Below are 57,671 nucleotides of genomic sequence, written 5' to 3'. Positions count from 1 at the left end.
GCTAAAGCCAGCATATTGGAGAATCCTTCGTTCGTCATCCAATGAAAATGATTGACGATTTCTTCATAATTGAGCGGGATGGATGCAGGGCCACCGCCATATCCTAATAGATTGGATAAAAAGAATGCCCAGAATAAAAAGAGAATCAGCATCATGAAGATACTCCTTTCTCTTTATTTGGCCGATTCCAGCGATTTTTCAGTTTAAAATGAAAGGCGCCATAAAGTAAAAAGATCATGACAATAATTCCTGGATGAATGGACAGCACTTGCAGCCCAATAAAGGCAAGAAGAAATAGAACGATCCCGAAGATCATGCCGAAGCCTTTCAGCGTTTTTTGTCCAAACTCATATGCCATGATGCCGAGCAGCACGGCAATGACAGGGGTCACAGCGCCAATCATATTTTGAATGATTTGTGAGGAGCTTAAAACGCTGACAAGTGTGACAAGGGCTACCATGGCGAGACATGTTGGTAAAATATGAGCAGCTGTGGCGACAATTGCGCCAGATACGCCCTTTAATCGATAGCCGAGGTATGCTGACATTTTCGTAGCGATCGGGCCTGGTAATGCATTGGCGATGGCGAGTGTTTCTCCGAATTCGTCATCGTTGATCCATTGGTATTTCACCACCGCTTCATGGCGAATAAGCGGTATGACGGAAGGGCCTCCGCCAAAACCGAGAATACCGGTTCGCACCATAGCGATAGTGAGTTCGATATATGATTGCAAGTGGTTCAACTCCTGTCTACAATTTCATGCCCATGCGGCTTTTGTATCGTTTAATGAGCATTTGGCAGTCCACACTGACAACGCCTTCTAGCGGGTATAGCTTTTTTGTCAGGAAAGTCTCCATTTCCTGTTCATGTTGAAAAATGCCATGCATATGCAGCTTGCTTGGTCCTGTCATGTGGTAAAGGCTTGTGACAGCCGTTTCCTTTTCAAGCTGAAGGGCTACCGCTTCTAAAAATTTCGGCTCTACCTCTACATTAAAGAAGACAGAGACATGAATGCCGACCTTCGCGGGGTTAATTACAGCGGTGAATCGTTCAATGACTCCTGCTTCAATGAGCTGCTGAATGCGGGCTTGTACGGCAACACGTGACAGACCGACCTGTTTGCCGAGATCTGTATAAGACATGCGCCCATCCTCGTGTAATAGGGATAAAATTTGTTTATCTCTTTCGTCTAATGTTAGGTTTGGAATGCTATAGTCTTTTGACACCGTATAACCACCTTTCTTCTGTTGATATTCTATCATATTTTATTACGAATAGAATGGATGATTTCTATTTTGGTATCGAAACGAAAACATTACGTGCGAGAAAACATCTTTGTGCATAAAAAAACACCCCGATCTCATCGGGGTGTCTTCATTTATTGATCCGGGCTGCTTTCTGCACTGGCAATTTGCTGTGCAAGATCAGCACGATCAATGTCTGCTTGGAAGAATTCCTGCGTATTTGGCAGGTGTAAATTCATATGGCGTTTTTGAGAAATGCGGATGGTGACTTGATCAACGGTGTAATCAAATACGTGTCCGCCAACACTTCGATCTTCATCAATAAAATGAAGATGATATCCACTCACCGCAATGCCATGTGCATACTGCGGTGTACGGAAGCCTGCGATCGTGCCTTGAATATCCTCGAAGTCGAAAATAGGCTGAGACTTGACTGCTTCTACCATTGGAACGTAAGGTTTTTCCTGTTTTTCAACCGTACGTGTTTGAACCTTTTTGAATGATCCATCAATGCGGACCGCATAAAAGATATTTTTACTTGGTAAAATGCGGTCGATTTCTTCTTCAAGTTCTTTAGACGTCATAGGTGCATCAATTCGATGAACGATATCTGTTTCAAAGAATGCTAGAGAGCAGAATGGTGAATAATCTTGATTGGTGACCGGTGTCGCTGTTCCGTCCGAGCGCAGCCGGTAGAATGCGCCGTCAAAGCCGATCAGTTCTCCATCTAATTGATTGAATGTACCGATGCCAAAATCACCGTGTTCAGGAATATGTGCGAGGGAGAAATCTCCATCATATACGGCTTCCAGCAGGGAGGTCATTGTCGATACTTGATAGACCTCTTGCTGTTTGTCATGCTGTCTTGTGTCATTCTGTTGATTCATTGGGTGCATCATACCCATAACCGCTCACTCCTTTAATGTAATGTATCGAAGTCTTATCTGACGTTCATTGCATGTTTCTTGCGAAAGACTTCTGGCCATTTTTGACTGGCGAGGTCAGGGTTGTCTTGATAGTCAATCGGAATATCAATAATCACGGGTCCTTCTATGTTTATACCCTTTTGAAGGACGGTTGAAAGCTCCTCAGGTGAGTTGACCCTTAGTCCAGTCGCTCCAAAGCTTTCCGCATATTTCACTAAATCGATCTGCCCGAATTCAACGCAGGATGTACGGTCATATTTCATTTCCTGCTGGAACGCGACCATGTCGTATGTGCTGTCGTTCCAAACAAGGTGAACGAGGTTTGTTTTCTTCCGGACTGCTGTTTCTAGCTCCATTGCGGAGAAGAGAAAACCGCCATCACCTGAGACCGAGATAATCTTTTCATCTGGATTCATGATAGAAGCCGCAATTGCCCATGGTAATGCGACGCCTAATGTTTGCATGCCGTTACTCACCAGGAATGAGTTCGGTTCATAGACGCGGAAGTGACGGGACATCCAAATCGCGTGAGATCCGATATCACACGTGACCTTCGTGTCATCAGGAATCAGACGTCTCAATGTATGAATGACATCCAGCGGGTGAGATCGATGACTTTCTCTTTCTGGTGTCTTTTCAATGTTGCTTAATAGCTCCTGTAATTCAGTGACGAATTCTATGTTCTCTTTGCTTAGAGAAAGGGGAACACTGTCATGCGCTAGATGTTTGACGGTTTCAGAAATATTGCCTACAAGCTCAAGCGCTGGCTCATAAAAATGGTCAATATCTGCCTGCATGTCATCAACATGGATGATCTGACGCTGCTGCGGCTGAAGGTTCCAATGCTTCGGATCATATTCAATTGGATCAAAGCCAATGGTCAAAAGGACATCTGCATGTTCAATGAGAAGATCACCCGGCTGATTACGGAATAAGCCGATTCTGCCTACATATTGAGACTCGAGCTCTCTTGAGAGAACGCCGGCTCCTTGGTACGTTTCAACAAATGGGATACCAAGTGTTTTTAATAATGCTCTTGTGGCATTTGCAGCAGCTGGACGACTAGCTTTCATTCCCACAATCGCAATAGGTAAGTGTGCATTTTGAATTTTGGCGATAGCCGAACTGATGAGAGCATCTGGTGCAGGACCTAATTCTGGAGAAGGGTGAGCAGACACTGGTGTTTGTGTGGTGTGTTCTGTCACGACATCTTGTGGAAAGCTGATAAATGCTGCTCCAGCCTGCCCTTTTTGTGCCGCGCGAAAAGCATTTGTTAATGCTTCTGGTATATTATGAACGTCTTGTACTTCAACGCTATATTTTGTGACTGGTTTGAATAATGCCGCATTGTCGAGTGATTGATGTGTTCGTTTCAGACGATCTGCACGAATGACGTTTCCAGCGATTGCGACAACAGGATCACCTTCTGTATTGGCTGTTAATAGACCTGTTGCTAAATTAGATGCACCAGGACCTGATGTGACGAGACAAACACCTGGTTTGCCCGTTAATCGTCCGACAGCAGCTGCCATAAAGGCTGCATTTTGTTCGTGTCTGCATAGGACAAGCTCTGGACCTCTGTCTTTTAATACATCAAATACAGCGTCAATTTTTGCACCTGGAATCGCAAAAACATGGGTCACACCTTGAGCAATCAGCGTATCAACAATCAATTCTGCTCCTCGTCTTGTTAGGGGTTGTGCTTGAGATTTCATTTACCCCGCACTCCTTTCGGCAAGTAAAATTTTTTATGAAAATATATTTTCATGATATGATTTACTATACATTTCATAAAATAAATTTTCCAATATATGTTTAACGTGGTTTTGATATGTTTCACGAATAAGTGTGTGAGGAGTGAAAGGATGGAACTGAGACATTTGCAGTATTTTGTCACAGTAGCGGAGGAGCTGCATTTTGGCAGAGCAGCCGCGCGGTTGAATATGACACAGCCTCCACTTAGTCAGCAAATTAAGCAGTTTGAGGAAGAATTGGGTTTTCCTTTATTTCACCGGTCGAAGCGGGTGGTGGAGCTAACAGCAGCTGGAAAGGTCTTTTTACATGAGGTTCGGGGAGTGCTGCAGCAGCTTGATAAAGCGGTTGATCATGCCCGTCATACAGCAAGAGGAGAGCTGGGGAAAATCATCATAGGTTTTGTTGGAACGGCAACATATGATATTCTGCCGCCCGTTGTACGTGAATTCAGGGAGCTGTATCCCTCTGTCAGTATTGAGCTGCAGCAGCTTTCTGTCCCGCAGCAGCTAGAAGCACTTTTAAATGGTGAGATTGATATCGGTTTTTTACATCCTACATCGCCGCATGAAGAGCTAGTTAGTCGTTTGATGAAGCAGAGTGAATGTATTTTTGCGATTCCAAAAAATCATCGATTGGCTCAAAAAGAGACGGTCACGATTGAAGATATCCGTCATGAACCGATTATTTCTTTATCACAGGAATCATGGCCGTCTCTTTATCAGCACTTTGTCCTGCTATGTGAAAAGTACGGGTTTTCTCCAAATATCGTGCAGGAAGCGGCGGAATATCAAATGATCATTGGCCTCGTCACAGCAGGAATCGGTATTGCAGTGATTCCAAAATCAGCCCGGCGTTTATTTAATCTGGATGTTGTATATCGGGCCATTGAGGATGAACAGCTTCTGGCGGAATGGACGATTTCCTATAGACGGGAAAATCATAATCCTGCTTTATTTCATCTGGTACACCATATCCTGCATCGCACCGAGCTGGAATAAGAGGTATAGAGAAAGGGTTATGGTATGATGTCGTTACATTAAAAGGAGGCGTACCTGAATTGATTACATTGCTAATGGATCAGCTGTCACGAAAAGAGGCATATAAATTATTATCTGGATCTATCGTTCCTAGACCGATTGCATTTATTACAAGTCTATCTAAAGAAAATGTCGTCAATGCCGCACCATTTAGTTTCTTTAATGTCATCAGCGGACACCCGCCGCTCATTGCGGTTTCTATCGGACGACGTGATGGTCAGATGAAAGATACTGCGCAGCATATCATCGATAAGAAAGAGTTTGTCGTCCATGTGAGTGATGAAGACATGATAGAAGATATTAATGAAACAGCTGCTACATTGCCTCGGGAAGAGAGTGAGCTGGATCGCACCGGACTTCATCAAGTAGAGAGTCATGTCATTTCAGTGCCGGGAATCAAAGAAGCGCGCATTCGTTTTGAATGTCAGCTGGAAAAACATCTGACCTTTCAAAATGATGAAGGGGAGATCACAGTTGATCATATCATTGGCCGGGTTGTATGTGCACATTTAGATGAGGCTGTTTATGATGCAGAAAAAGGCTATGTTTCTACTAATGAACTGAAACCAGTCGCTCGCCTAGCAGGTAATGATTATGCCCATTTAGGCACGTCATTTGTGCTGAAAAGACCACAATAATAGGAAAACCCCCGAGGGAAATCGGGGGTTTTCTGTTTATTTCTTCTGTTCTAGTTTGAGTGGGGCTGCGATGTTCTTTTGTACCGTTTTCCCTTTTAATACATCGTTTGCAGCACCGACTGCCAGTTGACCGATCAGCTCTGGCTGCTGCGCAACCGTTGCAGAGAGCTTTCCTGCTTTAATTGAGCTGAGTGCATCTTCGTTTCCGTCAAAGCCAACGACAAGAATGTTTTTCCCAGAGCTTTGAATCGCTTCTAGTGCGCCAAGTGCCATTTCATCATTGTGGGCAAAAACGGCTTTGATGTCAGGGTTTCCTTGAAGGAGGTTTTCCATGACATTCAGTCCTTTTGTCCGGTCGAAGTCAGCAGCTTGTTTTGCTGTCACTTTTAAATCTTTATCCGCTATTTGATGGAATCCTTTTCCACGCTCACGTGTAGCGGAAGCGCCTGGTACGCCTTCTAATTCAGCGACTTTTACTCCTTTGCCAACCTTGTCAATGATAAATTTAGCTGCCATTTCTCCGCCTTTGACGTTATCTGAGGCGACAAGTGCTTCTACCTTTCCACTTTCGGCTGAGCGGTCTAATGTGATGACAGGTATATCAGAAGCGTTTGCTGATTCGACAGCGGTTGATATGGCAGATGAATCCGCTGGGTTGATGAGCAATGCGTCGACGCCTTGCTGAATAAGGTCTTCAACATCACTTGTTTGTTTAGCTGAATCATTTTGTGCATCTGCAATCACGACTTCAATGCCTAGCTTTTTCGCTTCTTTTGTCACACCGTTTTTCAGAGAAACGAAGAATGGGTTATTTAACGTCGAGATCGACAGCCCAATTTTGATGTCCTTTTTCTTGCCATCCTTTGATGACTTGGCCCACTCCGGCGCTTCAAGTGAGCAGGCAGAAAGCATGAACAATGAGAGAGTCAGGATGAGAATAAGATATTTTTTCATAGCGGCTGCCTCCTTAAGCAGATTTCTTTCTGTCTAATAGGACTGCAATCAAGATGACAATCCCTTTCACAACAGATTGATAGAATGATGAAACGCCAAGTAAGTTCATACCATTGTTCAGGACACCGATAATGAGCACCCCGATGAGTGTGCCGACAATTCGTCCTCTTCCACCGGACAGGCTTGTCCCGCCAAGTACGACGGCAGCAATGGCATCAAGCTCATAGGACGTACCAGCTGTTGGCTGCGCTGAATTTAGGCGAGATGTTAAGATCGCACCTGCTAAGGCAGACATGAAGCCTGCTAATGAATAGATCATAATTTTCACGCGTGGTACTTTGATTCCTGAGATGAGAGCCGCCTTTTCATTCCCGCCGATGGCATATGTTCTTCTGCCGAAAGGTGTTTTATGAAGCAGTACCCAAAGTACGATAAAGGTGAGAAGCATCGTGATCGCTGGAACAGGAATGCCTAAGAAATATCCGCGGCCGAATAACTGAAAGGCATAGTTAGAGCCAAGCCCAGTAATCGGGTTTCCGTCTGTATAAACGAGTGTCAAACCTCTGAAAATTGTCATCGTGGCAAGCGTTGCGATAAATGGAGCCATCTTGCCTTTTGTGATTAAAAGACCGTTGATCATCCCAAGAACGGCACCGATGATACAGCCGACGATAATGGCTAAAATCGGATCCATGCCAGAAACGATAAAGCCGGCAGTCAGGGCACTGGACAGTGCAAGAATAGCACCGACTGATAAATCAATACCTCCAGTTAAAATAACAAACGTCATGCCAAAGGCAATGAGGGCATTAATGGAGATTTGTCTCAGTAAGTTTAAGATGTTTAATGGCTCTAAAAAGGCCGGGTTTAAAATAGAAACAATGGCAACAAGGATGATGAGTCCTAAGAATGGCCCAAGCTTTTGCATGATGTGATCAAATCGTCCATTTGAAGTAAGTGGTTTCATGTTACTTCCCTCCTGTAGCTAGTGTCATAATTCGTTCCTGCGTTGCTTCTGCTTTGTCTAATTCTCCGCTGATGGTTCCTTCATGAATGACGAGCACCCGGTCGCTCATCCCGAGTATCTCTGGGAGCTCAGAGGAGACCATTAAAATGGCAACGCCTCGATCGGTCAGCTCATTCATTAACTGATAGATTTCTCGTTTCGCTCCGACGTCGACTCCTCGTGTCGGTTCATCTAAAATCAAGACCTTCGGCTGTATGCCAATCCATTTGGCGATGACGACTTTTTGCTGATTTCCACCAGACAGGCTTCGGGCAGAGATGTCAGAGGAAGCCGTTTTTATCGTCAGTCGTTTAATGAGCAGGTCGACAAAATCCTGTTCTGTTTTCTTATCAATCAATCCCTTTGGAGAGAAGCTTTTTAAGTTTGGCAGACCGATGTTTTCTCGGATGGATGCATCAAGCATCAATCCTTCATCCTTGCGATCCTCTGTGATAAAGCCGATGCCGAGCTTGACGGCATCACTTGGTTTTTTAATAACAGCCTTTTTTCCATGAACCCATATTTCTCCTTGATCAAGAGGGTCAAGACCAAACAGCGACCGCATCATTTCGGTCCGGCCAGCACCCATTAAGCCTGCCACACCGACGATTTCTCCAGCTTTAACTGAGAAGCTGATATCTTGAAATTGTCCTTTTCTCGTTGCTTGTTTCACCTCAAGGACAATGTCTCCTGTAGAAGGCGTTCGCTCAGGATATCGATCTGTCAATTCACGGCCGACCATTTTTTTGACGACTTCATGGAAATTCGTTTCAGGTATGGCTTTCGTATCGACCGTTTTCCCATCACGCATGATCGTAATCCGGTCACAGATTGCAAAGATTTCCTCCATACGGTGAGAAATATAGACTATGGAAACGCCTTCTTTTTTGAGAGATTCAATGACCTGGAAGAGCTTCTCGATTTCCCGTTCCGTAAGAGCTGCTGTCGGCTCATCCATGATGATGACCTTTGCATCGGTCATTAATGCTTTTGCAATCTCAATCATCTGTTTTTGTCCAACAGAACAGCTGCCTGCCTCTTGTTCAAGTGAGAGATTCACAGACAAACGGTCCAGCTGCGTTTGGGCGAGGGTCTTCATTTTCTTAGTATCTAGCAGTCCGAGTTTCGTATAGATTTCTTTCCCGATGAATAGGTTCTCCAAGACGGTCATATCCGGCCATATGTTGAGCTCCTGATGAATGAAGGCGATGCCGTGCTGCTCCGCTTCCTTCGGATTTTTGAAAGCGGTTTCTTTTCCGTCGATTTGTATCGTTCCTTGATCTAAAGAATAAAGACCTGTAAGCAGATTCATTAAAGTTGATTTTCCCGCACCATTTTCACCCATGAGTGCGTGGACTTCACCTGTTACGAGGTCAAAGGAGACCCCGGAGAGAACGGTGTTTTTTCCAAAAGCCTTATGGATGTTATGCATCTCTATGTTCATATCTGGATCCTCCTTTTAAAAGATGACACCGGCATGAAGAATGCAGTTTGCGTATGGGGTGGCTTCACCCGTTCGAATGACTGCTTTTGCCTGTTTGGTCATGTCTTTGAACGTCTCGTGGTCTACTTCATGTAACGGTTTTGAGAGCGCTTTCCTAAGAAATAAATGATCTCGTTCATTGGCTTCTTTGATTTCACTAGCTACAGTGATGTTTTCAACGGCCATTTCCTGAAGAAGGAGGGAGGTGACCTCCTGAAAGGATGGTGTGCCGATTGATAATGCCAGGTCGATTTTGACTGGACCTTCTGGGATAGGGAGACCACAGTCTGCGATGACGATTGTATCTGTGTGGCCAAGGTCAGCAAGCACCTTGGCGATATGGCTGTTTAGGATGCCGTTTTTTTTCATTTCTTTTTCTCCAATTCTTCTCTTGTTGGCATGCCGCCTTGTGCGCCAAACTTTGTGACGGACATTGATGCTGCAAGGTTGGCAAAGGCAAGTGCGTCATAGAGGGATTTGCCTTCTGTTAGAGCGACAGCCAAGGCTCCGTTAAAGGTATCGCCAGCCCCTGTTGTATCGACTGTTTCGACAGGAACGCCTGGAACCAACACGTCTTTCGTTCCATCAAAATATCGAACCCCATTTTTTCCTTCTGTGATTAATAATTTGTTAGGGTATTGACGCAAGGCATCTCTGGTTGGCAGACCATCAAACATCAGAACAGCTTCATGTTCATTCGGTGTAATGTAAGCAGCCTGATCTAAAACCTGCTTCGATACTTTACGGGCTGGTGCAGGGTTTAAAATGACAGGGATTTCTTTTTCACTGCAAATGGCACAGACCGCTTCGACCGTTTCTTCAGGTATTTCCTGCTGGATGAGAACCATCCCAATATCATCAATTGTAGAAAGAGCATCACTTACATAGTCAGGAGTGACCTCGTCATTTGCCCCTTTGACCACAACAATGCTGTTATCACCTTCTGCTAAAATGATATGAGCTGTGCCGCTCTCCATTTCGGTAACCGGTTTCATATATGAGGTACGGACACCTTGTGCTTGTAAATTGCTAAGAATATCATGGCCATAAGCGTCATCACCAACTCGGCCGACCATATATACATCTGCACCGAGTCTGGCGCTTGCGACTGCCTGATTGGCACCTTTCCCGCCTGGGACCGTTTTAAACGATTCGCCTAAAACTGTTTCACCGGCATTTGGCCGTTTATCTGAAGTGACGACTAAATCCATTGAACAGCTTCCTACTACAACAATAAGACTCATTGTGAATCCACCTTTCTTGTGGTCTCTCGTTCAATAAAAGAGACGGGCATTTGAATAACTGGTTGATCTATCGGTTGTTTCTGAATCGCTTTGATTAACAGCTGTGCCGCTTCTTTTCCCATCTCATAGGCGGGCTGCCTTATGGTCGATAAGGAAGGGAAGAGCAACTCACTTTGCGGAATATCATCAAATCCAATGATTTGAACGTCTCCTGGAATCGCTTTTCCGATTCGAAGCGCTTCATGGATGACCGCTGTTGCAACGATATCATTGCTGGCAATGATCCCATCTGTTTCAGGGTACAGCTGGAAAAGGGCCTTGGCACTTTTTCGGGCTTCTTGAAAGGAAAAGGAAGCATTAGACATCACATGAAAGTCGACACCTGTTTCCGTGAGAACATCGAGTGCGCCTTTGAATCGCTGCCGCGCTGTTTGCAGATGGGCAGGTCCTTTTAACAGTGTGATCTGCCGGCTGCCGCGTCTGATTAATTCCATTGCCGCCATTTTCCCGCCAGCTGCAGCATCTGCAAAAACAGAAGGTGCATGTGGAACCGTTCGATCTAAAAACACAACAGGTAGATCATCATCATTGTATATATCTGATTCAGGTTCATTTGTGACCGCGATGACACCGACTACTTGATTTTGTTTAAAGGTTTGTAAGTATGCCATTTCTTTCTCTCGATCTTCATCACTGTTTCCGAATAATAACCGAAAACCGTGCGCATGAATCTCATCCTCAACGCCTCTAGCAAGCTGAGGAAAGAAGGGGTTTGTGATATCAGGCAAGATTAAGCCGATTAAGCGTGATTCTCTTTTGAAAAGGGATCTAGCCACTTCATTGGGAAAGTAGTTCAACTCCTGCATCGCTTGCGTCACGCGGGTTTTCGTATCTGAATGAACATATCCAGTATCATTGAGCACGCGTGAAACAGTGGCAACAGACACTTGTGCAGCTTTTGCAACATCTTTAATTGTAGCCAATGGAGAGCCTCCCTTCATAAATGTGTAACCGTTTACACACATAGATTATCACGAAAGCATCAAAATGACAATCTAAAAAAAATAAAAAAAGAAAAGAAAGAAGGCTTCTTCCTTTTCTTAACTAATAATACCTGTTTGTGTAATGTTCACTTTCACTTTTGGAATGATTTTCACCTTCGGATAATCGGTGACCCAGTTCATTTTTATATATTCATCATAGTGTTTTACCCTATATTTTCTGCCAAGGCTTAGGACGTCAGAATTTGCTTCTTGCAGGGCCGCAATGACTCTTTCGGCGTCTTTAGTCAAAATAGCTGACAGCTTTTTATTTAACATTTTAATTTTCTTGTCTGTATCTAAATTATCTTTCGGATATTCAATAATAGAGGTATTGAATTCAAACTCAAGAGAGAAGGTTACGTTTCGATGATCAGGATTGACGATTTTAATGTCTCTCTTTGTATCGGTAACTTGAATGCTGATGTAATTGTTCTCCTTTGATTTCATATCACTTCTTACTTTTTTTGTGAAGTTTGCATAACTGCCCATTTTTCCATCCATGATGGTGAGCAGAATGGCATCCTGCGCATAAAGTTCACCTTTCTTTTTCTCATTATCAAATAAGGCGACCCCCCTTACACTCGTTAACTTTTTTGAATTATCGTAGTAGAGTAATGGCAGTGTGAAATCCTCGCCGGTTTGCAGCATTTTGGACCGGATGTTTTGAATGTTCTTAGGTGCAACTTGTGAGGAGCGTGATGCAGAAGTGATCAGGTTGTTTAAATAGTCGCTCACAATCAGTTTTTCCTTGAGCAGAGAATTGATTAAGTCCACACAGCTCCCGCCTTGCACCACCGCCAAGTTTGCGAGCAAAGGGCTTTTGGGATCGCGATAAAACATATCTAAGTAAGGGAGCAGTCGGTTTTGGGCAAATTCATCACCGATTAGCAGCACCCGCATTTTCGACAAATCAATTTTTTGGTCTACACTCCGGCTAAAGTTGCTTCTTGCTTTTCTTAAAGTAGGCGCCTCGGTTGTGAGAACAGTAGTTAAATAACTGCCAGTATTCCCTTGCTGCATACTTTGAGATTGCTGCACCTTTCGATAGGTAATTGAATATTTCGCATTGTCATCTTCTCCTTGATCAACGGCTGAAGTTAAAACAAGAGAGATGTCTTTTAATAGGTTTTGATCCCAGCAGCCAGGCATGAAAATGAGGGAAACACACATAAGCAGCGTCAACATGTACTTATGATGCATATGATTTCACCTTCTTTTTGCGGTGTTTGATCAAGATGATAACGGCCATTATGATCGGAAGTGTGTAAATAAATGAATATTGTGCAGCGGTAGTGAAGTCGTTGAATCGCTGTATTCTAAAGTTATCAGTTGAGAGAAAACAGCTTGCAGCATAAATCAAAATGGCAAAATAGTAGACATATTTTTTGTGATTTTTTTTCTTCAGCATACTGGACACACCATTTGCACAAAAGTACAGATAATTACTCAGTGTGGCTAAAATGACAAAGACCCAAAAGCTTAGAAAAATTAAATCCGTGCGCTCAATGACACCGAATGTAATGGTTTTTAATAGATACAAAACAGGATTCGGGATAACATCAAGCTCAGCTGGGCTGAAAAACATAAAACAAATTAATGTAATAAATAGGTAGTAAAGCGTCGTGCATATATTTGAAATGGTCATCACTTTATATCGTTCCTTAATGGTGCCCTTCATCAGTGGAGAGATGATTAAAATCATCTCAAATCCATTCAATGACAGCACCACGTCCTTCAATCCAAGCTGAAATTGAGAAATATCTGTTTGGAAAAAAGGCAGAAGGTAATCAATATTGGTTCCTTTCAATGAATAGAACATCAATAGAGAGAGCATAAGCAAAAAGGGAGTTAAGATAAAGTTAAACCTGACAATGGCTGTAATTTGCTCCTTTGAGATATAGATAATGCATATCATCAGTAATAGGTTAATCACCCAGTTTGGTGTGAGCGGGAGCACCCATATGCCAAGAATCCTTGTGAATATAGAAAGGACTACGATGCAGACCGAGGCAAAGTATACCGTATAGAGCACGACCAAGGCGCGTCCAATCCATTTTCCAAAGACCTCAATCAGCGCTTGGAAAAATGACGTTTCTGGATACTTGTAGATGATATAAAGAAAAATGGTATTGATGATTTGGATAAAAAAACACGCGACAATTATTGCCATCCAGCCATCGTGTCCCATGTCTTTCATTAGCAAATGGGGGAGCGCTAAAATACCAACACCAATTTGAGATTGGATGATAAAAAAAACAGCTTGAGGTGGAGATATTTTATTTTTCATTTTTCTTTTTCCACCCTCTCAGTTGTTCAATTTGTTTGTTCTTTTGCGGATTTAAATAAACAGGGCGGTTTTTGTACATCCACATTGGGAGTCGAACCACAGTATCTTTTAAGTCCTGCCAGTTAAATGGAGCAACAGGTGATAAATATGGCACCCCTAGTGATTCTAGGCGGCATAAATTCATGAGAATAATGGCGAGCCCAAATGAAATGCCAATAAATCCAAACATCGATGCCATAAACATGAGCGGGAAACGAAGCATCCTGATGGTGGACGTCATTTCAAACGACGGAAGTACAAATGAAGCGACAGCCGTCACAGCGACTACAATCACTTGGACATTCGAAATAAGTCCTGCTTGTACAACCGCATCCCCAATAACCAAACCTCCTACGATGCCAATGGTCTGCCCGATAGGTTTAGGCAGACGCACCCCAGCCTCACGTATAAGTTCAATTGTGATCTCCATCAGCATAGCCTCAATCAATGGAGGAAAGGGAATGCCAATAATAGAGTTCTTCATCGTAATAGCTAGTTCATCTGGGACAACCTCATAATGAAACGCAATAACAGCAATATAAAAAGATGGCAATATGACTGCGATGATGCAGGCAAGATAACGAAGAATACGAATAAACGTAGCAGGAATCCAGCGGCTGTTATAATCATCTGGCGACTGAAAAAAACTAAAGAACGTGATAGGCAGAATGATGGCCATTGGACTGCCATCCATGAGTACGACTATTCTGCCTTCAAGAATGGCAGATCTTACCTTGTCCGGACGTTCTGTATCAATCAGCTGCGGGAAAATAGAATATGAATCTTCCTCAATTGCCTCAACGATAGAGCCAGGACTTATCAGTGTGTCTACTTTAATAGAAGAAATCCGTCTGTTGACTTCTTCGACCTTTTCTTGATTGGCAATATCAGATATATAAACCGTTGCAAGCTTTGTTTCCGATTTTGTACCGACCTTATGATATTGAATGGCAAGCTTCCGATCATTTAAATGCGAACGCAGTAAGTAGATATTGGTATCAAGACTTTCAACAAAACCATCATGTGCACCCGCGATAATACTTTCAGAAGACGGTTCAGTAATAGAGCGCAGCGGCGGCTGTCCGACAGCAAACAGCTTGATTTGCGAGGAGTTTTCATCAAGAAAGGCAATACTTCCCGCAATAATACTGTCTGTGATCAGCGTCAAGTCGCCTGTTTCAAGTGTGCTAAGAGACTTTATATAATTCTGCTTTCCAGGAGAGCCTAATAAGTTACCGATAATGAAATCATTTAATTTGCCTTCATCAATTCTTGTTTTAATAAAGAACAGCACAGATTTTGTTTCATTCACCATTAACTCTCGATATTCAAAATCGCCGCTTTGCTGAAATGTTTTTTTTAGGATACGGATTTTTTCCTCGAAGCTGCCTGATAAAAAATGCAGGCGTGTCTGCTCATTGGTGTTTGGCATCTTTAGCCTCCTCTCACAGATTTTTTACCCATAGTGTAAGCGGAGAAGCGGATTTTATTCGTCTCCTTTGGGGAAAGCATGACATAAGCTGACAACTTTCAACTAAATTCACATTAAAAATGTTAAGAAATGATGAATCTTGATAAAAACAAATGAATAATGTTTCATTGTTTAGGTCATAAGGTGCGAATCTCGTAAAGAGAAGGTACACCTAAATGATCAAAATTTTACATCTTATCCCAATTTTTCGTGACCTAAAAATAAGCAGATGACTTGATTTTTTTAGAGGTGACCTTTGTCATAGGCCAACACATAGCAATCTGACCAATGAGAATGACTTTCTAACCTGTTCGTTCAAAAATATAAAATATTCTAAAACACGCACTATTCATTTAAAGCGCTGATATGACTGATGTTATAGAGAAGAGCGGGCTTTAAAACATTGATTCAAAATACATCTTAATAATTGTCAAAAAATTTAGGGAGAAAAGGACAAAAGATTTTCGGATCATTGATGGTAACGCTTTCTCATGAATTCAGCAGAAATTCAGATTGATTTTTGTCCGCCTTTTGGCCTTTTCATTTAAAGGATGGGTAGGCAAAAAAGCCTTCTGATTAGAGGAATTTGGCATACGAGGAAGTGAAAGATTATGTTACATAATACCGATTGTGATTTTATGCTGAACAGATATACTGTTGATTGAATTTACATATCACACTCATAAAAAAAGGAGATGTAGATAGCGATGTGGTTAATCGTTATAGCCTGTGTCATCATGTTAGGGATTGGCTTTATTGAAAAGAAGCGTCATCAGAAAAATATCGATGCCCTGCCGGTGCGCGTCAATATTAATGGTATTCGCGGAAAGTCTACCGTCACAAGATTGACAACCGGTATCTTAATGGAGGCAGGTTATAAAACTGTCGGTAAAACAACGGGAACGGATGCAAGAATGATTTATTGGGATACGCCAGAGGAGAAACCGATTAAAAGGAAACCGCAAGGACCGAATATCGGAGAGCAGAAAGAAGTTATGAGAGAAACAGTTGAAAGAGGAGCAAATGCCATCGTCAGTGAATGTATGGCGGTAAATCCAGATTACCAAATTATCTTTCAGGAAGAGCTGCTTCAAGCAAATATTGGCGTGATCGTAAACGTTCTTGAAGACCATATGGACGTTATGGGGCCGACACTTGATGAAATAGCAGAAGCCTTTACAGCGACAATTCCTTACAATGGACACTTGGTTATTACGGATAGTGAATATACAGATTTCTTTAAAGAGATTGCGAAAAAACGCAACACAGAAGTCATTGTTGCGGATAATTCCAAGATTTCTGATGAGTTTTTGCGGAAATTTGAGTACATGGTTTTCCCAGATAATGCTTCACTTGCACTTGGGGTTGCCCAAGCATTAGGGATTGATGAAGATACGGCATTCAGAGGAATGTTAAATGCGCCGCCTGATCCAGGAGCGATGAGAATTCTCCCATTAATGGACGCGAAAACACCTGGACACTTTGTAAATGGATTTGCGGCAAATGACGCAGCATCTACATTGAACATTTGGAAGCGTGTGAAAGAAATTGGATATCCAACAGATGAACCGATTATTATTATGAACTGCCGTGCAGATCGGGTAGATAGAACGATCCAGTTTGCGGAGGATGTACTTCCATATATTGAAGCAAGTGATCTTGTCTTAATTGGTGAAACAACTGATCCAATTGTGAAGGCATATGAGGAAGGGAAAATTCCGGCTGACCACTTACACAACCTTGAATATCAATCTACAGAAGAAATTATGAATATGCTTGAGAAAAAGCTTCATAATCGAGTGGTTTATGGAGTCGGCAATATCCATGGTGCCGCTGAACCGTTAATCGAAAAAATTCAAGAATACAAAATTAAGCAGCTTGTCAGCTAGGAGGAAATATAGAAAATGTTCGGATCAGATCTTTATATCTCGTTAATTTTAGGTGTTCTACTTAGTTTAATCTTTGCAGAAAAAACAGGAATCGTACCAGCTGGACTTGTTGTCCCGGGTTATCTGGCACTCGTATTTAACCAGCCAGTCTTCATTTTAATCGTCTTATCTGTCAGCTTGCTTACGTATGTGATCGTTCGCTTTGGCTTATCAAAATTCATGATTTTATACGGACGCAGAAAGTTTGCTGCGATGCTGATTACAGGGATTGCCTTAAAGCTGATATTTGATTTCTTCTATCCAGTGGTCCCATTTGAAATAGCAGAATTCCGCGGAATCGGAATCATCGTCCCTGGATTGATTGCAAATACGATTCAAAAGCAAGGTCTTACGATTACCCTTGGAAGCACGTTACTTCTAAGTGGTGCAACATTTGCCATCATGTATGTTTACTATCTATTTTAAGATAAGGTGTGTCCAATGATGAATAAAAAATTGAGCTTTCAGGAAAAGCTGCTGAAAATCACAAAGAATCAAAAGAAAAAGACGAATAAACACGTACTCATTGCTTTACCGATCGTCATTGCTTGTACATTTCTATTTACGTTTATCGGGAAAGCACAAGTGCCAACTGTACAAAAGAATCCAGAAAACATCCTGACCGCTTCGTTTGTCGGTGACATTATGTTTGGAAGAAACGTAGAGAAAGTAACAGACCGCTATGGAAAAGAGCATCTCTTTCGTTATGCCAAGCCATATTTTGATGTGTCAGATTATGTGACAGGTAACTTTGAGCATCCTGTCGCATCAGATAAGGAACAGGCAGCCCAAAAGAATATTCATTTAAAAACAGATGAAGATTCTGTCCAAGCGTTGAAGGATTTAAATTTCTCTGTCTTAAACTTTGCGAATAACCATGCGGCAGACTATGGTGAAAAAGGGCTGAACAACACGATCAATGCCTTTGAACAAAATGGCATGGATTATACAGGTGCAGGCCGTAACCTCCAAGATGCGAAGCAGAACATTTCGTACAAAGAAGTAAATGGTGTCAAAATTGCTACACTTGGTTTTACAGATGTGTATGGGAAAGATTTCAAAGCAACGAATCGCCAGGCGGGTATTCTGCCAGCCGATCCATCTATCTTTATTCCGATGATTTCGCAGGCTGCTGAAAAGGCAGATCTCGTCGTTGTTCATGCTCACTGGGGACAGGAGTACAACAATGAAGTAAACGACAGACAAAGAGAATTGGCAAGAGCGATGTCTAAGGCCGGAGCTGATATCATTATCGGTGCTCATCCGCACGTCCTTGAACCAATGGAAGTCTATAACGGAACAGCGATTTTCTATAGCCTAGGCAACTTTATTTTTGACCAAGGCTGGTCAAGAACACGTGATTCTGCACTTGTTCAGTATCATCTGAATGAAGATGGAAAAGCGACATTTGAAGTTGTCCCAATGTACATCAAAGAAGCAACACCTGCTCCAGTAAAAGCAGGATCTCTAGAGTCAAAAGCCATTATCCGTATGCTGACCAATGGAACGAATGCGGATTGGAAAGAAAAAGACGGACACATTTTCTTTGAAGTAGATCACGCTGATAAAGTTAAAAACTTAAAAGAAAACGGAGGAAAAGAGAAGAAATGAAATTCCTAAAAGCAAGCTGGCCGTTTGTTGCGTTAATTTTAGTCTTTGTCTTTATGTCTGCTTTTAAATTTAGTGACAGTCTGACAGATCACGAAAAACAAAAGATTTCGGTTGAAATGCAGAAAATTGAACAGCAAAAGCAGTCAAAAGCGGAAGCAGGTAAATAACCTAAAAAGGATAAAGGGCACGCACATCGCGTGCTCTTTTTTTGTCGAAAAAGGGTGTAAAATGAAAGGTGTCATGCCGAAACTATAGAAGATTGGAGGGAAAAGATCATGAAATGGAAAGGAATATTGATAGGAGGGTGTGCGCTTGTAGGGCTGATGTTCATGTCTCAATCAGCGGTATCTGCTCAAACACTATCTCTTTTGGAGCAAGCGGAAAAGCTGATTGGAACACCTTATCATAAAGGAGGAACCGATCCAAAAACGGGCTTTGATGCATCTGGGTTGATTCAATATGTGTACAAGACATCCGAAACATTTGATTTGCCGCGGAAGGTAATCGACCAATATCAGATTGGAAAAAAAGTATCATGGGATAAAGCGCAGCCCGGTGACCTTGTGTATTTCCGAAGCCTTGAAGAAACAAAGGATATCCCAACACATGTGGCGTTGTACGCTGGGAACAATCAGGTCATCCACATCACGCTTAGTCAAGATGTGGTGAAAACAGATGTCAGCAAAAGCAAATATTGGACAGACCGATTTTATGCGGTCAAACGCCTGCCCGGCACGCAAGAAATTTCTGATGATCCTCTTGTGAAAGATGCGCTGACCTATTTAGGAATTCCTTATGAATTTGGAGGAGCAGATCCAAAGACTGGATTCGACTGCTCAGGATTTTTACAGTATTTATTTGAAAAATCGCTTGGGATTTATTTACCTCGAAGTGCTGAACAGCAGTGGATCGTTGGAGAAAAAGTCGCATTAGACGATATCCGCCCTGGGGATTTTGTCTTTTTTAGCAACACATATAAGCCCGGAATTTCTCATGTAGGTATGTATATTGGAGGCGACCGCTTTATTCATGCGAGCCGTTCTGAAAGTGTGACAATTTCTTATTTGTCTGAATCGTATTGGCGCGAAAAATGGACAGGTGCGAAACGGTTAACAGATCTGGAGCTTGCGAAAGAGGACCCTATCGTATCAAAAGCCGCTACGTATATTGGTGAAGTCCCTTATGTCAAAGGCGGTACGAACCCAAAGGAAGGATTTGATACAGCAGGGTTCACGCAGTACGTGTATCAAGAAGTGCTTGGCATTGAGCTGCCCCGCTATGCATCAGGTCAAGTCAAAGCAGGTACACCTGTGAAACGTTCTGAGCTTCAGCCGGGAGATCTTGTCTTCTTCAGCGGAACATCATTGATGCCGGCGATATATGCAGGATCCAATCAAGTCATTCATGTGACTGTCTCAAACGGTGTTGTCTTAACCAATATGAAAACAAGTACGTACTGGAAGGACAAATTTGAAACGGCTGTTAGAATCAAAAAATAAAGAAAAAGCCCGATCAATACTTGTATCGGACTTCTGGTTTTCTCTCTAGGCGCTGATCAGACAAGCGTCTTTTTTTCATGGAATTGATTTTGTAAAAGAAGATCAATAAAATAAGCGACACCGTCTTCATGATTTCCTTTTGTGATGAAGGTGCTCTTTTCTTTAATGACATCAACAGCATTCCCCATTGCAATGCGGTGGCCTGCTTCTTCAAACATAGAAAGGTCGTTTGGGCTGTCACCAATTGCATAAATATGTGAGCGTTCTACACCATAATGGGCTGCGAGCTTTTTCAGGGCATGTCCTTTTCCAGACTCTTTTGGCAGCACCTCAATAATATGTTTTCCAGACGAGGTCAATGAAAGCTCGGGCATGTCTGCCAGAAGATTTCGTGCTTCGTTCAGTTTGTTCATATCAAAAGAGAAGCAGAGTAATTTATAGGTCGGTTCGTTCGACTCAAAAATCTCACGGATATCATCTACTGGTTTGATGCCAAATTGTTTAAATTGCGTCATGGCTCCTTCCCATAGATCAGCGAGATCCTCATTTGGGTTTGCGCTTTTGATCAGATCAAATTCTGCTTTCAGCTTCTCTTTTCCATCAAAAGGAGAGAGGAGAGCATCATCTGTATAGACTTCAAAGTAAATGTTTCGTTCCACTAATGCCTTTGCAGCCCGCTTGCCCGCTTCTTGGTCCAATGTGATACGGCTGAAGAGCTCGTATCCTTCTGTATGGACAGTCCCGCCGTTTGCCGCAATAATGGGGATATCCAAATCACCAAGCAGCTCCTTTACATCAAAAGTTGCACGCCCTGTACAGATGGTCACAATATATCCAGCTTCCTTTGCACGAATCAATGCCTCACGGTTTTGAGCGGATATTTCACTTTTTGTATTTAAGAGTGTACCGTCTAAATCAATCGCAATCATTTTTTTCATCGCTGTCAAATCCTCCTTCATTCATGCAATAGCCTCTTCAAAGTATGTACGATTTTCTTCATTCTCATAAAAAAGGAAGGTTGATTCCTCTCTATCAAGGCTAAACAAAAATGAGTGAATGATCAAGGAAATAAGAAAAAGCGCCCCTTAGGGACGCTTCCAGCGTGTAGACAAACCCTCGCACTCCGTGTCAGGTCTGCGCTCCGGTACTCACGAATCTCAAATTCGCTCTGTTCCGGTGCTCGCCCTTCCTAGATTGCAAAGGTTTTCTATCACGCTGAAAAGAAGACAAAGGGCTAAAATCAAGATCATTTTAGCCCTTTGTCAACAATCTAAAAGCGCCCCTTAGGGACGCTTTTATTTATGTTAATTCAAGCTGCTTCTTCAATTCAGTTTTCACTTCGTTCAGCTGGTTTTGATCCAATTGGAAATAATAAACGCCGTTTGGCTGGTAATCAGATCCTTTAAGCTGAATGGTATCAACCGATTTTAATGAGGTCAGAAGCGGGAAAAGACCGACTAACTCCTTCATTGAAAGGGTGGTTGACACATTATCACCGAGTGTATCAATGATATTGTCGTATGACGGAATAGATGTTAATGATTTTGATTTATCAAAAATGGCTTTTAACACTTCCATTTGTCGCTGTCCACGCATTAAGTCACTATCTGCTTTTCTCGTTCTCACATATGCGAGCGCTTGATCACCATCTAGTGTATGAGTTCCAGTTTGAAGCACAACCTTGCCTTTTGTATCCTTTTTAATCTGTTTCACAAGATACTCATCCTTGATGTTAATAGGAACACCGTTTAATTCGTTGACGATTTCTTTAAACGCTACGAAATTACTTTGGATGACAAAATCGACCGGAATATCTAGTAAATCTTCAACTGTGCTCACTGTTAAATCTGCACCGCCAAATGCGTGTGCGTGAGTAATTTTATCAAAACCGTGACCTGGAATATTAACGTATGAGTCCCTAGGAATGCTTAATAATTTAACGGTTTTATTTGTGCGGTTAATGGTTGCCAACACCATTGCGTCACTTCGTGCTTGTTTCACTGTTTCGCCCGGTCTGCTGTCAATTCCAAGCAGCAAGACAGAAAAACTGTCTTTTCCTGGATCGAATGCTTCAATTCGTTTCACAGATTGTGCGCCGCGATCAAGAGATACTTGAGCCTTTTTGGCAGCATTTGTTATTTTATAGTAGGCATAGCCTGTAACTGAAGCAGTTGTCAGTAAAAGAATACTAATGATAAAAAGAGTGACTTTCACCCATGGTTTTAAACGCTTTTTTCCTTTGCGTTTACTTCGTGATTGATCCATATATTTTAAACCCTCGCTATGATTTTATAGTAAAGATGTCCTTCTTTCTGCTTACAAACTAAAACAAATATACCTTAAAACGGGATATAGTGCGACATTTTTTTCACTAACGCTTAATTGACGTTTTCTTCTCGTAAAAAGTTTCAAAGATACACAAATGAAATATATTTGTCATAAAACATCGAAATGTTTGAAATGACAGGAAGTGAGGAAAATGACTTTTCATAAGAGTACAGAGACAAAAGTGGGGTTATGTAAATGAAAAATCGGAATGGATGGCTTTATTTCTTCGGCGCCCTTGGCGGTGCTTTATATGGCTATGATACAGGTGTCATCTCTGGCGCCATCTTATTTATGAAAGAGGATTTAGGTTTAAACGCGTTTACGGAGGGGCTTGTCGTCAGCTCGATTTTAATCGGGGCGATGCTTGGATCCTCTCTTTCTGGAAAGCTGACAGACCAATTTGGGCGGAAAAAAGCCATCATCGCCGCAGCTATTTTGTTTATTATCGGCGGATTTGGTACAGCTCTTGCACCGAATACAGAAGTGATGGTCTTATTCCGAATTGTACTAGGGCTTGCTGTCGGGTGCTCGACAACGATTGTTCCATTATATTTATCTGAACTTGCGCCAAAGGAATCACGAGGGGCACTGTCCTCTTTAAACCAGCTCATGATCACATTTGGTATTCTTCTTGCCTATATTGTGAACTACGCTTTAGCGGATGCAGAGGCATGGCGCTTGATGCTTGGAATTGCGGTTGTTCCTTCTGTTCTATTATTATTCGGGATTTTGTTTATGCCGGAAAGTCCCCGTTGGCTGTTTGTCCACGGACAGGCTGACCGTGCGAAGGAGATATTATCTAAACTCAGAAAAAGTCAGCAAGAAGTGGAAGAAGAAATTTCAGATATTCAAAAGGCGGAAAGTGAAGAGAAAGGCGGTTTTAAAGAATTATTTGAGCCATGGGTACGCCCAGCATTGATTGCCGGTGTCGGCCTTGCTTTTCTGCAGCAGTTTATCGGTACAAATACGATCATTTACTATGCACCAAAAACATTCACAAGTGTTGGCTTTGGGAATTCAGCAGCGATTTTAGGAACTGTCGGAATTGGTGCAGTGAATGTCATCATGACGTTTGTTGCCATTAAAATCATTGACCGTGTAGGGCGTAAAGCGCTGCTCCTATTTGGGAATGCAGGAATGGTCCTTAGTTTAATTGTTCTGTCAGTGGTCAACCGATTTTTTGAAGGATCAACAGCTGCAGGATGGACAACCGTTATTTGTTTAGGTCTCTTTATCGTCATCTTTGCTGTCAGCTGGGGGCCAGTCGTTTGGGTGATGCTCCCAGAGCTGTTCCCAGTACACGTCCGGGGAATCGGTACAGGCGTCTCGACCTTCCTTCTTCATACAGGAAATTTAATCATCTCGCTGACATTCCCAGCTTTATTAAGCGCGATTGGTATCAGTAATCTTTTCCTCATCTATGCGGTCATTGGCGTAGGCGCCTTCTTATTTGTGAAATACTTGGTGACCGAAACGAAGGGGAAAAGTCTTGAAGAAATTGAAGAAGATTTAAAAAAGAGAAATGGTGCCGTCGCAAGTGGCGAAGGAAAAACGGTATGAACAATGGCCAGCTGCCGTGTGCAGCTGGTTTTTCTATGTTAAACAAACGTTTAATCAAGAAAGGACATTCCCTCATCTTCTGAACGTGCTGCCTATCACATACATATGGAACAGGCGGGAGAAAGGTGGAAATGAGATGAAAGGGAAAACAAGCATTGTCATGCTGACGTACAATGAACTGCATTTGACGAAAACATGTATCGATAGCATGAAACAGCAAACGAATAGTGACCAATATGAACTCATCATCGTCGATAATGCGTCAACTGACGGCACGAAGGAATATGTAAGAGAGCTGGATGATGTGATTTTCATTGATAATGAAGAGAATGAAGGTTTTGCAAAGGGATGTAATCAAGGGGCAAAAAAAGCTTCAGGAGACAGCATTCTCTTTTTAAATAATGACACGATCGTGACGGAAAATTGGCTGCCTCCATTAAAAGAGGCGCTATTCGCTTCAGAACGAATTGGGATGGTGGGACCCGTCTCTAATTATGTGAGCGGCCCTCAGATGGTCCAGCCATCGTATACAGATGTGAAGGAGCTCCCAGCCTTTGCTAAGGAGTATACGTCTAAGAGAAAAGGTAAGAGAACTTATGTGCACCGGCTTGTAGGGTTTTGCTTGCTCGTGAAAAGAAAGCTGATCGAGGATGTGGGATTATTTGATGAGCGGTTTGTATATGGATCATTTGAGGATGATGATCTATGTTTGCGTTCATTACTAAAAGGATATCAGCTGCAAATTGTGCATGATTCCTTTGTGCATCATCATGGTCATGCTACCTTTAATGCCAATCAAGAAACAAACATCTCTACACTGTTTACTGAGAATAGACTTCGATTTTTAGATAAGTGGGGCATAGATCTAAATTTGATCACTCCTCATCCGTATTTTGTGGAATTACTCCCTGAGGACGCTGCACACGTGCTGGATGTTGGGTGCGGCGCAGGGGCTACTGGGCTTGAACTAATGAATCGTCAGTCTGTACACATGTACGGGGTAGAGGCGGATACGTTAAAAGCAGCGGTCGCAAAGGCGTATTATGAAGAAGTCATCGAGGCAAATGCAGATGAATACCCATGGTCAGAAAAAGAGGCCTTTTTTGATGCGGTCATTTTTTCGGATGTTTTAGAGCATGTGGCAGATCCTTGGCACATCATTGAGCAAGCGCACGCCTCTTTAAAGCCAGGCGGTGTCATCATTTGCTGCCTGCCTAACATGATGCATGCAGAGGTGCTTCTTCCTTTGATGACAGGTGATTTTACGTATCAAGATGTAGGAATCTTAGACCGAACCCATATACGGTTCTTCACACCAAACACCATGCGTGCGCTTTTCCCAGACAAATTATTTGAACGCGTGATCGAGCAGCGGATCAATGTACAGATTGATCAAAACGTCCAATTGTTTTTTGACGAAGTAGCAAGGATAGGGGCGTCACTTGGATTTGAAACAAAAGCGTTATCTGACCAAGTGACTTTGTATCAGCTTCTCATTGTCGTACGTAAAAAAGGCGGCCTCTCATTGGGATAACCGCCTTTTGGCATTACCATTTGAAGCTTTTTGTTGCGCCTTCTGCTCCAAAGTTCAAGATGCTGACTTTTACATCGTAATCGATGGCTGCTTCTTGGAATAGTCTATCCCACTCGGTACCATGCTGATCCCAATAGTCAGGATATTTCATACGGAACTGTTGGTTAAAAAATATAGGATCAACTCCCACTTCTTTTTGCACATGATGAACCGCTTTTTGAATATGTTCTTTAATTTTATGTGCAAAGATACGCTCAAATCGTTTGATGTACTGCTCATCGAATGAGTTTTCAGGAGGATTTTGATCCTCAGACAATTTTCCATTTGTTTGTACGCTAATTTTAAAGGATACCTTTCCATCTTTCAGATAGGGCTCAACCTTCGTTTTAGCTTTTTTTATTTCATACGTTATCGGATAACCTTTGTAGGTGGCAGGTACGACGCCGCCAGTGATACGGCCCATTACCCAGTTTAAAGATTGGACATCTTTTGCTGGGATAAAACCAATCAGCTTTCGCGTTTTCCCATTTATGATTCCTGCCCCATCATAAATAATTTCACTGTCGATCACATCTACACTTTGCACAAGGAAGCTAACACCCATCTGAAAGTAATCAGACGCCCGGCCAATACGTGTTGGCGGTGCGATCTTTCCGTTAAAGCTTTGGTTTTTGGATGTTTCAAAGATATGCTCAACCGGTACCTTCTGTTGAGACTTTAACTTTTGATTGACCACTTTTGACGCATCATCTCGTGACACGAGGAGATAGCTGCTGCGCCGAACCTCATCATCTCGAATAAAATGATTAAGTGTTCCTTGAATATCGTGATGCTCCGCTTGATTTCTGCCAAACAAGAAGATTTTCAGGTGATCACTATAGATCGGCGGGTCCTTCAAAGCGACATTACTGACAGCCTCAAGCACATTCTTTCCCTTCGAGACAACATTCACATAGCCAGGAGAATCGGCTTCTTGTGTTCCGCTTATTTTTGGTACAAGGTTTTGGTAGGTTAGCTTAACTCCATTCTCATCTTGTTCATCAATGCCAACACCGCGTACAAACGATAGTTTTTCAATATCCTTTAAGTCCCAGCAGCCAGCTGATAGAAGAAAAAGACAGCAGGAAAAAAAGAATAACAGTATACGCCTGGCTTTCATGTAGAACGACCTCCCCATTTTTTGCGTATCATCAGCAGGATAGCTGTAATAAAAGGAATGGCTAATACCGCGAACAATGCGTAGCCGAGTAAAGTAGAGTAGTAAAAGACTTCATTGATATTTTTAGGGAAAAGTGAGAGTGCTGATGTAATCAAAAATAGCAGCCATAACAGTCTCGTTATATTGGTTGTTTTAAAAACGGTGAAGCAGCCTTTAATCGCAAACTGGAAAAAGCCCAGCATACAAATGAACTGCTGGCACGTCCAAATTGTCAGTAAGAATATATCAAATCGTTCGATAAACACCCCTTCAAGTTCAAGCGCTTGAATGAGGGAAACCGTCGGCCAAGTGAGAGATTTTGTTTCTCCTACTGTCATGGAGCCGATTACAATAAAAAGTGTGAGTGAGTAAACGAGGGTTGTAATGCCAACTCCAATGGCAGCAGCCCATTTCGCCTTCGACCACTTGTCTTTATAAATGAGTGGCACGACAAACAAAATCACTTCAAACCCTGTAAATTGAATAAAGGTTTGAGAGAACAGGTTACTAAAATCTTTAAAACCATGCGCCATCACAGGGCGCAAATAATCAAAATCAAATATTTTTAAACAAAACAGCATGAGCGCTATGTAAATGACCATGGTGATCGGATAAATATAGGTCACCATTTTGACGACTGGAAAGATACCGCTTTTCAAATGATAGATCGCCACGAGTAAAAAAATCATCACAATCACGGTCATGGGAGTCGATTGCAGCAGGAAAAACTGAACCACTTCCCCAAGGACACGTGCCTCAAAGCCGACAATGCCTAGTAAATAGGCGATCAGCATTAAATTAAAGATTGTGCCAAAGAATGCGCCCGCTCCTTTTGTATTTGACTCGAAAATGGTGTCTGGTGCATTCTTTTCGGCAATCCAGCCCAACAAAAAAGCAACGAAAGCAAAGATGACGCCCTGTATTAATACAATGATCCAGCCATCAGGGTATCCTGAATTGGCAGAACTGCGTGGAATGGTTAAAATTCCAGCGCCTATCATTGTAGAGCTGCACAGAATGGTGACTTGTAACAATGATAGCTTTTCAGGTCTGTACATCGTTTAATCTCCTTGTCTTTTGAGATTTTTTATTTTTGCTGTTTTCGGTCTGGATTTAAATAGCCCGATTGGTAAACGAACGTACGTATCCTTTAAATCTGAAAACGGTGAAGAAAGCACTGGTGTGAAATAGTCAAAACCAAAGGTCTTTAGCTGCATCAGGTGACAAAGCACAAATAAATAGCACATGATTAAGCCGTATAATCCAAACAATGCTGAACTAAAAATGGCCATAAACCGCAAAATACGCAGCGGGAAACTAAAGTCATATGACGGTGCTGTGAAATCAGCGAGTGCGGTCAGTGACACAATAATCACCATTAAGGCACTGACGATATTGGCTTGGACAGCTGCCTGACCAATAATTACGCCGCCAATAAGCCCAATTGTCTGTCCGATGGCTCTTGGAAGCCGTAGTCCAGCTTCCCGCAGCAGTTCTATCGTAAAAGACATGAGAATGGCTTCGACAACAGGAGGGAAAGGAACATTCTGCCTGCTGCCTGCGATGGTGAGTGCCATTCTTGTCGGTAATAAACCGGGATGATAAGAGACAAGTGCAATGTAAAGCCCGGGTAAAAAAATCGTGAGCAGCACGGCAATATAACGAAGTAAACGTAAAAGAGTCGCGCTTGTCCACCTCTGATAATAATCCTCCGGAGATTGCATTAAAGCTGTAAGTGTCATAGGTAAAATGAGGGCAAAAGGAGTCCCATCGAGCAAAATCGAGACTTTGCCTTCAAGCACAGATGCAATCACCCGGTCAGGACGTTCTGTGTTTTGAATCTGTGGAAAAATGGAGATGTGACTGTCCTCAATCAACTGTTCAATATAGCCGGTTTCGGGGATGTCATCCATTTTGATTTCGGCCATGCGTGATAGAACATCTTCTACTAGTTTAGGATCAGCAATATCACGAACATACACAAGAGCAGCGGATTTTTTATTGCGAGTACCGATACTCACCTTTTGAATCACAAGATTAGGGTCGTTTGCCCGTTCACGGAGTAAAGCCGTGTTTTTTTCAAGATTCTCAATAAATCCGATCCTCGGTCCTCTTACAAGAACTTCAGATTGCGGCTCTTCTACTTCCCTAAATTGAAAAAGATTTGTATGGAGCGCAAGCACTTGAGCAGCTCCATCTACAAATAAAATAGCCTTGCCGCTATATAACTGCTCGATGGCAAGGTTCATATCATCCAGCACATCATTTTGAATGCCAAAGAACGTTTTTGAAAGGGAGGGAAGTGTAGTAGAACCAACCTCAGTGATGTCCAGTTCCTTTTGCATTGGTGAAATGATTTGCTTAGAAAGCATCTCAAATTCTGTGAGTCCTTCAACGTACACGAGACATGCAGAAATAGTGGAAGGACCAAATGAAAAAGAGTGGAACACGATATCATCACTTCTTCCGGCAAAGCTTTTGACACGCTTAATGACGGACGCTATATCTTGTTCAATACGACTTTTCATAATACCTCACCCTCATCACATGTTTTTTATAGAGTGACTCGGAAGGTGGAGAATTATACAAATAGAAAAAAGAGAATCCCGGATAGGAATTCTCTCGTATGTTTATCTTGCAAGCCATCCGCCATCAACAGCTAAAATGTGGCCGTTCATATAATCAGAAGCTGGTGAGCTAAGGAAAACAGCAGCACCGGCTAGATCCTCAGGCTTTCCCCAGCGCCCGGCGGGAATTCGTTTCAGAATCTCTTCATTTCGATTTTCATCGTCACGAATGGCTTGTGTGTTATTGGTCGCAAAATACCCAGGCGCAATCGCATTCACTTGAATATGCTGTCTCGCCCATTCGTTGGCAAAAGCTTTCGTCAGCCCAGCGACAGCATGCTTACTTGCTGTATAAGCAGGGACAAAGACGCCGCCTTGAAACGATAGAAGGGAGGCGATATTGACGATTTTCCCTTGCCCATTTTTCAGCATCTGCTGTCCAACCTTTTGCGTGAGGAAAAAGAGACTGTTGATATTCACATCCATGACCGTATGCCAATCTTCCTCTGAATAGTGAGCCGCCTGCTCTCTTTTAATGGTTCCAGCATTATTGATTAAAATATCAATCGTATGCTTCTTTAATATGGCATCGACAGCCTGCTTTGCAGATTGAGGATTAGAAAAGTCAACCTGAACCGCATGAAATGATCGGCCTGCCTGTTCGACTAGCGCCTTTGTTTCTTCAAGCGGTGTGTGATGGTACGTACCGATAATATCTGCACCTGATTTGGCAAGCGCCACGGCAATGCCTTGCCCAATGCCGGTTCCAGGACCTGTCACAAGGGCTGTTTTTCCTTCAAGGGAGAAGAGGGACGCTGCATATGAAGTTGTCATCACCCTCGTTACCTCAGCTGATCCATTGGGACAAAGTCCATATCTTTGAACGTATAGTTTTCGCCTGCCATTGCCCAAATAAATGAATAATTCGCTGTACCTGAGCCTGAATGAATAGACCAGGCAGGTGAAATGACTGCTTCCTCATTTGCCACCACAAGATGTCTCGTTTCAGATGGCTCCCCCATAAAATGAAAGACCCGTGCATCCTCTTCGATATCAAGATATAAGTACACTTCCATCCGGCGATCATGAATATGAGCGGGCATCGTGTTCCATGTGTTATTGGTTTCAAGCTGAGTGATGCCCATCATGAGCTGACAGCTTTGGATGCCGTCTGCATGGATGACTTGATACAGGTTTCGTACGTTGGAAGCAGCTGCTTCCCCTAAGTGGTTTGGTGTTAATTCAGCGATGGCTGCTTTTTGCGTAGGGTACGCCCTGTGAGCCGTGGCTGATACTAAATAGAACTTGGCCTGCTCGCCTGATGAACTAGCGAACTGTACATCTTCGTGACCAAGGCCAATATATAAGAAATCTTTATGCTCCAGCACAAAGGCCTCACCATCAACAGTGACCGTTCCTTGTCCGCCGACATTCACAATCCCGATTTCTCGTCTTTCAAGAAAATACTCCGTCCGTAAAAAGTCTCCGGCATCTAGTGTGATGGGCTCTGCTGCCGGCATCGCTCCGCCAATCACCACGCGGTCCTCATGCGAGTAATAGAGCTTTAATTCACCACTGACAAACAGCGTAGGAATATGAAAATGACGACGAAGTTCCTCTGTTGTAAAACGTTTGACCTGCTCAGGATGTACAGCATAACGATTTTCCATTTGGATAAGCCTCCCTTTCCATATGAAACAAATATTGATATTTATTTGGTATCGGTTTCAAGGAAAATTTTAGAGGAAAAGGAGAGCGTCGTCAACCGTTATTTTGAAATCGCTTTCTTTTCCTCTGATTAGACAAATTCTTTCTATCATCATGCAAAAAAATCTTCTGAAATGCGTTCAATTATGATATGCTCTTTTTAAGTTTATTTGAAATCGGTTTCGAACCAAATGAGAAGATCAATTGTGGGAGTTTTTTTGAATGAAAGAGAAAAAGCAAACGAAAGTCACCATTAATGAAGTTGCAGCTTATGCAGGGGTCTCAAAATCAACTGTATCCAGATATATCAATGGCAGAACAAATGAAATTTCTTCAGAAAAGGTAAAAAAAATCAAGAAAGCCATTGAGGAACTCCATTATCGTCCGAGTCAGCTCGCTCAAGGATTGAAAGTCAGAAAAAGCAAGGTCATTGGGTTTATTGTAGCCGACATTACGAATCCATTCTCTGTGGCAACACTTCGCGGGGTCGAAGAGATTTGTGATGAATATGGATACAGCATCATGGTGTGTAACACAGATAATCGTCCAGAAAAAGAACGAGAAATGCTCCTAAAGCTGAATGCACATTATATTGAAGGGCTCATCATCAATACGACAGGACAGAACAATGACATTCTGGAGGATTTTAAGAAAAACGGTGTACCGATTGTTCTTGTAGACCGGAAGCTGCCTGAACTGAAAGTCGACACAGTGACCACGAACAACCGTGATATCACCATCCGTCTGCTTCAAAAAATGTATGAGAAAGGCTATGATCACATCGCTTTCTTTACTGAGCCTGTCGATGGAATCAGCCCTCGTGAAGAACGAAAGGAAGCATATGAACAAACAGTTTTGAGTAAACATAAGAAACCGATCATTGCAGAAATTGATTTAAAGCAAAAGGAACAAATGCGCGAAGAGATTGTCCGTTTTTTACAATCAAACGAACAGAAAAAAGCGATTTTAGCCGGTAATGGATTACTCATGCTGAAGCTGATTAGTGAACTTGTAGAGCTTGGGGTGAAGATTCCTAAAGAGATAGGCATTGCAGGGTTTGATGATACAGAATGGTATAAGCTGATTGGACCTGGAATCACAACGGTCGCCCAGCCATCTCATGAAATGGGGAAAGCAGCCATGCAAAAAATCAAGACGCGGCTAGAAGGGGATGAAAGTGCGCCCCAAACGATTCAGCTTGATGGAGAAATCATAGTAAGGAAATCTTTATAAATGATAGGCAGAGAAGAGTATACATACGTGCATGCTCTCTCTTTTTCAACTGATTTGAAACCGGTACCGAGAAAGGGGAGAAATGAGTGAAAGCGTTGGATGCGGTCACATTTGGGGAATCAATGGCGATGTTTTATGCAAAAGAAGTTGGAGAGCTTCATCAAGTGCATACATTTCAAAAGGCGCTTGCTGGTGCAGAGAGTAACGTGGCTGTCGGCTTGGCGAGGCTGGGCTTTCATGTGGGCTGGATGAGCAAAGTCGGAGCAGATTCACTTGGCACATTCATTTTAGAAGAGCTTCAAAAAGAAGGGGTCGATACAAGTGCAGTGCTCCGTTCAAATGATGGATCTCAAACGGGAATCTTACTTAAATCAAAAGTGAAGGAAGGAGACCCTGACGTCACGTATTATCGGAAAGGCTCTGCTGCGAGCACAATGAGTCCAAGCGACTTTCCCGCCGCTTATTTCAAACAGGCAGGCCACCTTCATATGACTGGTATTCCGCCTGCCTTATCTAGTGAAATGAGAGCGTTTTCTTTTCGTGCTCTTCAAGAAATGAAAGAATCGGGCAAAACCATTTCATTTGATCCAAACCTTCGGCTTCAGCTATGGGAAGAGGAAGAAGATATGATTCAGACGGTGAATCATATCGCCTCACAATCGGATTGGTTTTTTCCAGGGCTTGCAGAAGGGCAAAGGCTCACGGGTTGTCACGAGCCAGAAGAGATTGCAGATGTTTATTTGCAAAAAGGTGTCAAACTAGTGGTCATTAAGCTAGGGGCAGAAGGTGCCTTTTATAAAAGTGCAGCAGGTCAGGGGATTGTGAATGGATTTTATGTGCAGGATGTCGTAGACACAGTTGGAGCTGGTGATGGATTTGCAGTGGGGGTCATCAGCGGCTTGCTTGACGGCTTATCACATGAAAAATCCGTGACAAGAGGCAATGCGGTCGGGGCACTTGCAGTGATGTCACCTGGCGATAAGGACGGACTGCCTACCCGGAAGGAGCTTCAGGCTTTTATGAAAGAAGCCAAGCGATATCAAAGGCGGGAGTACATGAAAGGGGATGAGAGATATGGAAAAGTCAGCAAGTTTGAGCGTTAAAAAGCAGCTAGCGTCTTGTAAATTAATTGCAGTGGTAAGAGCAGGTAGTGAAGCAGAAGGCATTGAAATGATTGAGCGTTTAAAGAAAAAAGGGGTTCGTGCCATTGAAGTAACGTATACTACGCCAAATGCTGAACGCATCATCGCATCCTTCCAGCAGGAGCAGGACCTCATTGTAGGAGCGGGAACAATTACGACGCTGGAGCAGGCACAATCAGCCATTGAGGCAGGCTCACAGTTTATCGTTAGTCCAGGATACCTTCCTATGATTGGAGAACATCTTTCATTTTACGACACACTCTATGTACCAGGGGTTCTCACCCCGAGTGAAATCATGCAGGCAAAAGCAGATGGCTATTGCTTGCTCAAGCTTTTTCCGAGCGGCTCCTTCGGTTTATCCTATATGAAAAACCTGCAAGGTCCATTTCCAGAAATTGAATTTATTCCTACGGGCGGCATTCCTCCAGCTGATGTTCCAAAGTGGCTCAAAGCAGGCGCGGTGGCTGTTGGTGTCGGAAGTCAGCTTGAAAGCAGTACAGCAGAGGAATTACAAGCCGTTCTTTCTTCATAAATACTTGTCAAACGAACAAACAACTGGCTCGTTGATGCCGGTTGTTTGTTCGTTTATCTGACATAACAGCAGGTAAACATTTAACTCTTCACGTACAATGAGCGTGAAGGAGTGATGAAAATGTACATTCTACAAGATGAACTCACGGATGGACGAATTGATCAGCTGATTACCGCACATATAGAAGAGATGAAGGAGCATTCGCCGCCAGAAAGCATTCATGCCCTTCCATTAACTGATTTAAAAAAACAGGATGTCACGGTGTGGAGTGTGCGAGATGGAGAGGAGCTTCTTGGCTGCGGAGCGTTAAAAGAACTGTCAAGTGAACATGGGGAAATCAAATCGATGAGAACCGCCGCCCTCCATATGCGAAAAGGTGTAGCGAGGTATATGCTGAATCATCTTCTCCAAGAGGCAAAACGGCGTGGCTACACACGTGTCAGCTTAGAGACAGGGGCAATGGCTTTCTTTGAACCAGCAAGAAAACTATATGAGAGCGCTGGATTTCAGTATTGTCCGCCTTTTGGTACATATCAAGAAGATCCAAACAGTTTATTTATGACAAAGGAATTATAGAGGTCGAGAGAGTATGCTTATAAGCAGCTCTTTTTTTATGCGGAAATAGTGGAAAGGAGGGGGACACGGTGAAATTATCTAAGTGGATTGGAATGAGCGCATTTCTCACATTTTGTGTGGTATCTGTCATCTTCTTAACGTTATTAGGTCAAGATTTATTTAAAATTGAAAGCGCTTCCGATGAAACAGCGTCAACGTATCAATACCATTTTGTTCTTATACCGGAGGAACTTGATAATGAATATTGGCAGCTTGTACAAAAGGGAGCTGCGGATGCGGCAGACGTTCATCACGTGTATCTAGAATATTTGGGCCCAAAGCAAGCGGATGTAGACGATCATCTGAAAACCATTGATATGGCAATCGCTGGACATGTTGACGGCATTATGACACAGGGACTTGATGCGAAAAAATACAAACCGCTTTTTCAGAAGGCGAGGGAAAAAGGAATTGATGTTGTCACCGTTGATACAGATGCAGAGGGGAGCAAGCGTCAAGTGTATGTAGGGACGGACAATTACTATTCAGGCTTTATCGCAGGACAGGCACTCATCGCAGATACAAAAGGTGAACAGTATGTAGGAATTGTCACAGGCAGGCTGGATGCCATTCATCAAAAGCTGCGTGTCAAAGGCTTTCGAGATGCCGTCTCTGCTGAAAAACGCATTCATATTGCTGGGATAGAAGAATCAGCCATTACGAAGTCAGGTGCTTCAGGTGCCGCTTATAAATTATTAAACGATCATGCGAAGCTCACCGCATTTTATGGTACAAGTGCATTAGATGGCGCAGGCATTATTCAAGCAATCGCACAGTATCGATCAACCACTGATTTTTATGTGCTTGCATTTGACACATTGCCTGATACGATTCAGGCGCTTGATGATGGAACAATTGATGCCGTGGTCGTACAGCACCCTTATGAAATGGGCTATCAAGCGGTTGAATCGCTTGTTCGTTTGCAGAAAGGTGAAAAAGAAGAACCGCTTCAGTACACGGGAACGAGTGTAATCCGGCGCGGGGATCTGCCTCTTCAGCAAACAGACAGAAAGCAGGGGGTGCAGCCATGAGAAGGATTCGAAGTAAGCTGTTATTGGCATTTTTAATCCTTGTGCTCCTTGGCAACGTAGCCGCTTTTTTTGTCTACTGGAGCAGTTCAAAAATCACATCAGAATATAGCCGGAGCTTTCGTTCTTTTCTCCTGCTCAATGATATATCGACAGAGGCGAAAACGATGTATGAAAAGGTCAATGCCTATGCCATTGAAAAGGAACGGAAGTTTGTCAAAGAATATCTTACGTCAAAACAGAAAATGAAATCATACGATCAAGCGCTGCGAAAGGATGCCGGTCTTCATGCGGCAATTCCTTCTATTGAAAAATATCAATATATGATGCGGACGCTCATCAATGAAAGTGATGCGACCATGACACATGTGAAAGAAGGGAAAATCGAAGAATATGCTGCAAGTGTGAAGGAAGTGAGAACCGTCTCCTCCTATATACAAGAGCAGACGATGACCCTGCTTGATGATGAATTATCTGAGTATCAGATACTCTATCAAACTCTTCAAAAAAGACATCAAACCTATGCGCTCTTTACCTTATGCCTGTTTACGTTATCAATCGGGGTCGCCTTATGGATGGCGTATATGATTGCTGGCGGGATCTCAAGACCCATCGTTCATCTGTCCCGAAGCGTAAAAGAAGTATCAGAAGGAAATTTTGATGGAACGAATTTGCATGTCACCTCAAAGGATGAAATCTCTGTTTTAAATGAAGCCTTTCAGCGAATGCGGCAAGAGATGAAAATGATGATTGAAGAGATCAAACAAAAGGCAGCATTGGATCAAAAAATCAAAGATATGAAGCTAAAAACGCTGCAAAACCAAATGAATCCGCATTTTTTATTTAACACATTAAACATCGTTTCACGCATGGCTTACTTAGAATCAGCAGAAGCCACATCGAGGTTGATTCAATCCGTTTCCACGCTGATGCGGTATTCGCTGTCTGCTCTTAGTACATCCGTTACATTGGAACAAGAAGTGAAAGTGGTGAAAGAATATTTTCATATACAAGAAACGAGATTTGCCGATCGAATTACGTGCAAAATGTCCATCGATGAATCGTGTTTATCTGTGCATATCCCAAGTCTTACCTTACAGCCGCTTGTTGAAAATGCCTTTATTCATGGCGTCGAGCCAAAGGAGGAAGAGGGACTTGTCGAGCTCTCGATCTATCAAGAAGGCGGCTATGTGATGATTCGGATTCGGGACAATGGGATGGGCATCAATGAACAGGAGAAAAGAAGATTGCTGTCAGAAAAAGAAGAGGAAGATCCGAACATACTGAGTAAAGGCCACTCGACAGGAATCGGTCTTCGAAATGTAATGTCAAGACTGCGCTTGTTTTACGGGGTGCAAGATGCCCTTCAAATTGATTCAAAGCCAAACGAAGGCACCACCATACAATTGGCTATTCCGATGAAGGAGGGACCGGCATGCTGAACGTGCTGATTGTCGATGATGAAAAAATAGAACGGCTAGCGATGAGGAAGTTCTTAACCGTATGGCTTCCAGAGTGTCATATAGCAGGAGAAGCGGAAAATGGAAAGAAGGCGGTTGAATTCGTGCGATCTGAGTCCATTCATCTTGTGCTCATGGATATTCAGATGCCTGGCATGGATGGACTGACAGCGATCAAACAGATCAAAGCAATCAGTCCTCATACAAAATTCATTATGCTGACAGCCTACGATACATTCGATTATGCCAAGCAAGCGATGCAGGAAGGGGTGAAACAATACCTCGTCAAACCAGCTGACAAAGATGAAACCATCGCAGCCATTCGATTTGTAGCAGCAGAGATTCAGCAGGAGGCGACTCTGCGGCAGGCGGCAGCGGCCGATCAGCAGTCAAAGTGGCTTGAAGCGCATGTCATGAACGGTCAATCTTATACATCCATGGAGTTTCAACAACTATTCTCCGAATATGAAGCAGGTCTTATCATCGCTGTGCAGCGGACAGAAGGAGATCAGCTGTTGATCGATTTACAGAAATCTGCACAATTTCATACGGTGCCGATTCAGATGGGGGGAGAACTGTTTACATGCCTCATTTATAGTCAGCAGGGATCAGGTCAGCTAAAGGCAGAGGTGCTGCAAGCCATTCGAGCTGCCATGACAAACGGTCAGCCTTCACCTGTCGTTGGCATAGGGCACCCAGTCTCAAACCCGCTTCATCTTCAGAAAAGTGCAGCAGAGGCGAAGCTTTCCTATTATCAGCGAAAAAAGAGTGGCGGCGTTGTTCGTTATGGCTTTTACCAAACAGAGGTGAAGCCCGGTCCATTGATTCATTTGCCGGAGCTAGCAGACAGCATGATGCAGGCGCTTGAGGAAGGGAGAAGAGAGGATGCGCTGGCTTTATTTGATGCCTTTCAATTAGAGGGCGCGACGATTTCACAAGTAAAAGAACTGCTGATTCTCTTCAAATCACGTCTCCGTACAGACCTATCGATATTAACAATCAGCACCGCAGCTGAATGCCGCCAGTGCTGTGAACACCTATTTGACGTGTATGAAGCGAGAACCCAGACCATCAATGACATCGAGCGGGCAAAACGTTACATCAAAACATATTATTGTGAACAGATCACGCTTGAGCAAACGGCTGCTTATGTTGATTTAAGTCCCACCTATTTCACAAAACGATTTAAAGACGAGACGGGTCTGACATTTAAAGAGTATGTGACAGCCTGCCGGCTGGATAAAATCAAAAAGCTCCTCAAAGACAGCACGCTTAGCTTAAAAGAAATTACCTTTCAGGCAGGATATACAGATCCTAATTACGTCAGCCGTGTGTTTAAGAAGATGGTCGGCTGTTCACCGAAGGAATATCGAAAACAGGCCGTAAAAAAATGAAGAATTTCATAAAAAAGTGAAGAAGTTTGCCTGAAAAAAAGCAAGGATCTGCCATTATACTTATTTTGATAACGCTTACAAAATGGGGATAGGGGGATCAATTATGAAGTTCAAATTAGGCTTTACACTGCTGGCACTCTGTATGCTTATCGTCACTGCCTGCAGCTCATCGACGAACTCAGAGGCAAAAAAAGAAGGCGGAGCGGAAAAGCTCGAAATTTTCTCTTGGTGGACAGGAGCTGGTGAGGAAGACGGGCTAAAGGCACTCATTCAATTGTTTGAAGAGGAGAATAAAGACATTCCAATTGAAAATGCAGCCGTCGCAGGTGGTGCTGGTACGAATGCAAAGGCTGTCCTGACTAGCCGTATGCAGGGAAATGATCCGCCTGCTACGTTTCAAGTGCATGGCGGGGCGGAGCTGAATGAGAGCTGGGTCGCGGCAGGCAAAATGGAGCCTCTGGATGATTTATATGAAAAAGAAGGCTGGAAAGACAAATTTCCAGAATCACTGATTGACCTTGTCAGCAAAGACGGGAAAATCTATTCCGTGCCAGTAAACATTCACAGGGGCAATGTGCTTTGGTATAACAAGAAGGTATTTGATGATGCAGGCTTAGAGCCGCCAACGACATTTGATGAATTTTTCAAAACAGCAGATGCATTAAAGAAAAAAGGCATCACACCACTTGCACTTGGAGATAAGGAGCCTTGGGCAGCGACTCATTTGTTTGAAAGTGTTTTGCTGGGTGTATTAGGGGCAGATGGTTATCAAAAACTTTGGGCTGGCGACATGAAAATGGATGACCCGAAAGTGAAGGAAGCGGCAGACATCTTTGGACGTATGCTCGAATACGTCAATGACGATCACAGTTCACGTAACTGGCAGGATGCCTCACAGCTCGTGGCAAAAGGAGAAGCGGCAATGAATGTCATGGGCGACTGGGCGAAGGGGTACTTTGTGAATGATCTTGATTTGAAGGTGAATCAAGACTTTGGATACGCGGCGACTCCTGGAACGGAAGGAAGCTTTATGGTGATCACCGATACATTTGGACTGCCAAAGGGTGTGAAACAGCCAGAAAACGTGAAGAAATTCTTATCCGTTTTAGGATCTGTGGAAGGACAGGATGCGTTTAATCCTCTAAAAGGATCGATTCCAGCACGTGTGGATGCAGATGTATCAAAATATGATGAATACGGAAAATCGGCGATGAAGGCATTTAAAGAGTCAAAACTGGCGCCGTCTCTTGCTCATGGCTCAGCTGCTGAAGAAGGGTTTGTGACAAAAGCGAATCAAGCCGTCAATATCTTTGTGACACAAAAAGACAGCAGTCAGTTTGTTTCATCATTAAAAGATGCAATGAAATAAAGACGAAGGAGGCGGTGGCTAGACGCCGCCTCTTTTTTAAAAAGGAGTGCAGTTTCATGCGCATAGACACATCGCCGATGACAAAAACACCTGTGCCCAAAGTTAAACGTATGCGGAAAAAATGGAATGGAGACCAGCTGCTGGCGCTGCTCTTTTTAGCCCCGTCAGCGGTTTTATTATTCATCTTTGTTTACGGTTTTATTGGCTGGACAGGATATGTGTCCTTATCAAACTGGACCACGCTTGTTCCTGATTTCTCTTTCGCAGGTCTTCGCAATTATGTCATGCTGTTTCAAGATTTCCGCTTTCAATCAGATCTTCGAAACACGGTCTTTTTCACTTTATTTTTTATTGGAGCGGTCATTGTCTCTGGTCTCGCACTTGCGATTTTACTAGACCAGAAGATCAAGGGGGAATCTCTTTTTCGGAATTTATTCTTCTTTCCGATGGCCCTTTCCTTCGTTGTCACAGGAGTCGTATGGCAATGGATTTTAAACCCGTCAACTGGGGTGAATTTATTTTTGAAAACGCTTGGTATCCAGCCTAAGTGGTATACGGATACGAACATATTGGCCGGATTTGTCTGGGGGAAAATTGAGTTTGGTGTACCTGCGGCCATGATTGCTGTTGTGATTGCAGCTGTTTGGCAAATGACAGGCTTCTCTCTGGCGATGTATTTGGCGGGTCTGCGAGGAATTCCAGAGGAAGTAAGAGAGGCTGCTAGAATGGATGGTGCAACGGAGTGGCAGATTTACTGGAAAATCATTTTCCCTCTTTTAAAACCGATTACTGCAAGTGTTGTCATCATCATGGCTCACATTTCTTTAAAGATCTTCGATTTGATTTACTCGATGACAGGGCCGGGTGCGAACTTTGTCACGGATGTTCCGGGCGTGTATATGTTTGAAATGACCTTTAGAGGAAACCATTATGCAGGCGGTGCCGCCATTGCGGTTGTCATGCTGATCTCTGTTGCGGTCTTTATCGTGCCATATCTCCTGTCGAGCCGGAAGGGGGCTTCATCATGACAGCCAGATGGTTTGTCCGTCCAGTTCTTTATGCTTTATTGATTTTGTGCAGTCTCTTTTTTCTGATGCCTGTTTATGTCATGCTCGTCACAAGCTTGAAGCCATTAGGTGAAGTCACCCTTGAGCGAATGTGGTCGCTGCCATCTACTATCGATTTTTCAAGCTATCAAATCGCGTTTGAAAAGCTGGCGCCCAATTTAATGAATTCTCTTTATCTTGTCATTCCTGCTACTTTACTGTCAGCTGTATTAGGTGCAATGAATGGCTATGTCCTATCAAAATGGCGTTTCAAAGGATCAGAAGTCGTCTTTACGCTGATGCTGTTTGGGATGTTTATTCCATATCAAAGTATTCTAATTCCACTTATTCAATTTTTGCGTGAAGTCGGATTGTATAATTCAATTCCAGGGCTTGTGCTTGTCCATGTCGTATACGGACTTCCGATCACAACGCTCATGTTCCGAAATTTCTATGTGAGCATCCCAGATGAAATGATTGAATCGGCGAAAATGGATGGTGCAGGGTTTATCGGGATTTTCAGACATATGATTCTTCCGCTTTCGATCACAGGATTTGTTGTGGTGGCCATTTGGCAGTTCACAAATGTGTGGAATGAATTCTTATTTGCGGTCACGATGACCACTGCGGAGCATCAGCCGGTGATGGTTGCCTTGCAAAATCTATCAGGCAGTCAAATTGTGCAATGGAACGTCCAAATGGCAGGGGCGATATTGGCTGCGCTGCCGACACTACTCGTCTATATTCTTCTTGGAAAATACTTTGTCAAAGGGCTTCTTGCTGGCTCTGTCAAAGGGTAAAATAATTTTTGTGTTATCGTTTTCATTCGGTGTACTGAAAGGATTGACTTCTCTTTAGATAGCGTCATAATAAAAGTTGAGACTTACTAGTTTTCATCAAGCTAGGTAAGGATTATCAAAGGGTAGCAAAGGGAGGAGTCATCCTGAATGAAGCAGTCACCAATTTTTTTACTGCCTGAATTGAAGGAGAGAATATGGGGAGGTACAGCCTTAAGGGATCAATTTGGCTATGATATTCCTTCTGATCAAACGGGAGAATGCTGGGCAATTTCTGCTCATCCAAACGGACCAAGTGTCGTGCAAGACGGTCCATATAAAGGGAAAACGCTGATCGAACTTTGGGACAATCATAGAGAATTGTTCGGGGGGATAGAAGGCGACCGCTTCCCGCTGTTAACTAAAATATTAGATGCAAACCAAGACTTGTCCGTTCAAGTTCATCCAGATGATGATTATGCGGAAAGACATGAAAATGGCGAGCTTGGAAAAACAGAGTGCTGGTACATCATTGACTGCAAAGAAGGAGCAGAAATGATCTATGGGCACAATGCAAGAACAAGAACTGAGCTAGTCACCATGATGAATAGTGGAGATTGGGAAGGTCTTTTGCGGCGGGTGAAGATTAAGCCTGGTGATTTTTATTATGTGCCAAGCGGTACCATCCATGCGCTTTGCGAAGGAACGCTTGTCCTTGAAACGCAGCAAAGCTCAGATACAACCTATCGCGTATATGATTATGAACGAAAAGACCAGGATGGCAACGAACGTGAACTTCATTTTGCGCAAGCGATTGATGTCACAACAGTTCCTCATGTAGACGGGTATGCAGATGAATCAGTTGAAACACGCCGGGGAGTGACCATTCGTACATTTGTCGAAGCAGAATATTTCTCTGTGTATAAATGGGAAATTGATCAAAAAGCAGAGCTTTCGCAGGATTATCCGTTTTTGCTATGCAGTGTGATTCATGGAGAAGGGTCTTTAGAGCATGACGGACACACATATCCACTGCCAAAGGGCGCTCATTTTATTCTGCCGGCTGAAACAGGAAGCTTCTCAATTGAAGGATCTTGTGAACTGATTGTGTCGCATATATAAATAAAAAGACTTTCAAGCATACAAACAGCTTGAAAGTCTTTTTTATTTCATCATATATAGAAAGGTTAGTTTAGAACTTTATAGAAAGTGTCCATTGCTTTTTTATTATACTCTTTATAATTGAATGAAGCATAAGAAGGGTGTGTCTGAGAGCTAAAGTTATTTAAACCTTCTATAAGTCCATCAATACTATTATTGACTAAAGCCCCGTATTTACCATTCTCTAAAACAGTTCTGTTGGCAATGATATCTGTTGCTAAAATATCCATACCTAGTGTCATTGCTTCTAAAAGGACCATTGGCTGCCCTTCATAATGGGAAGATAAAACAAAGCAATCACACATTTTTAGGATGGTAAATGGGTTTTCAACTTGGCCTACTAAGAACACATGGTTTTGCAATTCTAATTGGTCTATTAACTTTTGAAGGTTATTCTTTAGTGGACCATCACCGAGAATATATAGCCTGCTATTTGCGTTTGTTTCGACATGATGCTTAAACGCAGTGATTAAATTATCTTGCCCTTTCTCTGGTGATAAGCGTCCCATATTAACAAAATTATAGTGATGTTTTGATGGATAAGGGACAAATTCATTTTCTATTTGGAACCCGCGAATTTCGATAATTTCAAGTGCTTTTTTATCTACCCAGCCTATTTTTTCATTATTGAGCTCAATTGCACAGTATGTTGATATAGGTGTGGTGACCTCTTCAGTGACATCAATTTCTTTTTGATTATATAGATAATAATCTTCCACAACTTGAAATCGTGTATTTTCATTTGTTTTATTATAAATTTTAAACTCATTTAAATGAAGCAAAGCAGAATAACTCACTTCTTTACGATTTAAAATAGATTGAGGGTCTAATTGTTTAAATGCTTTTACGTTTAACCACCCAATCACTTTTCCATCATAAGAAAATTGATAATAGGTAGATGTGTTGGTTTTATGGCTCTTGGTTACAGTTACAATCGCATCTTTATAGAGATCAGCGCTGCAGACTTCAGCATAACCGAAATTTGGATATGCTTTAGACCATACTTTATGATTTTCTGTATGAACAATCTTCATTTTCTTGTTTAAATTTCTTTCTAAAAGTGTTCTATTATTCAAAGAGTGAATAAATTCTTCATGTCTATGGTAATTTTCAGTTAATAATGTGTGCTTTTCTTTTTCGATCAATGCTTGTTTATCTTTAGGGAGATCACTATTAACTTCGTAATTTTTCAGTATTTTTAGTGCTGAGGAATCTATCCATCCTATTAATTGTTTATTAATATAAAATCTGCTATAGACGGAGCGCTCAGTTCTAGCTTCTCTATCTATTTCCACCATAATATTCTTATATGGATGGCTAGAAGAAACCTTTTTAATTCCCTTCGTTTTATAGGGTTTTGTCCAAATATCATTGCGCTTAGGAGATGCAATCACTGCTAGTTTATGAACTTCTTCTTCACATATAATGCTATCTGGTAGAATCTTAAACGCTTCTTTATTTAACCATCCCACCACATGATCTTCATAAGTGAATTTATATAAAACTTCGTTTTGTTTTGTTACAGCTTGTCTTGTAATCATGACCACTTTATTTTCAAAATCTTTAGCTGAAAAAGTGGAAAAATTATTTTCAACTAATGTAGGGAGTATTTTATCGTGTTTATTGCTTAAAATTTTCGCCCTGGATTTAAAAGGTTTATTCGATATGATTGGGCTGTTATCTTCTTCGCTAGAAGTTAATTCTGTTCCTAAAATTTTGTCTGGGTTAATGGAGTTCATTACATAATCAAATTTACTTTCTTCTGCATATTGAGATAAATTCTGTTTGTTTAACTCCATTGTCCCTTTAGAGACACTCACTAACTTATCGAATTTATCATATATGGTGAATAAACCTCTCAGATTAATTCTATGAGGTTTCTTACCGTTAATCGTTCTTTCGCTATCTGAGAGAAGATCATTATGCATAAAACATATTTTTGTTTTCGCATCTGCAGAAACGAGATATTTAGCCCAGTATAAACTATAGCCACTAAAATCAATCACATGATCAAAAGTGGATTTTCCGAATAGGCGCTTGAATTCTCTGGAATAAGCTTCTTGTGGATAGAGTCTTTTTTCTAGTTTCCCTTTTGCTCCGCGATTATGAATTAATTTATCTTTATAAACTTCTTGCAGAGTATATACAGGTAAGCCCGGCTTGAAGATAAATCTGACATTTTTATTGACTTTTGCAATATTATTTAATACTTCTTTTGAGTTTGGTGTACTCATATAACAACTCACATCATATTTATCATAATCAATATTTTGAGTTAAGTTAATGAAAGAGGAAGTAATACCATTATTTTTCATACCTCCTGGATATATCAATATCTTTTCTTTCACTTTATTATGAGTATTGATGCAGCGAACGGTTTCAGTCTCATTATTGAAGATAGCCTCAACTACTCTTTCAGTCACTTTACCATCGTCGTACTTTGTGAAGTCATGTTTAAACTGCTCATACTTGGTTTTGAATTCTAAACTTATTTCCTTTATTCGACCAATTGATTCTGCCAGATCTCTTATATTATAGACACGAGGTCCTGGAAGGTCTTCAAGATTAAAATACATTCCCCGTTCTTCGTTATATTCATCTGCGTCCCACATATAAAATAGGACTGGTTTATTTGTAACTAAAAAATCAAAGAATATACTCGAATAGTCAGTGATCAATAAATCGGTCGCACTTAAAAGCACATTTGTATCAATAAAATCCGGTATAAGCCGGCCTTGTAATTCCGTTGATCGACTTGCTTGGTGATAAAGAAATGGATGAAGCTTAAGAAGAATATTATATTCTTGACCGCATCGTTCTTGTAAGTAATTCAGGTCAGAAGTGATCTGAGTTAAATTATTTTTAACCTTACCAACATTCGTCCCTTTCCATGTCGGTGCATATACAATAGTTTTTTTCTCTAAAGATAGGCTAACTCCAAAAGATTGAAGATTTTTTTTAAATGCGAGAGGATCAGTATTTAATGTTAGATCAATTCTTGGATATCCTTCTTCTATTATTTTCCCTGAAAAAATGTGTTTTAGCTTATAGCTATTTAAGAACATACTTGTTGTATGTTCATTTGGGCTAATAAGATAGTCTGAGCTTAAAAAATTTCTTAATACGTTCTGAGAATGTGCGGGATTTCCTGGAATATCAAAGCCCATATACTTTAATGGTGTACCATGCCACGTATTAATATAGACTTGCTCTTCTTTACATATAAAAAATGGTTGGAAAGTAGAGTTATTGATTAAATATTTTGCAGTGGCTAAATATTTCAAATAGTCTTTAGAATTTCTTTTGACAAAAATCACGTTTTTGTCATCTCTATACTTATTTAAAATTGGTTTTAATGTTTCAAAGTCTTCAATAGACCAAATGTGAGTATAGTCTTTAAAATTAGGCTGATGAAGCAAATATTCAAAAATGGCTAAAGGACTATCAGTCATGCTTTTTCCATCTCTAGATTCATAAAGTACGGTTTTATCAACAACATCAAGATGTTGATAATAATATGCATATAGGTTATTCCTTTGGTGTCTTTTATCTTTAATAAAATTCCTTAAAGGGTCTTTGAGAAAGTTTATTTTCCTTTTTAAAATCTTTTTGTTCCGTTTTAGGATCTTCTTATTCATGGTTGTGACTCCTTTTAATCTTCCTTTTTAAAAAGTCAAAAATTTGTTGTAATATACAGACAAGTGAATTTAAAAATTTCGAAAAAATATACAAATGATGCTATATGATACCATATCTTTAAAGAGAAATTAATATGATACTAAATCTTTAATGGAAATTTAAGATGATGAAATGATATTTAGGTGAAAAACATCCTGAATATGTCATTTTTCATAGATAGATATAAATATAATGAGTCTTTTGTTGTTAAAATAATTAGGTGATTCTGTCGATAAAGAGATTAGTAAACTATTATGCAAAGTTAAGAGAGGGACAGGGAACATGAAAAAAACCATCAAGATTATGTTACTCGCAGCTGCCTTTGGTATGACATTACACACGGGTAAAGAAGCGCAAGCAGCCTCCTATGTCGATCAATCCATTTATACGATGAACACCTCAAAGGTATTTACAACAGAAGCAGAAGTGAAAAAAGCAGTGGAAACACTGAAGAAAGACAAAAAATGGACAGCCACTTATCAAACCTCAGGAAATACGTCGACCTATCAGCTCACTGCTTCAGGATATGATTCGCAAGCAGCAGCGAATGCAAGTGCAGCTGCATTAAAAAAAGAAGTGGGCATGAGCGGTACGGTGTCTCCAGTAGGTGACCGCCTTCCTTTACAAAAGGTGGTATCTGACCCAGTCAATGATGAAAGTCAGGCGAAAAAGCTCTCACTTGAACTAACGAAAACATCAGGGCTCAATAGCTCCTATGAAGTCATCAATCAAAGCAAACCTTCTTATCAGGTCATATCAGGAACCATTGATTCTGAAACGAAAGTGAAAAATATTCAAACTGAACTGCAAAAGCAGGCAGGCGTCACCAGTACATACCAAACCGAAACGAAAGCTGGCACTGTGTATCAGCTGATTTCAAGCGGTATTATTGGACAAAGTAAGGCGAATACCATTCTGCAAGGCTTTCAAAAGGCATCTGGTTTAAAACCAGTCCTTCAAACGGTGACAGCAGGTAAGCCGTATTACATCGTCACATCCGCTGCACAAGCGAATCAGTCGAAAGCACAGACGCTCCTTACCCAGCTGCAAAAAGAAGCAAAGATCAGCGGGAAGATTCAAAAGGCTGGTGCCTTAAAAAATGTCTACAGCTTGGAATCAGGCTATTTTAAAGACAACAAACAAGCAGCTTCAGCTGCAGCTCAGATTAAGAAACAAACCGGTGCTGCAGGTGCTGTCCAGCGAGTGGGAAAAACAAAAAATTATATCGTGAAGCTCAATCAACTGAACGATACAGCTTACGCCAAAACGGTAGCCTTTTTCAAGAAAAAGAAATGGCGCTACACGTCCAAAAAGATTTCTTCTACACAGCCATATCAAGTCGTGACGGGAAACCTTTTAGGAGATGAAGAGGCGAAAAAAGCAGCGGCTTTCTTCCAAAAGAAAAAAGTATCTGCGACAACGAAAAAAACTGGCAAGGTATCAGACAGCACATATCGACTCGTCGTCAATCAAGCAGTGGACCAAGCGAAAGTGAATAAAGGTGCCGCCTACTTAAAAACGCAGAAGCTGACAAGCAGCATCAAGACAAGCAAGGGACAGGCTGTCAGCAAAACATATAGTCTTAAGACAACACCTGTATATGAACAAACTAAAGTGAAGCAGGCTCAAGAGATCATCAAGAAAAATGGTATTGCCAGCAGTACAAAAACGCTGACAGAAGCGGTCAAGCAATACCGTATCACGACAGAGCCGACAGTGAATCAGACAAAACTGAATCAAGCACTCAGCTATTTGACGAAACAAAAAATGAAGGCCGCTGCTCAAAAAACAGGCGCAGCCGATTATGCTCAATATCAGATCAAAACAGGTGTCATCTCAACAGCTGCACTTCGTGACCAAGGCATGGCATTTTTCAAAAAACGGAATGAAACCGCTGTGTATACAACAACAACGAAACCAACTTACAAAATCAACATTACGCAGCAATTTACAGGATTACCAACTGTAAATGAAGCCATTGCTTTTGTGAAAAGCCAATATGGCTGGACCGCCACAGCCGTAAAAATTAAAAATGGCCCAATGGTCATGCAAACGAACTACAACCTTACTGTCAATGAGATGGTCAACAAACAAATGAAGGTGTCACCACAGACAGATGGTGCGGCCTATGTCTATGCAGCATATGTAGACCAAGCCACATCGACAGTGAATACGGATGGCTTAAATGTCCGTTCTACACCTGATTCGAGCTCTGCAAGCAACATTGTGGCACAGCTCAATAAAGGAGCAAAAGTGAAACAGCTTGGGAAAGAAGGGAACTGGATCAGGATCAACCTCGGCTGGAGAAATGCAAGTGCAGCAGAGGTGCAAAAATATGTAGATCCAGCTAATATTGCCGAAGGCACTCAATCTTATTTTCAATTTCTGAAACTCTCTGAAGCTGCGAATCTCAATCCAGCAGAGGTCAATTCAAAGATTTTAGCAGGAAAAGGGATTCTTGCGGGTAAAGGACAAGCCTTTATTACAGCAGCAAAAACGTATCATATCAACGAAATTTATCTTATTTCTCATGCGTTGCTTGAAACGGGTAACGGAAGTTCCATTTTAGCGAATGGTACAATGTATAATGGAAAGAAAGTTTATAACATGTATGGCATTGGCGCATATGACAGCAATCCGAATTATCTAGGTGCAAAGTATGCGTATGAACAACAATGGTTCACGCCAGAGGCTGCCATTATTGGCGGAGCAAAATTCATTGGCAACAGCTATATCAATAATGCCACATACAAGCAAGATACAATTTATAAAATGCGCTGGTCGGCTACAGCGACTCATCAATATGCAACAGATATTGGCTGGGCTTCTAAGCAAGTCACTCGCATGTATAGTTTGTATAACCTGCTTGATGACTATACGCTGTATTATGATATCCCGGTATATAACAAATAAAAAAACGTCCGTGCTTCCTAATGAGAAGCCGGACGTTTTTTGTGTAGGAGCAGCTGCTGTTCAATAAATGAGAGGAGCTGCTGACTGGATTGTCCCTTTGAATATTGGTTCCATTCCTCAGCAAAGGTTTTGATTCGTTCTTTATTGGTTGATCCGTTTAGGTGTAAAAGCTCCTGCAAAAGCATGTCTTGAGTGACGCAAGCCTTACCAGGAATGATATCTTCATACCGATCGACTAAGCCGCGTTTCTCTCGATAAGTGTCTAAGTCATAAGTGAAGAACAACACAGGCTTTTCGAGCAGTGCATATTCAAACACAATGGACGAATAATCTGTCACCAGGACATCACAAGCACAAAGCAATGGATAGAGCGGCTGATCGGACACATCAAATATCCATTCACCGTCTGTTTCTGCTTTCGCTAAATGTTTGACCGCAGGATGAAGCTTGACGAGCAGAATGTAATCGCCATTCATCTCAGTTTGCAACTGCTCTTTTGAAAAAGGCAGCACAAGACCGTCCATTGCAAAGTCTCGATAGGTCGGTGTATAGAGCAGGATCTTTTTCCCTTTTGGGATATCATTTAGCTTCAAGGAAGGCTGGTGCTGTTCATAGTACATATCCGTCAGTGGTACACCAGTTGGTAAAAAGCGTTCATCGTTGACCCCAAACGAGGTCTTGAAAATCTCACGCATGTGATCTGAGCCTGTCACAATGTAATCGAAAGACGCATAGACACGTTTGAAGCGTTCGATGTCACGGGGACTTCGTTCAGAATTTGAAGCATCTTCAAGCCCGAACTTTTTCAAAGCCCCATTGGCATGCCATACTTGAATACAGGTGGTAGAAGGCCGTTTTCTGAGCACACTCGTCATGAGAAAGTAATTATCCGTCACGACAACCTTGCTTTTAAACATCGTATATATACATTGAATGAGATGGAGAGGATTTTTTTCATGAAAATAGCGAAATGACAAATGAGGCTCGTCCTTTTCTATCGCAGAAGCATGCTTCGTATAGAGGACAGTAAGCTTCATTGTCATGTTCGCCTGTTGTTGATAAGTATGAATGAGAGCAGCCGCATTCTCTTGGAATGAAACAAGCAGCGTCACCTGGTTTTCACGCGGCTTCACGCCGCTCATCAGCCATCCAATGAAAGAAATAAAAGCTGCGTAACATGAAATCATCATTGAGCGTATATTCATCATTTATCAGTCTCTCACAGCTGCTTCGTCTGATCCTTTACCTGCTCAGGATAGTAACGTTTTTTTCCTTTGCTTTCCTTTAAGACGGCAAAAGCGTACTTAGGAATATTGAGCATTCGTTTCCATCTCCATGGATTCACAATCAATCTGTACAGCCATTCTGTATTTGTCTTAATCATCCAGCGTGGTGCACGCTTCACCGTTCCGCTAAATACATCAAAGCTTCCGCCTAAACCGATGCAAACAGCCTGCGGGAATAAATGGCGGTATTCATAAATAAAGTTCTCCTGGTTTGGATAACCTAAAGCAACGAACACCATATCAGGTTTCGAGCGCGCGATTTGCTTCGCAACGAAACGTTTATCGGCTTGATAGCCGTCACAGCTTCCTGCAAGGACCACATTTGGATATTCCGTATCAATTCGCTGTTTCACAGCCTCAAGCACTTCTTTTTTCGCACCATATAAAAAGATTCTTTTAGACTGCTTGTTTGCTAGATCAAGCATAGACATGAAGACATCAAAGCCAGCAATTCTTGACTTAAGCGGACTTTGGGTCATACGAGACATCAATACGACGCCTACACCATCCGGCAGTACATAATCCGCAGATGAGACAACTTGATGGTACGCATGATCCTTCATGACGGCATAGCCTATCTCTGGATTGACAGTCGCAATCATGGCGCCTCTTCTCTGAGAAATATGATGCTGGTTCATATAGCTGATAAATTCATCTAAGTCGCCGTTTACATAAGAAAGGTTAGAGACCACTTCTGTTTGCATTGTTTAGACCTCCTTTTTAACTTGTTATCTATGAACGTTCATTGTAAATTCATTCTTCACCTACTCATCATTTTATCACAGATGCTCCATGAAATATTAACAATAACTTTACAAACCTTTAAATTTCATGACATTTTCATCATTTCATCTGGACAATCCTTTGTGAAACATTGATTCTTCGGACTTTTCCTCCTGTGCCCAATAAATTGGAAATAGTTTGTCTTTACATCTGCTTAACGTTTGGTGGGCGCTGTGATATAATGAGGTTCCGAAGAGCGAATCGAATATCACAGGATTACGGATAAATTACTGCACGAGTGCAGTCGAATAAGGATTGAAGAAAGGAGTTTATGTTTACAATGAAGAAAGTTATTACTTACGGTACATTTGATTTATTACACTGGGGGCACATTAAGCTGCTAGAACGTGCAAAGCAGCTCGGAGATTACTTAGTGGTGGCCATCTCTACAGACGAGTTTAATTTACAAAAATCAAAAAAAGCTTATCACAGCTACGAGCATAGAAAGCTGATTCTTGAAACCATTCGTTATGTAGACGAAGTCATTCCAGAAAACAGCTGGGATCAAAAAGTCCGTGACGTGCAAGAGCACGATATTGATGTGTTTGTCATGGGAGATGACTGGGAAGGTAAATTCGATTTCTTAAAAGAACATTGCGAAGTCGTATACTTGAAAAGAACAGAAGGCATCTCGACAACACAAATTAAGGAAGAAATTGCAGGACTTTAATAGATCGAAAAAAAGTACTTCTTATCTTTTGGTGAGAAGTACTTTTTCATGTAAAATACAATGAGTAAGCCATCAATATTATGAAGGAGAGCTTCCTTTGTTTCAAAATTGGATGAAGAAAAAAGTTGAAGACACATTGGATCAACCTGAACAACATGAAACAATGGCATCAATGGACGTGCCTGATATGGACTACTACTTTATTATGGGTGATGTGCCAAAACAGGATGAGAGCTTAACGAAGTCTTTAAAGACAAGGATTAAGCCTTTGGCTGATCAACATAAACGTACTGCAATTTTAACTTTAAATTATGATGCAAATGTGAAAGAACGTATTCATCGCATGGGAGAGTTCTTTTCTCCTGAGGTTGACATATTGAATGTATATGAACACTATATTCTACCGGAAAGTGGTAGTAAAAGACGTTACTCGGAATTTATTGTTGGTGAATCATTGCATTCGATCAATGAAGCAGTGATTCCAGCAGATGAATCCACGATTCAAGTGACGAGATATGAATTGCCTGCTTCCCCCATTTGTTATATTGATCAATATAATGAAGAGCAGCAACTGGTGAAGAGGGAAGAATACAATTGGCAGGGCTTTTTATGCAGAGTACAAAGCTTTGTTCCCCATACAGGTGCACTATACTTAGAGGAATTAATCAATGAAGATGGCAGTATTTATATGGAGCTCATCTATCCTGGTGATGCAAAAAAGAATCCAGTCCGGCATATTAATTGGTATAAAAAAACAGGGATTCAAACATTTACAAAGAAGACGGATATTAAACAATTATGGCTATCCAGCATTCAATCACAAAATGACCGTTTGAAACTGATGATTACAGAAGACCGGGATCAAGACCGCCACCTGTTTAAAATCGATCAGCCTGAAACAACCTATTACGCTGCATTTGTGCATCACGCACATTATGAGGAAGATCTGCATCAAGTCAATTCTCAATATGGAGAATTATTTAAACAAATAAGAAAACAGCAAGTGGATGCTGTCTTTTTTGGGGATACTAAACATAAAGAAGATGTCGAAAAACTATTGGGAGAACAAGCCTATTTTTATCTTGTTCCTTCTGACGAAGAGACTGTTTGGAATACGGCCATTCATCATATGCTCGAAAATCGTGAGCATAAAGATGAACTGAGAGGGATCGTTGACAGTATGAAATGGGTCTTGCGTGATCTAAGCTCTGAGCATCATGTTCTTCACCTTCAACTCGAGTTAAAAGATGAAATGAGTCAAGCGGATCATGTGCAAATTGATTTCGCAGGATATGATCGAGTGAATGGAGCTGAAATCATCTCTCAAACAATCGATGAGAACCATCAAGTCAGCTTCCCAATCGGCCATTTTCAAACAAAGAAAAACATTGAAATCAACCAAACGAAATTTGTGGATTTTTACATTCGTTTTAAAACAGAAGAACTTCAAGAGGTTTTGCAGCGACTAGAAATAGAAGGTGAGCTGCTTACGAATAAACCATCGTCCATCGATGGATGGTCATATCAAACGAAACAAGGCAACTATTCTTGGAAAGTGAAATAGTGATATAACATAACGGTAAGATTTCTGAACAGAGGAGATTAACGATTAATGATTGAAGAGGGAATTCATAAGAAGAGTGTCGTTGAAGGGTTAAAAAATCATCATGAGAAACTAGAAATGCTGATTCGCATATACGATGACATGCCATTAACAGATAGAGAATTTTATTTGTTTATGAGGGAGAGAGTTTCGAAACAAGAACTTTTCCTTCCGCTTGTTCATCAAGAAGAGAATCTATTCAAATTGGTATTGAATGAAGCATCACTGCCGCTTGCGTTAGAGCAAGGCCAGACATATAACTTGTATGTCACGGACTATTTAAGCACAAACAAAGAAGAGGATGAGGACGAGCTTGAGGACTCAGCTTATGATTCTGATTCCGAAGAAGAGGAAGAAGAAGTAAAAGAAGCGGATATCAATACAGATATTGAATCTGAAGAGAAAACGTCAAACTATAAACGCCGTTTAAAAATGGAAATAGAAAAGCCTGAGCTGACCTTTTTAGAAAATAAAGACGCCATGCTGTGTATCATTCCATACCGTACAGACAAAGGGAATGCTTCTTTGAAAATCAAGCGTGAGCTAAAGGTTGTGAAATTCAATCATATCGAGCTCAACAAAGGGTGTATGTTATCTTTATCCGGGTATGCAGGTGTATTAAGTGCAGAACATCCGTATGAGATCAAAGAAGCAAAGCTTTTATTGAAGAAAAATGGTGAAGAACCAATTGAACATCGCTTTCCGGTTAATATCACCCATATTAAAGACGAAGTGATCGAATACCGTGATGATCAACATGTACCACAGCTTTATCAATTTTTAACAGAAGTCCCTTTAGAGGAATTGACCTATTCATTAAACAAACGCTTTGTATATCGCTTCTACCTTGAATTTATCTGCGATGTAAACGGCGTAGAGGAAACATTAACAACCACTTCTTTAGTGCTTGGAGACCGCTCGAACAAACTCAAAGGACTTGTTCAAATTCATAAACAAAACGATGTACCGATTCGATATGAAGTGTACCGAAAGAAAAAAAGACAAACGCTTGGCATCCGTGTTAATGATTACACAATGAAAACACGTGCCAAGTATTACGTCAAAAGTAAGTGGAAGAAATTCAAAAAGAAGATCAGTAAAATCAAAAAAGTCCGTAACCGTCTTGTGACAAGAACGTTTAAAACGACCTTTAAACTAGCGAGTAAGCTGTCTGTGAAAAAGAAAACGGTTGTTTTTGAAAGTTTTAACGGAAAACAATTCAGTTGTAACCCGCGTGGGATTTATGAGTATATGAAAGAACATCACCCTGAATATACGCTGATCTGGAGCGTTAAAAAGGGTCATGAAGCACCGTTTAAGGAAAAAGGCATCTACTATATCAATCGTCTGTCATTAAAATGGATCTTTGCGATGGCAAGAGCCGAGTATTGGGTCGTAAACAGCCGTTTGCCGCTATGGGTTCCAAAGCCAGATCACACAACATACTTGCAGACTTGGCACGGTACGCCGTTAAAACGGCTGGCAATGGACATGGACGAGGTGCATATGCCTGGAACAAACACGAAGAAATACAAAAAGAATTTCACAAAAGAAGCATCGAATTGGGATTATCTCATTTCTCCTAATGCCTACTCGACTGAAATCTTTACACGTGCGTTCCAATTCCAAAAGACCATGATTGAGTCAGGATATCCGAGAAATGACTTCCTTCACAATCAAAACAATGAAGAAACGATGAGAGCACTGAAACAAAAAATGAACCTGCCGCTCGATAAAAAATTGATCTTATACGCACCGACATGGAGAGACGATCAATTTTATAAAAAAGGGCAGTACAAATTTGATTTAGACCTTGATCTGCATGAACTCAGAGCTGCAATCGGAGATGAATATATCATCATTCTGCGTATGCACTATCTAGTTGCTGAAAACTTTGATTTAGGGCCGTATGAAGGCTTTGCCTATGACTTCTCTCATTACGAAGACATTAGAGACCTTTATATGATTTCAGATCTGCTCATCACAGATTACTCATCTGTGTTCTTTGATTATGCAAACCTCAAACGTCCGATGCTGTTCTATGTGCCAGACATTGAAACATATCGTGACAAGCTCAGAGGCTTCTACTTCGACTTTGAACAAGAAGCACCTGGACCACTTGTGAAAGAGACAGCAAGTGTCATTGACTGGGTGAGAGAAACAGAACAGCCGACCTTTACACTACCAGAATCATTCGCACCGTTTTATGAGAAATTCTGCTACTTAGAGAGCGGGGAGTCGTCGAAGCGGGTTGTGGACACTGTTTTTAATTATTAAATATGATATTGAAGGCATAAATCACTTTATACACGTTTTTTGTGTATTTTGACTGATTTATGCTTTTTTCTTTGAGTGAAACACCAACCTTGAACCCATTTTCTTTCTTAATTGTATTCAAAGTTTACGAGAAAAAAGAATTATTTTTATCGATTTTTATTTGCAATTGGTTAGAATATTAGGCTTAAGTATTGAAAAAATTGTTGTTTTTACACAAGTGAAAACCTATAATTGTATGTATAATAGAGAAATTGTTAAAATATGAATCTGTTTCTAAAATTGTCGTCAATTGAAAGTGAAGGGGATCATTTTGTCCAAAAAAATTTTGCTTATCACTCAAAACTTTTATCCTGAAATTGGTAGTGCTGGTAATAGGCTTAAAAATATATATTTAATGCTCCAGAGAAAAGGTTATGATGTTAGAGTTTTAACAACTCACCCAAGTTATCCTGAAAAGGACTTCTATCATAATGATAAGTTTTGGGATGAGGAAGAATTAAATAGTGAAGATAAGAGAATTATAAGAGTTGCAGTGAAAAATAAGAAATATGCATTTAGTTTTATAAATAGACTTATTTATTATCTAGAAATCATGTCGAGAATGATCATATTTATTTTTAGAGATAAAAATAAATATGATCTAATTTATGTTACAACTCCACCAATATTTGTCGCATTTTCGGGAGTAATTGCAAAACACAAATATAAGTCAAAAATGATTTTAGATATAAGGGATTTGTGGCCAGACTCATTAAAGGGTGTGGGTGTCTTTAAACATTCTTTAATTATTTGGTTTTTCAAAAGAGTTGAAAAATATATTTATAAAAAATCTGATCACATCGTAATAAATAGCAAAGGATTCCAAAATCATTTGATGGATCAAAAAGAGAAAATAACATTCATTCCAAATTCAGCAAGAAAAGAAGAGTTACCTAACAATGATAAGAAAACAACAGAACAATTTACAGTTGTTTTTGCTGGTAATTTAGGGTTAGCCCAAGATATAAACGTCTTTGAGAATATTATAGAGAAACTTAAAGATCATGATATTAAAGTGATAATAATCGGTTATGGGGTTAATAAACAAAAACTTGAGAAATCTATAGCTGAAAAAAAATTTCAACATGTTGAATTCATTATACCAATGTCAAGAAAAGAATGCCTGGAAATAATGGCACAATGTGATGTTGGTATAGCAACTCTTAATCACTCGGTTATCTTTGAGACAGTGCTCCCTGGGCGAATTATAGACTATTTAAGTTGTAAGTTACCTGTAGTTGCATCGGTCTCAGGTTATTCAAAAGAGTTAATTGAGCGAGAAGAAGTTGGATTAATCGCAAGTACGAAAACTAGTAATGAAATGGTTTCTCATATTCTTCATTTATATAAAAATCCTAAACTAGTTGAATCAATGAAACGTAATTGTGGCACGTTTATTGAAAAAAACTTTTTGTGGGATAATAATATACTGATATTAGATGAATTAATAAAAAAAATAATAAAAAAGGTTAATTAGTCATGAAAAAAAATATATGTATGTATGTTTGGAACCACTTTACAAATGATGCTAGAGTAATGAGAGAATGCACAGCATTGTCAGAAAAAGGATACACTGTAGACTTAATTTGTATACATGATCCGTCAAT

50 protein-coding genes (2 of these 50 cut by a window edge) are annotated in these 57,671 nt (G+C 41.3%); 26 read left to right on the top strand and 24 right to left on the bottom strand.

Annotation, left to right across the window (positions count from 1 at the left end; all coding sequences use genetic code 11):
* The 5 genes from MHI23_RS16820 to alsS form a co-directional block, all read right to left on the bottom strand.
* Positions 1 to 152 carry the 5' portion of a chromate transporter gene (locus MHI23_RS16820; protein WP_024423686.1) on the bottom strand. Its footprint begins 385 nt before the window's first position, so the window shows 152 of its 537 coding nt (coding positions 1–152); its start codon is at positions 150 to 152; its stop codon lies beyond the left edge, outside the window.
* Positions 152 to 733, bottom strand: coding sequence for a chromate transporter (locus tag MHI23_RS16815; protein WP_120207856.1), 582 nt, complete (start codon positions 731 to 733; stop codon positions 152 to 154). Before MHI23_RS16815 ends, MHI23_RS16820 begins: the two co-directional genes overlap by 1 nt.
* Positions 734 to 749: 16 nt before the next feature.
* The gene (locus tag MHI23_RS16810) at positions 750 to 1,226 is read right to left on the bottom strand and encodes an Lrp/AsnC family transcriptional regulator (protein ID WP_024426311.1); all 477 of its coding nucleotides are present in this window, start codon (positions 1,224 to 1,226) and stop codon (positions 750 to 752) included.
* A 152-nt stretch (positions 1,227 to 1,378) separates the two neighbouring features.
* The gene (gene budA / locus MHI23_RS16805) at positions 1,379 to 2,149 is read right to left on the bottom strand and encodes an acetolactate decarboxylase (protein WP_024423683.1); all 771 of its coding nucleotides are present in this window, start codon (positions 2,147 to 2,149) and stop codon (positions 1,379 to 1,381) included.
* Between the two features lie 35 nt (positions 2,150 to 2,184).
* The gene (gene alsS / locus MHI23_RS16800) at positions 2,185 to 3,885 is read right to left on the bottom strand and encodes an acetolactate synthase AlsS (protein WP_342492114.1); all 1,701 of its coding nucleotides are present in this window, start codon (positions 3,883 to 3,885) and stop codon (positions 2,185 to 2,187) included.
* A 150-nt stretch (positions 3,886 to 4,035) separates the two neighbouring features.
* On the opposite strand from alsS, the gene alsR reads away from it, so the two are divergent.
* Complete coding sequence (gene alsR / locus MHI23_RS16795; protein ID WP_041108107.1) at positions 4,036 to 4,923, top strand: acetoin biosynthesis transcriptional regulator AlsR; 888 nt, start codon at positions 4,036 to 4,038, stop codon at positions 4,921 to 4,923.
* 74 nt (positions 4,924 to 4,997) lie between these two features.
* Positions 4,998 to 5,600, top strand: a complete 603-nt coding sequence (locus MHI23_RS16790; protein ID WP_326349845.1) for a flavin reductase family protein — start codon at positions 4,998 to 5,000, stop codon at positions 5,598 to 5,600.
* A 36-nt stretch (positions 5,601 to 5,636) separates the two neighbouring features.
* On the opposite strand, the gene rbsB is transcribed toward MHI23_RS16790, so the two are convergent.
* The 9 genes from rbsB to MHI23_RS16745 all read right to left on the bottom strand — a co-directional run bounded on the left by rbsB (position 5,637) and on the right by MHI23_RS16745 (position 15,088).
* Positions 5,637 to 6,554 carry a ribose ABC transporter substrate-binding protein RbsB gene (rbsB, locus tag MHI23_RS16785; RefSeq protein ID WP_342492113.1) on the bottom strand — a complete coding sequence of 306 codons (918 nt, stop codon included), beginning with the start codon at positions 6,552 to 6,554 and terminating at the stop codon, positions 5,637 to 5,639.
* A gap of 13 nt (positions 6,555 to 6,567) precedes the next feature.
* Positions 6,568 to 7,521: a ribose ABC transporter permease RbsC gene (gene rbsC, locus MHI23_RS16780; RefSeq protein ID WP_024423678.1), complete on the bottom strand. Its 954-nt coding sequence runs from the start codon at positions 7,519 to 7,521 to the stop codon at positions 6,568 to 6,570.
* 1 nt (position 7,522) lies between these two features.
* The gene (locus MHI23_RS16775; RefSeq protein ID WP_056765604.1) at positions 7,523 to 9,004 is read right to left on the bottom strand and encodes a sugar ABC transporter ATP-binding protein; all 1,482 of its coding nucleotides are present in this window, start codon (positions 9,002 to 9,004) and stop codon (positions 7,523 to 7,525) included.
* Positions 9,005 to 9,019: 15 nt separating this feature from the next.
* Positions 9,020 to 9,412 carry a D-ribose pyranase gene (gene rbsD / locus MHI23_RS16770; RefSeq protein ID WP_125585895.1) on the bottom strand — a complete coding sequence of 131 codons (393 nt, stop codon included), beginning with the start codon at positions 9,410 to 9,412 and terminating at the stop codon, positions 9,020 to 9,022.
* Positions 9,409 to 10,287 carry a ribokinase gene (gene rbsK / locus MHI23_RS16765; RefSeq protein WP_342492112.1) on the bottom strand — a complete coding sequence of 293 codons (879 nt, stop codon included), beginning with the start codon at positions 10,285 to 10,287 and terminating at the stop codon, positions 9,409 to 9,411. Before rbsK ends, rbsD begins: the two co-directional genes overlap by 4 nt.
* The gene (locus MHI23_RS16760) at positions 10,284 to 11,270 is read right to left on the bottom strand and encodes a LacI family DNA-binding transcriptional regulator (protein ID WP_024423674.1); all 987 of its coding nucleotides are present in this window, start codon (positions 11,268 to 11,270) and stop codon (positions 10,284 to 10,286) included. The genes rbsK and MHI23_RS16760 overlap by 4 nt, the downstream gene beginning before the upstream one ends.
* A gap of 117 nt (positions 11,271 to 11,387) precedes the next feature.
* Positions 11,388 to 12,530 carry a Ger(x)C family spore germination protein gene (locus MHI23_RS16755; protein WP_076840213.1) on the bottom strand — a complete coding sequence of 381 codons (1,143 nt, stop codon included), beginning with the start codon at positions 12,528 to 12,530 and terminating at the stop codon, positions 11,388 to 11,390.
* Positions 12,520 to 13,617, bottom strand: coding sequence for an endospore germination permease (locus MHI23_RS16750; RefSeq protein ID WP_342492111.1), 1,098 nt, complete (start codon positions 13,615 to 13,617; stop codon positions 12,520 to 12,522). The genes MHI23_RS16755 and MHI23_RS16750 overlap by 11 nt, the downstream gene beginning before the upstream one ends.
* Positions 13,607 to 15,088 carry a spore germination protein gene (locus tag MHI23_RS16745; protein WP_024426302.1) on the bottom strand — a complete coding sequence of 494 codons (1,482 nt, stop codon included), beginning with the start codon at positions 15,086 to 15,088 and terminating at the stop codon, positions 13,607 to 13,609. The genes MHI23_RS16750 and MHI23_RS16745 overlap by 11 nt, the downstream gene beginning before the upstream one ends.
* A gap of 746 nt (positions 15,089 to 15,834) precedes the next feature.
* Here MHI23_RS16745 and pgsB point away from each other — a divergent pair.
* From pgsB to MHI23_RS16720, 5 genes are all read left to right on the top strand, one after another.
* A complete protein-coding gene (gene pgsB, locus MHI23_RS16740; protein ID WP_024423670.1) occupies positions 15,835 to 17,016 on the top strand; it encodes a poly-gamma-glutamate synthase PgsB in 1,182 nt (393 codons plus the stop codon).
* A 15-nt stretch (positions 17,017 to 17,031) separates the two neighbouring features.
* On the top strand, positions 17,032 to 17,481 hold the full coding sequence (gene pgsC / locus MHI23_RS16735; protein ID WP_024426301.1) for a poly-gamma-glutamate biosynthesis protein PgsC: 450 nt from the start codon (positions 17,032 to 17,034) through the stop codon (positions 17,479 to 17,481).
* Between the two features lie 18 nt (positions 17,482 to 17,499).
* Positions 17,500 to 18,666, top strand: coding sequence for a CapA family protein (locus tag MHI23_RS16730; protein WP_024423669.1), 1,167 nt, complete (start codon positions 17,500 to 17,502; stop codon positions 18,664 to 18,666).
* On the top strand, positions 18,663 to 18,833 hold the full coding sequence (locus MHI23_RS16725; protein WP_087976066.1) for a hypothetical protein: 171 nt from the start codon (positions 18,663 to 18,665) through the stop codon (positions 18,831 to 18,833). Before MHI23_RS16730 ends, MHI23_RS16725 begins: the two co-directional genes overlap by 4 nt.
* 108 nt (positions 18,834 to 18,941) lie before the next feature.
* Positions 18,942 to 20,165 carry a C40 family peptidase gene (locus MHI23_RS16720; RefSeq protein ID WP_342492110.1) on the top strand — a complete coding sequence of 408 codons (1,224 nt, stop codon included), beginning with the start codon at positions 18,942 to 18,944 and terminating at the stop codon, positions 20,163 to 20,165.
* A 56-nt stretch (positions 20,166 to 20,221) separates the two neighbouring features.
* Here the strand turns inward: MHI23_RS16720 and MHI23_RS16715 are convergent, their stop codons facing one another.
* Positions 20,222 to 21,103 (bottom strand): Cof-type HAD-IIB family hydrolase, encoded by an 882-nt coding sequence (locus MHI23_RS16715; protein WP_268479002.1) that lies wholly within the window; start codon positions 21,101 to 21,103, stop codon positions 20,222 to 20,224.
* 361 nt (positions 21,104 to 21,464) lie between these two features.
* Positions 21,465 to 22,430, bottom strand: coding sequence for an LCP family protein (locus MHI23_RS16710; RefSeq protein ID WP_024426297.1), 966 nt, complete (start codon positions 22,428 to 22,430; stop codon positions 21,465 to 21,467).
* A 258-nt stretch (positions 22,431 to 22,688) separates the two neighbouring features.
* Here MHI23_RS16710 and MHI23_RS16705 point away from each other — a divergent pair, with 258 nt between their 5' ends.
* Both MHI23_RS16705 and MHI23_RS16700 read left to right on the top strand, forming a co-directional pair.
* Positions 22,689 to 24,053 (top strand): sugar porter family MFS transporter, encoded by a 1,365-nt coding sequence (locus tag MHI23_RS16705; RefSeq protein ID WP_056765614.1) that lies wholly within the window; start codon positions 22,689 to 22,691, stop codon positions 24,051 to 24,053.
* Positions 24,054 to 24,189: 136 nt separating this feature from the next.
* Positions 24,190 to 25,587 (top strand): bifunctional glycosyltransferase family 2 protein/class I SAM-dependent methyltransferase, encoded by a 1,398-nt coding sequence (locus tag MHI23_RS16700; RefSeq protein ID WP_056765615.1) that lies wholly within the window; start codon positions 24,190 to 24,192, stop codon positions 25,585 to 25,587.
* A 13-nt stretch (positions 25,588 to 25,600) separates the two neighbouring features.
* On the opposite strand, the gene MHI23_RS16695 is transcribed toward MHI23_RS16700, so the two are convergent.
* From MHI23_RS16695 to kduI, 5 genes are all read right to left on the bottom strand, one after another.
* Positions 25,601 to 26,746 carry a Ger(x)C family spore germination protein gene (locus MHI23_RS16695; RefSeq protein ID WP_041087951.1) on the bottom strand — a complete coding sequence of 382 codons (1,146 nt, stop codon included), beginning with the start codon at positions 26,744 to 26,746 and terminating at the stop codon, positions 25,601 to 25,603.
* A complete protein-coding gene (locus tag MHI23_RS16690) occupies positions 26,743 to 27,843 on the bottom strand; it encodes a GerAB/ArcD/ProY family transporter (RefSeq protein WP_342492109.1) in 1,101 nt (366 codons plus the stop codon). The genes MHI23_RS16695 and MHI23_RS16690 overlap by 4 nt, the downstream gene beginning before the upstream one ends.
* Positions 27,844 to 27,846: 3 nt before the next feature.
* Complete coding sequence (locus MHI23_RS16685) at positions 27,847 to 29,313, bottom strand: spore germination protein (RefSeq protein ID WP_149126209.1); 1,467 nt, start codon at positions 29,311 to 29,313, stop codon at positions 27,847 to 27,849.
* Between the two features lie 102 nt (positions 29,314 to 29,415).
* Positions 29,416 to 30,186, bottom strand: a complete 771-nt coding sequence (gene kduD, locus MHI23_RS16680; protein WP_187470508.1) for a 2-dehydro-3-deoxy-D-gluconate 5-dehydrogenase KduD — start codon at positions 30,184 to 30,186, stop codon at positions 29,416 to 29,418.
* An 8-nt stretch (positions 30,187 to 30,194) separates the two neighbouring features.
* Positions 30,195 to 31,022 carry a 5-dehydro-4-deoxy-D-glucuronate isomerase gene (gene kduI / locus MHI23_RS16675; RefSeq protein ID WP_041115552.1) on the bottom strand — a complete coding sequence of 276 codons (828 nt, stop codon included), beginning with the start codon at positions 31,020 to 31,022 and terminating at the stop codon, positions 30,195 to 30,197.
* Positions 31,023 to 31,281: 259 nt separating this feature from the next.
* Here kduI and MHI23_RS16670 point away from each other — a divergent pair, with 259 nt between their 5' ends.
* The 11 genes from MHI23_RS16670 (at position 31,282) to manA (ending at position 42,776) form a co-directional block, all read left to right on the top strand.
* A complete protein-coding gene (locus tag MHI23_RS16670; RefSeq protein ID WP_135031347.1) occupies positions 31,282 to 32,292 on the top strand; it encodes a LacI family DNA-binding transcriptional regulator in 1,011 nt (336 codons plus the stop codon).
* 86 nt (positions 32,293 to 32,378) lie between these two features.
* Positions 32,379 to 33,395: a sugar kinase gene (locus tag MHI23_RS16665; RefSeq protein WP_024426289.1), complete on the top strand. Its 1,017-nt coding sequence runs from the start codon at positions 32,379 to 32,381 to the stop codon at positions 33,393 to 33,395.
* A complete protein-coding gene (locus MHI23_RS16660; protein ID WP_212051219.1) occupies positions 33,367 to 33,966 on the top strand; it encodes a bifunctional 4-hydroxy-2-oxoglutarate aldolase/2-dehydro-3-deoxy-phosphogluconate aldolase in 600 nt (199 codons plus the stop codon). The genes MHI23_RS16665 and MHI23_RS16660 overlap by 29 nt, the downstream gene beginning before the upstream one ends.
* 120 nt (positions 33,967 to 34,086) lie before the next feature.
* Positions 34,087 to 34,542 (top strand): GNAT family N-acetyltransferase, encoded by a 456-nt coding sequence (locus MHI23_RS16655; protein WP_024423655.1) that lies wholly within the window; start codon positions 34,087 to 34,089, stop codon positions 34,540 to 34,542.
* A 68-nt stretch (positions 34,543 to 34,610) separates the two neighbouring features.
* Positions 34,611 to 35,612: a sugar-binding protein gene (locus MHI23_RS16650; RefSeq protein WP_163114789.1), complete on the top strand. Its 1,002-nt coding sequence runs from the start codon at positions 34,611 to 34,613 to the stop codon at positions 35,610 to 35,612.
* Complete coding sequence (locus tag MHI23_RS16645) at positions 35,609 to 37,051, top strand: sensor histidine kinase (RefSeq protein ID WP_163114790.1); 1,443 nt, start codon at positions 35,609 to 35,611, stop codon at positions 37,049 to 37,051. The genes MHI23_RS16650 and MHI23_RS16645 overlap by 4 nt, the downstream gene beginning before the upstream one ends.
* The gene (locus MHI23_RS16640) at positions 37,045 to 38,463 is read left to right on the top strand and encodes a response regulator (protein ID WP_163114791.1); all 1,419 of its coding nucleotides are present in this window, start codon (positions 37,045 to 37,047) and stop codon (positions 38,461 to 38,463) included. Before MHI23_RS16645 ends, MHI23_RS16640 begins: the two co-directional genes overlap by 7 nt.
* 103 nt (positions 38,464 to 38,566) lie before the next feature.
* Positions 38,567 to 39,832: an ABC transporter substrate-binding protein gene (locus MHI23_RS16635; RefSeq protein ID WP_101676531.1), complete on the top strand. Its 1,266-nt coding sequence runs from the start codon at positions 38,567 to 38,569 to the stop codon at positions 39,830 to 39,832.
* A 56-nt stretch (positions 39,833 to 39,888) separates the two neighbouring features.
* Positions 39,889 to 40,860 (top strand): sugar ABC transporter permease, encoded by a 972-nt coding sequence (locus MHI23_RS16630; RefSeq protein WP_034624582.1) that lies wholly within the window; start codon positions 39,889 to 39,891, stop codon positions 40,858 to 40,860.
* Positions 40,857 to 41,678 (top strand): carbohydrate ABC transporter permease, encoded by an 822-nt coding sequence (locus MHI23_RS16625; RefSeq protein WP_024426281.1) that lies wholly within the window; start codon positions 40,857 to 40,859, stop codon positions 41,676 to 41,678. The genes MHI23_RS16630 and MHI23_RS16625 overlap by 4 nt, the downstream gene beginning before the upstream one ends.
* 147 nt (positions 41,679 to 41,825) lie before the next feature.
* Positions 41,826 to 42,776 (top strand): mannose-6-phosphate isomerase, class I, encoded by a 951-nt coding sequence (gene manA, locus MHI23_RS16620; RefSeq protein WP_034281142.1) that lies wholly within the window; start codon positions 41,826 to 41,828, stop codon positions 42,774 to 42,776.
* A gap of 65 nt (positions 42,777 to 42,841) precedes the next feature.
* Here the strand turns inward: manA and MHI23_RS16615 are convergent, their stop codons facing one another.
* On the bottom strand, positions 42,842 to 46,453 hold the full coding sequence (locus MHI23_RS16615) for a CDP-glycerol glycerophosphotransferase family protein (protein ID WP_125585921.1): 3,612 nt from the start codon (positions 46,451 to 46,453) through the stop codon (positions 42,842 to 42,844).
* A 322-nt stretch (positions 46,454 to 46,775) separates the two neighbouring features.
* Between MHI23_RS16615 and MHI23_RS16610 the strand changes: the two genes are divergently transcribed.
* Positions 46,776 to 49,406, top strand: coding sequence for a glucosaminidase domain-containing protein (locus MHI23_RS16610; protein WP_342492108.1), 2,631 nt, complete (start codon positions 46,776 to 46,778; stop codon positions 49,404 to 49,406).
* Between the two features lie 17 nt (positions 49,407 to 49,423).
* Here MHI23_RS16610 and MHI23_RS16605 read toward each other — a convergent pair whose 3' ends face one another.
* Positions 49,424 to 50,614 carry a CDP-glycerol glycerophosphotransferase family protein gene (locus tag MHI23_RS16605; RefSeq protein ID WP_125585925.1) on the bottom strand — a complete coding sequence of 397 codons (1,191 nt, stop codon included), beginning with the start codon at positions 50,612 to 50,614 and terminating at the stop codon, positions 49,424 to 49,426.
* 11 nt (positions 50,615 to 50,625) lie between these two features.
* Entirely contained in the window at positions 50,626 to 51,396 is a 771-nt protein-coding gene (locus tag MHI23_RS16600; protein ID WP_024426277.1) for a WecB/TagA/CpsF family glycosyltransferase, read from the bottom strand.
* A gap of 359 nt (positions 51,397 to 51,755) precedes the next feature.
* Between MHI23_RS16600 and tagD the strand changes: the two genes are divergently transcribed.
* The 5 genes from tagD to MHI23_RS16575 all read left to right on the top strand — a co-directional run.
* Positions 51,756 to 52,145 (top strand): glycerol-3-phosphate cytidylyltransferase, encoded by a 390-nt coding sequence (gene tagD, locus MHI23_RS16595; RefSeq protein ID WP_008343212.1) that lies wholly within the window; start codon positions 51,756 to 51,758, stop codon positions 52,143 to 52,145.
* Positions 52,146 to 52,242: 97 nt separating this feature from the next.
* Complete coding sequence (locus MHI23_RS16590) at positions 52,243 to 53,709, top strand: alpha-glucosyltransferase N-terminal domain-containing protein (protein ID WP_212051214.1); 1,467 nt, start codon at positions 52,243 to 52,245, stop codon at positions 53,707 to 53,709.
* A 48-nt stretch (positions 53,710 to 53,757) separates the two neighbouring features.
* Positions 53,758 to 56,025 carry a CDP-glycerol glycerophosphotransferase family protein gene (locus MHI23_RS16585; RefSeq protein WP_342492107.1) on the top strand — a complete coding sequence of 756 codons (2,268 nt, stop codon included), beginning with the start codon at positions 53,758 to 53,760 and terminating at the stop codon, positions 56,023 to 56,025.
* 310 nt (positions 56,026 to 56,335) lie between these two features.
* Positions 56,336 to 57,541 (top strand): glycosyltransferase family 4 protein, encoded by a 1,206-nt coding sequence (locus MHI23_RS16580; protein ID WP_125585931.1) that lies wholly within the window; start codon positions 56,336 to 56,338, stop codon positions 57,539 to 57,541.
* Positions 57,542 to 57,543: 2 nt separating this feature from the next.
* A protein-coding gene (locus tag MHI23_RS16575) for a glycosyltransferase (RefSeq protein WP_125585933.1) crosses the window boundary here: on the top strand, positions 57,544 to 57,671 show its beginning. 1,168 nt of this gene lie beyond the right edge of the window; only the first 128 of its 1,296 coding nucleotides appear in the window; the start codon lies at positions 57,544 to 57,546; the stop codon falls past the right edge of the window.

It is taken from the genome of Bacillus sp. FSL M7-0003 (genome assembly GCF_038628485.1).
Lineage (GTDB): Bacteria > Bacillota > Bacilli > Bacillales > Bacillaceae > Bacillus > Bacillus safensis.
The sequence above is the reverse complement of the archived record's forward strand: the minus strand, read 5'-3'. Positions and strand labels throughout refer to the sequence as shown.

What these genes read in the sequence shown, in the direction of transcription:
- budA (WP_024423683.1), bottom strand. Translation starts at nt 2,149, where the DNA reads ATGGGTATGATGCACCCAATGAATCAACAGAATGACACAAGACAGCAT.
- alsS (WP_342492114.1), bottom strand. Translation starts at nt 3,885, where the DNA reads ATGAAATCTCAAGCACAACCCCTAACAAGACGAGGAGCAGAATTGATT.
- alsR (WP_041108107.1), top strand. Translation starts at nt 4,036, where the DNA reads ATGGAACTGAGACATTTGCAGTATTTTGTCACAGTAGCGGAGGAGCTG.
- MHI23_RS16790 (WP_326349845.1), top strand. Translation starts at nt 4,998, where the DNA reads ATGGATCAGCTGTCACGAAAAGAGGCATATAAATTATTATCTGGATCT.
- rbsB (WP_342492113.1), bottom strand. Translation starts at nt 6,554, where the DNA reads ATGAAAAAATATCTTATTCTCATCCTGACTCTCTCATTGTTCATGCTT.
- rbsC (WP_024423678.1), bottom strand. Translation starts at nt 7,521, where the DNA reads ATGAAACCACTTACTTCAAATGGACGATTTGATCACATCATGCAAAAG.
- MHI23_RS16775 (WP_056765604.1), bottom strand. Translation starts at nt 9,004, where the DNA reads ATGAACATAGAGATGCATAACATCCATAAGGCTTTTGGAAAAAACACC.
- rbsD (WP_125585895.1), bottom strand. Translation starts at nt 9,412, where the DNA reads ATGAAAAAAAACGGCATCCTAAACAGCCATATCGCCAAGGTGCTTGCT.
- rbsK (WP_342492112.1), bottom strand. Translation starts at nt 10,287, where the DNA reads ATGAGTCTTATTGTTGTAGTAGGAAGCTGTTCAATGGATTTAGTCGTC.
- MHI23_RS16755 (WP_076840213.1), bottom strand. Translation starts at nt 12,530, where the DNA reads ATGCATCATAAGTACATGTTGACGCTGCTTATGTGTGTTTCCCTCATT.
- MHI23_RS16750 (WP_342492111.1), bottom strand. Translation starts at nt 13,617, where the DNA reads ATGAAAAATAAAATATCTCCACCTCAAGCTGTTTTTTTTATCATCCAA.
- MHI23_RS16745 (WP_024426302.1), bottom strand. Translation starts at nt 15,088, where the DNA reads ATGCCAAACACCAATGAGCAGACACGCCTGCATTTTTTATCAGGCAGC.
- pgsB (WP_024423670.1), top strand. Translation starts at nt 15,835, where the DNA reads ATGTGGTTAATCGTTATAGCCTGTGTCATCATGTTAGGGATTGGCTTT.
- pgsC (WP_024426301.1), top strand. Translation starts at nt 17,032, where the DNA reads ATGTTCGGATCAGATCTTTATATCTCGTTAATTTTAGGTGTTCTACTT.
- MHI23_RS16730 (WP_024423669.1), top strand. Translation starts at nt 17,500, where the DNA reads ATGAATAAAAAATTGAGCTTTCAGGAAAAGCTGCTGAAAATCACAAAG.
- MHI23_RS16725 (WP_087976066.1), top strand. Translation starts at nt 18,663, where the DNA reads ATGAAATTCCTAAAAGCAAGCTGGCCGTTTGTTGCGTTAATTTTAGTC.
- MHI23_RS16720 (WP_342492110.1), top strand. Translation starts at nt 18,942, where the DNA reads ATGAAATGGAAAGGAATATTGATAGGAGGGTGTGCGCTTGTAGGGCTG.
- MHI23_RS16715 (WP_268479002.1), bottom strand. Translation starts at nt 21,103, where the DNA reads ATGAAAAAAATGATTGCGATTGATTTAGACGGTACACTCTTAAATACA.
- MHI23_RS16710 (WP_024426297.1), bottom strand. Translation starts at nt 22,430, where the DNA reads ATGGATCAATCACGAAGTAAACGCAAAGGAAAAAAGCGTTTAAAACCA.
- MHI23_RS16705 (WP_056765614.1), top strand. Translation starts at nt 22,689, where the DNA reads ATGAAAAATCGGAATGGATGGCTTTATTTCTTCGGCGCCCTTGGCGGT.
- MHI23_RS16700 (WP_056765615.1), top strand. Translation starts at nt 24,190, where the DNA reads ATGAAAGGGAAAACAAGCATTGTCATGCTGACGTACAATGAACTGCAT.
- MHI23_RS16695 (WP_041087951.1), bottom strand. Translation starts at nt 26,746, where the DNA reads ATGAAAGCCAGGCGTATACTGTTATTCTTTTTTTCCTGCTGTCTTTTT.
- MHI23_RS16690 (WP_342492109.1), bottom strand. Translation starts at nt 27,843, where the DNA reads ATGTACAGACCTGAAAAGCTATCATTGTTACAAGTCACCATTCTGTGC.
- MHI23_RS16685 (WP_149126209.1), bottom strand. Translation starts at nt 29,313, where the DNA reads ATGAAAAGTCGTATTGAACAAGATATAGCGTCCGTCATTAAGCGTGTC.
- kduD (WP_187470508.1), bottom strand. Translation starts at nt 30,186, where the DNA reads ATGACAACTTCATATGCAGCGTCCCTCTTCTCCCTTGAAGGAAAAACA.
- kduI (WP_041115552.1), bottom strand. Translation starts at nt 31,022, where the DNA reads ATGGAAAATCGTTATGCTGTACATCCTGAGCAGGTCAAACGTTTTACA.
- MHI23_RS16670 (WP_135031347.1), top strand. Translation starts at nt 31,282, where the DNA reads ATGAAAGAGAAAAAGCAAACGAAAGTCACCATTAATGAAGTTGCAGCT.
- MHI23_RS16660 (WP_212051219.1), top strand. Translation starts at nt 33,367, where the DNA reads ATGGAAAAGTCAGCAAGTTTGAGCGTTAAAAAGCAGCTAGCGTCTTGT.
- MHI23_RS16655 (WP_024423655.1), top strand. Translation starts at nt 34,087, where the DNA reads ATGTACATTCTACAAGATGAACTCACGGATGGACGAATTGATCAGCTG.
- MHI23_RS16645 (WP_163114790.1), top strand. Translation starts at nt 35,609, where the DNA reads ATGAGAAGGATTCGAAGTAAGCTGTTATTGGCATTTTTAATCCTTGTG.
- MHI23_RS16640 (WP_163114791.1), top strand. Translation starts at nt 37,045, where the DNA reads ATGCTGAACGTGCTGATTGTCGATGATGAAAAAATAGAACGGCTAGCG.
- MHI23_RS16635 (WP_101676531.1), top strand. Translation starts at nt 38,567, where the DNA reads ATGAAGTTCAAATTAGGCTTTACACTGCTGGCACTCTGTATGCTTATC.
- MHI23_RS16630 (WP_034624582.1), top strand. Translation starts at nt 39,889, where the DNA reads ATGCGCATAGACACATCGCCGATGACAAAAACACCTGTGCCCAAAGTT.
- MHI23_RS16625 (WP_024426281.1), top strand. Translation starts at nt 40,857, where the DNA reads ATGACAGCCAGATGGTTTGTCCGTCCAGTTCTTTATGCTTTATTGATT.
- manA (WP_034281142.1), top strand. Translation starts at nt 41,826, where the DNA reads ATGAAGCAGTCACCAATTTTTTTACTGCCTGAATTGAAGGAGAGAATA.
- MHI23_RS16615 (WP_125585921.1), bottom strand. Translation starts at nt 46,453, where the DNA reads ATGAATAAGAAGATCCTAAAACGGAACAAAAAGATTTTAAAAAGGAAA.
- MHI23_RS16610 (WP_342492108.1), top strand. Translation starts at nt 46,776, where the DNA reads ATGAAAAAAACCATCAAGATTATGTTACTCGCAGCTGCCTTTGGTATG.
- MHI23_RS16605 (WP_125585925.1), bottom strand. Translation starts at nt 50,614, where the DNA reads ATGATGAATATACGCTCAATGATGATTTCATGTTACGCAGCTTTTATT.
- MHI23_RS16600 (WP_024426277.1), bottom strand. Translation starts at nt 51,396, where the DNA reads ATGCAAACAGAAGTGGTCTCTAACCTTTCTTATGTAAACGGCGACTTA.
- tagD (WP_008343212.1), top strand. Translation starts at nt 51,756, where the DNA reads ATGAAGAAAGTTATTACTTACGGTACATTTGATTTATTACACTGGGGG.
- MHI23_RS16585 (WP_342492107.1), top strand. Translation starts at nt 53,758, where the DNA reads ATGATTGAAGAGGGAATTCATAAGAAGAGTGTCGTTGAAGGGTTAAAA.